The organism is Streptomyces sp. NPDC007907, assembly GCF_042959365.1.
GTDB classification, from domain to species: domain Bacteria; phylum Actinomycetota; class Actinomycetes; order Streptomycetales; family Streptomycetaceae; genus Streptomyces; species Streptomyces indiaensis.
Genome location: NZ_JBIBKR010000005.1, coordinates 341,728 through 396,427 on the forward strand (window position 1 = coordinate 341,728; position 54,700 = coordinate 396,427).

At 73.0% G+C, this 54,700-nt stretch carries 56 protein-coding genes and 2 pseudogenes (2 of these 58 running past the window's edge); 32 read left to right on the forward strand and 26 right to left on the reverse strand.

What is annotated here, in order from left to right:
* Positions 1-469, forward strand: partial view of a phytanoyl-CoA dioxygenase family protein gene (locus ACFZDI_RS22290; protein WP_391252663.1) — the 3' portion only. 374 nt of this gene lie to the left of the window's left edge; 469 of the gene's 843 nt are visible here — the last part of the coding sequence; its start codon lies beyond the left edge, outside the window; it ends in the stop codon at positions 467-469.
* Positions 466-741: a hypothetical protein gene (locus ACFZDI_RS22295; RefSeq protein ID WP_391252665.1), complete on the forward strand. Its 276-nt coding sequence runs from the start codon at positions 466-468 to the stop codon at positions 739-741. Before ACFZDI_RS22290 ends, ACFZDI_RS22295 begins: the two co-directional genes overlap by 4 nt.
* Here the strand turns inward: ACFZDI_RS22295 and ACFZDI_RS22300 are convergent.
* Together ACFZDI_RS22300 and ACFZDI_RS22305 are read right to left on the reverse strand one after the other, a co-directional pair.
* The gene (locus ACFZDI_RS22300; RefSeq protein ID WP_391252667.1) at positions 735-1,409 is read right to left on the reverse strand and encodes an SRPBCC family protein; all 675 of its coding nucleotides are present in this window, start codon (positions 1,407-1,409) and stop codon (positions 735-737) included. The two genes, ACFZDI_RS22295 and ACFZDI_RS22300, sit on opposite strands and share 7 nt — an antisense overlap.
* Before the next feature lie 56 nt (positions 1,410-1,465).
* Positions 1,466-2,500 carry a zinc-binding dehydrogenase gene (locus ACFZDI_RS22305; protein WP_391252669.1) on the reverse strand — a complete coding sequence of 345 codons (1,035 nt, stop codon included), beginning with the start codon at positions 2,498-2,500 and terminating at the stop codon, positions 1,466-1,468.
* 105 nt (positions 2,501-2,605) lie between these two features.
* On the opposite strand from ACFZDI_RS22305, the gene ACFZDI_RS22310 reads away from it, so the two are divergent.
* The 6 genes from ACFZDI_RS22310 to ACFZDI_RS22335 all read left to right on the forward strand — a co-directional run bounded on the left by ACFZDI_RS22310 (position 2,606) and on the right by ACFZDI_RS22335 (position 8,739).
* Positions 2,606-3,280, forward strand: coding sequence for a TetR/AcrR family transcriptional regulator (locus tag ACFZDI_RS22310; protein ID WP_234849841.1), 675 nt, complete (start codon positions 2,606-2,608; stop codon positions 3,278-3,280).
* Between the two features lie 371 nt (positions 3,281-3,651).
* Complete coding sequence (locus ACFZDI_RS22315; protein ID WP_234849842.1) at positions 3,652-5,088, forward strand: hypothetical protein; 1,437 nt, start codon at positions 3,652-3,654, stop codon at positions 5,086-5,088.
* 107 nt (positions 5,089-5,195) lie between these two features.
* Positions 5,196-5,516, forward strand: coding sequence for a GYD domain-containing protein (locus ACFZDI_RS22320; RefSeq protein ID WP_391252671.1), 321 nt, complete (start codon positions 5,196-5,198; stop codon positions 5,514-5,516).
* 64 nt (positions 5,517-5,580) lie between these two features.
* Entirely contained in the window at positions 5,581-6,753 is a 1,173-nt protein-coding gene (locus tag ACFZDI_RS22325) for a histidine kinase (protein ID WP_391252673.1), read from the forward strand.
* Positions 6,750-7,463: a response regulator gene (locus tag ACFZDI_RS22330; protein WP_391252675.1), complete on the forward strand. Its 714-nt coding sequence runs from the start codon at positions 6,750-6,752 to the stop codon at positions 7,461-7,463. Before ACFZDI_RS22325 ends, ACFZDI_RS22330 begins: the two co-directional genes overlap by 4 nt.
* Before the next feature lie 97 nt (positions 7,464-7,560).
* Complete coding sequence (locus ACFZDI_RS22335) at positions 7,561-8,739, forward strand: serine hydrolase (protein ID WP_391252677.1); 1,179 nt, start codon at positions 7,561-7,563, stop codon at positions 8,737-8,739.
* A 14-nt stretch (positions 8,740-8,753) separates the two neighbouring features.
* Here the strand turns inward: ACFZDI_RS22335 and ACFZDI_RS22340 are convergent.
* A pseudogene (locus ACFZDI_RS22340) lies at positions 8,754-9,012 on the reverse strand (response regulator transcription factor); the annotation flags it as partial.
* A 330-nt stretch (positions 9,013-9,342) separates the two neighbouring features.
* Between ACFZDI_RS22340 and ACFZDI_RS22345 the strand changes: the two are divergent.
* Together ACFZDI_RS22345 and ACFZDI_RS22350 are read left to right on the forward strand one after the other, a co-directional pair.
* Positions 9,343-9,546, forward strand: coding sequence for a cold-shock protein (locus tag ACFZDI_RS22345; RefSeq protein ID WP_015031667.1), 204 nt, complete (start codon positions 9,343-9,345; stop codon positions 9,544-9,546).
* Between the two features lie 151 nt (positions 9,547-9,697).
* Positions 9,698-11,146, forward strand: a complete 1,449-nt coding sequence (locus ACFZDI_RS22350) for a DEAD/DEAH box helicase (RefSeq protein ID WP_361112766.1) — start codon at positions 9,698-9,700, stop codon at positions 11,144-11,146.
* A 123-nt stretch (positions 11,147-11,269) separates the two neighbouring features.
* Here the strand turns inward: ACFZDI_RS22350 and ACFZDI_RS22355 are convergent, their stop codons facing one another.
* Positions 11,270-13,324, reverse strand: a complete 2,055-nt coding sequence (locus ACFZDI_RS22355; protein WP_391252679.1) for an RICIN domain-containing protein — start codon at positions 13,322-13,324, stop codon at positions 11,270-11,272.
* A 314-nt stretch (positions 13,325-13,638) separates the two neighbouring features.
* Here ACFZDI_RS22355 and ACFZDI_RS22360 point away from each other — a divergent pair, with 314 nt between their 5' ends.
* Positions 13,639-14,628: a LacI family DNA-binding transcriptional regulator gene (locus ACFZDI_RS22360; protein ID WP_234849849.1), complete on the forward strand. Its 990-nt coding sequence runs from the start codon at positions 13,639-13,641 to the stop codon at positions 14,626-14,628.
* Between the two features lie 214 nt (positions 14,629-14,842).
* On the opposite strand, the gene ACFZDI_RS22365 is transcribed toward ACFZDI_RS22360, so the two are convergent.
* Positions 14,843-15,208 (reverse strand): nuclear transport factor 2 family protein, encoded by a 366-nt coding sequence (locus ACFZDI_RS22365; protein WP_234849850.1) that lies wholly within the window; start codon positions 15,206-15,208, stop codon positions 14,843-14,845.
* 99 nt (positions 15,209-15,307) lie between these two features.
* On the opposite strand from ACFZDI_RS22365, the gene ACFZDI_RS22370 reads away from it, so the two are divergent.
* The gene (locus tag ACFZDI_RS22370; RefSeq protein ID WP_391252681.1) at positions 15,308-16,198 is read left to right on the forward strand and encodes a LysR substrate-binding domain-containing protein; all 891 of its coding nucleotides are present in this window, start codon (positions 15,308-15,310) and stop codon (positions 16,196-16,198) included.
* Positions 16,199-16,201: 3 nt separating this feature from the next.
* Here the strand turns inward: ACFZDI_RS22370 and ACFZDI_RS22375 are convergent, their stop codons facing one another.
* Entirely contained in the window at positions 16,202-17,134 is a 933-nt protein-coding gene (locus ACFZDI_RS22375) for an NAD(P)-binding domain-containing protein (protein WP_391252683.1), read from the reverse strand.
* Positions 17,135-17,182: 48 nt separating this feature from the next.
* Between ACFZDI_RS22375 and ACFZDI_RS22380 the strand changes: the two genes are divergently transcribed.
* From ACFZDI_RS22380 to ACFZDI_RS22400, 5 genes are all read left to right on the forward strand, one after another.
* A complete protein-coding gene (locus tag ACFZDI_RS22380) occupies positions 17,183-17,533 on the forward strand; it encodes a winged helix-turn-helix transcriptional regulator (RefSeq protein ID WP_391252685.1) in 351 nt (116 codons plus the stop codon).
* 147 nt (positions 17,534-17,680) lie between these two features.
* Positions 17,681-17,809 carry a hypothetical protein gene (locus tag ACFZDI_RS22385; RefSeq protein ID WP_391252686.1) on the forward strand — a complete coding sequence of 43 codons (129 nt, stop codon included), beginning with the start codon at positions 17,681-17,683 and terminating at the stop codon, positions 17,807-17,809.
* A 99-nt stretch (positions 17,810-17,908) separates the two neighbouring features.
* Entirely contained in the window at positions 17,909-18,319 is a 411-nt protein-coding gene (locus ACFZDI_RS22390) for a hypothetical protein (RefSeq protein ID WP_391252688.1), read from the forward strand.
* 83 nt (positions 18,320-18,402) lie between these two features.
* A complete protein-coding gene (pip, locus tag ACFZDI_RS22395) occupies positions 18,403-19,365 on the forward strand; it encodes a prolyl aminopeptidase (protein ID WP_391252690.1) in 963 nt (320 codons plus the stop codon).
* A gap of 89 nt (positions 19,366-19,454) precedes the next feature.
* Positions 19,455-20,342 carry an amidohydrolase family protein gene (locus ACFZDI_RS22400; protein ID WP_391252692.1) on the forward strand — a complete coding sequence of 296 codons (888 nt, stop codon included), beginning with the start codon at positions 19,455-19,457 and terminating at the stop codon, positions 20,340-20,342.
* Positions 20,343-20,370: 28 nt separating this feature from the next.
* Here the strand turns inward: ACFZDI_RS22400 and ACFZDI_RS22405 are convergent, their stop codons facing one another.
* The 3 genes from ACFZDI_RS22405 to ACFZDI_RS22415 all read right to left on the reverse strand — a co-directional run bounded on the left by ACFZDI_RS22405 (position 20,371) and on the right by ACFZDI_RS22415 (position 24,435).
* Positions 20,371-21,681, reverse strand: coding sequence for a VWA-like domain-containing protein (locus ACFZDI_RS22405; protein ID WP_391252694.1), 1,311 nt, complete (start codon positions 21,679-21,681; stop codon positions 20,371-20,373).
* Entirely contained in the window at positions 21,678-22,919 is a 1,242-nt protein-coding gene (locus ACFZDI_RS22410) for an AAA family ATPase (protein ID WP_391252696.1), read from the reverse strand. Before ACFZDI_RS22410 ends, ACFZDI_RS22405 begins: the two co-directional genes overlap by 4 nt.
* A 181-nt stretch (positions 22,920-23,100) precedes the next feature.
* The gene (locus tag ACFZDI_RS22415) at positions 23,101-24,435 is read right to left on the reverse strand and encodes a hypothetical protein (protein ID WP_391252698.1); all 1,335 of its coding nucleotides are present in this window, start codon (positions 24,433-24,435) and stop codon (positions 23,101-23,103) included.
* A 225-nt stretch (positions 24,436-24,660) separates the two neighbouring features.
* Between ACFZDI_RS22415 and ACFZDI_RS22420 the strand changes: the two genes are divergently transcribed.
* The 5 genes from ACFZDI_RS22420 (at position 24,661) to ACFZDI_RS22440 (ending at position 27,824) form a co-directional block, all read left to right on the forward strand.
* Entirely contained in the window at positions 24,661-25,035 is a 375-nt protein-coding gene (locus ACFZDI_RS22420) for a sortase-dependent protein (RefSeq protein WP_391252699.1), read from the forward strand.
* Positions 25,032-25,661 (forward strand): class F sortase, encoded by a 630-nt coding sequence (locus ACFZDI_RS22425; protein WP_391252701.1) that lies wholly within the window; start codon positions 25,032-25,034, stop codon positions 25,659-25,661. The genes ACFZDI_RS22420 and ACFZDI_RS22425 overlap by 4 nt, the downstream gene beginning before the upstream one ends.
* Positions 25,658-26,149 (forward strand): sigma-70 family RNA polymerase sigma factor, encoded by a 492-nt coding sequence (locus ACFZDI_RS22430; protein WP_391252702.1) that lies wholly within the window; start codon positions 25,658-25,660, stop codon positions 26,147-26,149. The genes ACFZDI_RS22425 and ACFZDI_RS22430 overlap by 4 nt, the downstream gene beginning before the upstream one ends.
* On the forward strand, positions 26,133-26,675 hold the full coding sequence (locus ACFZDI_RS22435) for a hypothetical protein (RefSeq protein WP_391252704.1): 543 nt from the start codon (positions 26,133-26,135) through the stop codon (positions 26,673-26,675). The genes ACFZDI_RS22430 and ACFZDI_RS22435 overlap by 17 nt, the downstream gene beginning before the upstream one ends.
* A gap of 252 nt (positions 26,676-26,927) precedes the next feature.
* Positions 26,928-27,824: a putative RNA methyltransferase gene (locus tag ACFZDI_RS22440; RefSeq protein WP_234847618.1), complete on the forward strand. Its 897-nt coding sequence runs from the start codon at positions 26,928-26,930 to the stop codon at positions 27,822-27,824.
* Here ACFZDI_RS22440 and ACFZDI_RS22445 read toward each other — a convergent pair.
* From ACFZDI_RS22445 to ACFZDI_RS22470, 6 genes are all read right to left on the reverse strand, one after another.
* Complete coding sequence (locus ACFZDI_RS22445) at positions 27,818-28,492, reverse strand: DUF4328 domain-containing protein (protein ID WP_391252707.1); 675 nt, start codon at positions 28,490-28,492, stop codon at positions 27,818-27,820. The genes ACFZDI_RS22440 and ACFZDI_RS22445 overlap by 7 nt on opposite strands.
* Before the next feature lie 4 nt (positions 28,493-28,496).
* On the reverse strand, positions 28,497-28,859 hold the full coding sequence (locus ACFZDI_RS22450) for a DUF952 domain-containing protein (RefSeq protein ID WP_234847616.1): 363 nt from the start codon (positions 28,857-28,859) through the stop codon (positions 28,497-28,499).
* Positions 28,856-29,845, reverse strand: coding sequence for a class A beta-lactamase (gene bla / locus ACFZDI_RS22455; RefSeq protein ID WP_391252709.1), 990 nt, complete (start codon positions 29,843-29,845; stop codon positions 28,856-28,858). Before bla ends, ACFZDI_RS22450 begins: the two co-directional genes overlap by 4 nt.
* 279 nt (positions 29,846-30,124) lie before the next feature.
* Positions 30,125-30,676, reverse strand: a complete 552-nt coding sequence (locus tag ACFZDI_RS22460) for a TerB family tellurite resistance protein (protein ID WP_391252711.1) — start codon at positions 30,674-30,676, stop codon at positions 30,125-30,127.
* A 165-nt stretch (positions 30,677-30,841) separates the two neighbouring features.
* Positions 30,842-32,785 (reverse strand): glycine-rich protein, encoded by a 1,944-nt coding sequence (locus ACFZDI_RS22465; protein ID WP_391252712.1) that lies wholly within the window; start codon positions 32,783-32,785, stop codon positions 30,842-30,844.
* Positions 32,786-32,858: 73 nt separating this feature from the next.
* On the reverse strand, positions 32,859-34,115 hold the full coding sequence (locus tag ACFZDI_RS22470) for a serine hydrolase (protein WP_391252714.1): 1,257 nt from the start codon (positions 34,113-34,115) through the stop codon (positions 32,859-32,861).
* Between the two features lie 459 nt (positions 34,116-34,574).
* On the opposite strand from ACFZDI_RS22470, the gene ACFZDI_RS22475 reads away from it, so the two are divergent.
* Positions 34,575-34,937 (forward strand): DUF1304 domain-containing protein, encoded by a 363-nt coding sequence (locus tag ACFZDI_RS22475; RefSeq protein ID WP_234847610.1) that lies wholly within the window; start codon positions 34,575-34,577, stop codon positions 34,935-34,937.
* Positions 34,938-34,953: 16 nt separating this feature from the next.
* Here ACFZDI_RS22475 and ACFZDI_RS22480 read toward each other — a convergent pair whose 3' ends face one another.
* Positions 34,954-35,376, reverse strand: a complete 423-nt coding sequence (locus ACFZDI_RS22480) for a DUF5994 family protein (protein ID WP_391252716.1) — start codon at positions 35,374-35,376, stop codon at positions 34,954-34,956.
* Between the two features lie 301 nt (positions 35,377-35,677).
* Between ACFZDI_RS22480 and ACFZDI_RS22485 the strand changes: the two genes are divergently transcribed.
* Together ACFZDI_RS22485 and ACFZDI_RS22490 are read left to right on the forward strand one after the other, a co-directional pair.
* Entirely contained in the window at positions 35,678-36,052 is a 375-nt protein-coding gene (locus tag ACFZDI_RS22485; protein ID WP_234847608.1) for a DUF6479 family protein, read from the forward strand.
* On the forward strand, positions 36,049-36,576 hold the full coding sequence (locus tag ACFZDI_RS22490; RefSeq protein ID WP_234847607.1) for an FxLYD domain-containing protein: 528 nt from the start codon (positions 36,049-36,051) through the stop codon (positions 36,574-36,576). The genes ACFZDI_RS22485 and ACFZDI_RS22490 overlap by 4 nt, the downstream gene beginning before the upstream one ends.
* 217 nt (positions 36,577-36,793) lie before the next feature.
* On the opposite strand, the gene ACFZDI_RS22495 is transcribed toward ACFZDI_RS22490, so the two are convergent.
* Positions 36,794-38,455 (reverse strand): alpha-amylase family glycosyl hydrolase, encoded by a 1,662-nt coding sequence (locus ACFZDI_RS22495; protein WP_391252719.1) that lies wholly within the window; start codon positions 38,453-38,455, stop codon positions 36,794-36,796.
* 315 nt (positions 38,456-38,770) lie between these two features.
* On the opposite strand from ACFZDI_RS22495, the gene ACFZDI_RS22500 reads away from it, so the two are divergent.
* Positions 38,771-39,706: an LAETG motif-containing sortase-dependent surface protein gene (locus ACFZDI_RS22500; RefSeq protein WP_391252721.1), complete on the forward strand. Its 936-nt coding sequence runs from the start codon at positions 38,771-38,773 to the stop codon at positions 39,704-39,706.
* A gap of 199 nt (positions 39,707-39,905) precedes the next feature.
* On the opposite strand, the gene ACFZDI_RS22505 is transcribed toward ACFZDI_RS22500, so the two are convergent.
* Both ACFZDI_RS22505 and ACFZDI_RS22510 read right to left on the reverse strand, forming a co-directional pair.
* Positions 39,906-40,880, reverse strand: coding sequence for a nucleoside hydrolase (locus ACFZDI_RS22505; protein WP_391252722.1), 975 nt, complete (start codon positions 40,878-40,880; stop codon positions 39,906-39,908).
* A gap of 90 nt (positions 40,881-40,970) precedes the next feature.
* Positions 40,971-41,408, reverse strand: a complete 438-nt coding sequence (locus tag ACFZDI_RS22510) for a YceI family protein (protein WP_391252724.1) — start codon at positions 41,406-41,408, stop codon at positions 40,971-40,973.
* A gap of 263 nt (positions 41,409-41,671) precedes the next feature.
* On the opposite strand from ACFZDI_RS22510, the pseudogene ACFZDI_RS22515 reads away from it, so the two are divergent.
* A pseudogene (locus tag ACFZDI_RS22515) lies at positions 41,672-41,809 on the forward strand (sigma factor); the annotation flags it as partial.
* A 142-nt stretch (positions 41,810-41,951) separates the two neighbouring features.
* Positions 41,952-42,497: a pyridoxamine 5'-phosphate oxidase family protein gene (locus tag ACFZDI_RS22520; protein ID WP_391252726.1), complete on the forward strand. Its 546-nt coding sequence runs from the start codon at positions 41,952-41,954 to the stop codon at positions 42,495-42,497.
* Positions 42,498-42,504: 7 nt separating this feature from the next.
* Here ACFZDI_RS22520 and thrS read toward each other — a convergent pair whose 3' ends face one another.
* Entirely contained in the window at positions 42,505-43,725 is a 1,221-nt protein-coding gene (gene thrS, locus ACFZDI_RS22525) for a threonine--tRNA ligase (RefSeq protein WP_391252728.1), read from the reverse strand.
* Between the two features lie 504 nt (positions 43,726-44,229).
* On the opposite strand from thrS, the gene ACFZDI_RS22530 reads away from it, so the two are divergent.
* On the forward strand, positions 44,230-45,015 hold the full coding sequence (locus ACFZDI_RS22530; RefSeq protein WP_391252730.1) for a hypothetical protein: 786 nt from the start codon (positions 44,230-44,232) through the stop codon (positions 45,013-45,015).
* Between the two features lie 107 nt (positions 45,016-45,122).
* Here ACFZDI_RS22530 and ACFZDI_RS22535 read toward each other — a convergent pair whose 3' ends face one another.
* Positions 45,123-45,914 (reverse strand): GAF domain-containing protein, encoded by a 792-nt coding sequence (locus ACFZDI_RS22535; RefSeq protein WP_391252732.1) that lies wholly within the window; start codon positions 45,912-45,914, stop codon positions 45,123-45,125.
* 369 nt (positions 45,915-46,283) lie between these two features.
* A complete protein-coding gene (locus tag ACFZDI_RS22540; RefSeq protein WP_391252734.1) occupies positions 46,284-47,627 on the reverse strand; it encodes a tetratricopeptide repeat protein in 1,344 nt (447 codons plus the stop codon).
* A gap of 129 nt (positions 47,628-47,756) precedes the next feature.
* Between ACFZDI_RS22540 and ACFZDI_RS22545 the strand changes: the two genes are divergently transcribed.
* The 3 genes from ACFZDI_RS22545 (at position 47,757) to ACFZDI_RS22555 (ending at position 48,841) form a co-directional block, all read left to right on the forward strand.
* On the forward strand, positions 47,757-47,909 hold the full coding sequence (locus ACFZDI_RS22545) for a hypothetical protein (RefSeq protein ID WP_391252736.1): 153 nt from the start codon (positions 47,757-47,759) through the stop codon (positions 47,907-47,909).
* A gap of 246 nt (positions 47,910-48,155) precedes the next feature.
* The gene (locus ACFZDI_RS22550) at positions 48,156-48,647 is read left to right on the forward strand and encodes a hypothetical protein (RefSeq protein WP_391252738.1); all 492 of its coding nucleotides are present in this window, start codon (positions 48,156-48,158) and stop codon (positions 48,645-48,647) included.
* A gap of 32 nt (positions 48,648-48,679) precedes the next feature.
* A complete protein-coding gene (locus ACFZDI_RS22555) occupies positions 48,680-48,841 on the forward strand; it encodes a hypothetical protein (protein ID WP_234847595.1) in 162 nt (53 codons plus the stop codon).
* Positions 48,842-48,949: 108 nt separating this feature from the next.
* Here ACFZDI_RS22555 and ACFZDI_RS22560 read toward each other — a convergent pair whose 3' ends face one another.
* From ACFZDI_RS22560 to ACFZDI_RS22575, 4 genes are all read right to left on the reverse strand, one after another.
* The gene (locus ACFZDI_RS22560; protein WP_391252741.1) at positions 48,950-49,498 is read right to left on the reverse strand and encodes an LppP/LprE family lipoprotein; all 549 of its coding nucleotides are present in this window, start codon (positions 49,496-49,498) and stop codon (positions 48,950-48,952) included.
* On the reverse strand, positions 49,483-53,712 hold the full coding sequence (locus tag ACFZDI_RS22565) for a trypsin-like peptidase domain-containing protein (protein WP_391252743.1): 4,230 nt from the start codon (positions 53,710-53,712) through the stop codon (positions 49,483-49,485). Before ACFZDI_RS22565 ends, ACFZDI_RS22560 begins: the two co-directional genes overlap by 16 nt.
* Positions 53,713-53,730: 18 nt before the next feature.
* Positions 53,731-54,108, reverse strand: coding sequence for a CU044_2847 family protein (locus tag ACFZDI_RS22570; RefSeq protein ID WP_391252745.1), 378 nt, complete (start codon positions 54,106-54,108; stop codon positions 53,731-53,733).
* A 351-nt stretch (positions 54,109-54,459) separates the two neighbouring features.
* A protein-coding gene (locus tag ACFZDI_RS22575; RefSeq protein ID WP_391252747.1) for an extracellular solute-binding protein crosses the window boundary here: on the reverse strand, positions 54,460-54,700 show its 3' end. It continues 1,178 nt past the right edge of the window; 241 of the gene's 1,419 nt are visible here — the last part of the coding sequence; its start codon lies beyond the right edge, outside the window — the gene reads right to left on this strand; the stop codon is at positions 54,460-54,462.

Consider the following 54,700-nt stretch of genomic DNA (forward strand, 5'->3'; position numbering starts at 1 on the left):
CCCGCAGGAGGTGACCGCCGACATGGGCGGCACGCTCGTCGTCCCGGGCAGCCACCTGCGCCGCATCAACGAGTCCGACACCGGCCGCTACCAGAACCTGCGCGGCCAGACCCGGCTGACCTGCCCGGCCGGGACCGTGCTCCTGCTGCACCACGGCATCTGGCACGGCGGGCGGCGCAACGACAGCGGCACCGTCCGCCACATGTACAAGATCCGCTTCAATCCGACCGTGCCGCAGGTGCGGCTGTGGGACACGCGGGATCTGGACTCCCCCGCCGTCCGCGAGGAGTTGGGGCGCTCCTTCCCCTGGTACGAGCAGGCCACGGGCCGGCTGGAGATCCACAACCGGGTCCTGCTGTGGCGCTCCCTGTCCGCCGACCCCGGCTTCGACATCGAGCACTGGGCCACCCGCATCGCCAACCGGCCCGCTGTTTCCGCCGCGCACGCCACCCTGAGGAGCACCGTATGACCACCACCCGGCAGCAGGTCCTCGTCCTCTACCTCGACACCTCCGCCCTGGACTCCCGGGTCGTCGGCTGGGCCCGTTACGACGGGACCGGCGCGACCCGTCCGACGACCGGCGACAGCGACGAACCCCCGTACGAGACGGGGGTCGGCGCCCTGGAGGACGGCTGGCGGCTGTTCCAGGCCGCCCCGCTGGTGCCGCCGTATCCGGGGGCTGAGCACACGACGTCGTTCCTCAAGCACGAGTTCTTCTTCGAGAAGCTGGTGCGTCACTGAGGACGGCCGCCGGAGCGGGCCTCGGCGGTGGCCTTCAGGTCGCGCAGCCAGGTGTCGAGGCCCCGGCCGAGGGCCTCGGTGGCGGTGGGGACGTCGGCTTCGACCTGGTCGCCGGTCCAGGTCTCCTCGGTGTGGACGCGCACACCGCCCTGGACCTTCCGGAAGGTCCACAGGTGGACGCCCTCGTCGATGCGCAGGCCCGCGCCGATCGCGGGTCCGTTCCACAGGATGCAGTCGTGAGCGCGCATCTGCCGGACGGTGGAGGTGATCTCGAGGGTGGTGGCGGGGGTTGTCGGGGTGGCGGGTGCCGGGGTCGTCCAGCGGAACCGCGAGCCCTTCCGCAGCGGGCCCGTGTCGAGGCGTTCCACCGAGGTGACCGGCGGCTGCCAGGAGGGCCAGTCCTCGACGTCCGTCTGAAGCTTCCAGACCGTGCGCAGCGGTGCCTTGATCACGATGTCGGACTCGTGGCGGATGAGGGCGCGGGGGTCGACGCCGTGCCCCGCGCACCGGGACGGGCCGGCGGTGCCGGGGGCGTCCGCCCGGGCGGTGGGGGCCGTGGCGGCGAGGACACCGGCGAGGGCGAGTGCGACCGCCGCGACGCGCGGACGGCGGGTACGGGGCCGGAGGTGCCGGCCGTATGCGGTCGGCCGGGTACTGGTGCCGGACATCGCGTGCCTTTCGATGGGGTGGACGGAGTGGGCCGGCCGGTTGGAGGCGGGGCCCGTCAGGGGACGAGGACGACCTTCCCGGCGACCGTGCCGGACTCGGCCAGGCGCAGGGCCTCGGCGGCGCGGGTGAGCGGCAGTTGCGCGGCGATCCGGGCGGTGACCTCGCCGCGCTGGAGGGCGTCGAAGACCTGGGCGAGGTCGGCGCGCAGCCGGGAGCGGAAGCGGTCGCGGGAGAGGGCCTTGCCGGCCCAGACGTTGTAGAAGAAGGCGCGGCGGCGGTTGGGCAGCGCGTTCCACATCCACACCCGCAGGAGCAGCTTGAGCACGGGCCACTGCTTGGAGCCCTCGTCGTCGCGGGTGGAAGCGCTGCCGTAGGAGACGAGGGTGCCGCCGGGGGCGAGCAGGCGCCAGGAGTCGGTGATGCCGCGGCCGCCGACGTGGTCGAAGACGGCGTCGACCCCGCCGGGGGCGAGGGCGCGGACGCGGGCGGCGACGTCGCCCGCGCGGTAGTCGACGGGGTCGGCCCCCTGGGCCCGCAGGGCGTCGTGGTGGCGCGCCGACGCCGTGCCGATCACCCGCGCGCCCGCGGCCAGGGCGAGCTGTACCAGGACCGAGCCGACACCGCCGTTCGCGCCGTGCACCACGACGGTGTGCCCGGCGCGGACGCGGGCCTTGCGGTGCAGCATCTGCCAGGCGGTGATGCCGTTGACGACGAGGGTCTCCGCCTCCGCCGCCCCGATGCCCTCGGGCACGGGTACGACGTCCGCCGCGTCGAGCAGCACGTGGCTGGCCCAGCCGCCGACCTTCACCAGCGCGGCCACCCGGGTGCCGGTCAGGCCCGCATCGGTGCCCTCGCCGGCCGTCAGCACCGTGCCCACGAGGTCGTAGCCCGGCACGAACGGGAAGGGCGGCTGGTCGTAGTAGCGGCCGCGTCGCATCTGCTGCTCGGCGAAGGAGACACCGGTCGCCTCCACGTGGATCACGACCTGGCCGGGGCCTGGGACCGGTACGGCCCCGTGGCGGATCGCCAGCCCCTCGGGCTCCACCCGGCCCGGCAGGACGACCTCGACGAGTTCTCCGGTGCTGTTCATGACGACCTCCGCTGACGCCTGATGCGTTACTTGCCCTTGCGTTCGTTATAGGTTGTAACGCAAATGCAGCGTGAGTGTCAATAGCTTGAGTGATAACCTCTAACCATGACCCCGTCCGAAGCCGGCACGACCCCCCGCGAGCGCTACCGCGCCCAGGTGCGTGCGGAGATCAAGGACCGTGCGTGGGAGCAGATCGCCACGGCGGGCGCCTCCGCGCTGTCCCTGAACGCCATCGCCAAACAGATGGGCATGAGCGGCCCGGCGCTGTACCGCTACTTCGGCGGTCGCGACGAACTGATCACCGAACTGGTCCGGGACGCGTACCGCAGCCTCGCCGACGCCGTGCGGGCGGCCGCCGCGAAGGACGGCCCCGACGTGCGGGTGCTGGCGCACGCCCTGCGGGACTGGGCCCTGGAGGATCCGCAGCGGTACTTCCTCATCTACGGCACCCCCGTGCCCGGCTACCACGCGCCCGACGACATCACCGCGATCGCGTCCGAGATCATGGCCCACCTCCTCGACGCCTGCGCCGAGGTGGGCGGCGACGCCCCGGAAGGCCCGTTCGACACCCACCTCGCGGAACACCGGGACTGGGCGGACGGCCACCCCGCCCCGCCCGCGGCCCTGCACCGCGCCCTGACCTTCTGGACCCGGCTGCACGGCGTCCTGTCCCTGGAACTGGCGGGCCACTTCACGGGGATGCGCTTCGACCCGGCCCTGCTCTTCACGGCCGAACTCGACGACCTGACGGGCCGCCCGCCCGCCCAGGGCCTGTGCTGAGTCGGGATCACGGAAGAGCCGGCAGGCTGCGTCACCAGAGGTGCATCGGCGTCCGGACTCGACATCGACCACACGGTCCCTCGTCGAGGCATAGGACAGCGGGTGCGGTGCATCCGCCTGGACCCCGTAACGCCGGGAAACCTACGCCAACGACCAAGGCGACGAAACGTCGGTGGTCGCGGCACTCAGCGCACCAAGGGGCTGACGAGGGCCCCCTGCCCCTGCCTCAAGAAGCTGAGCGAACTCCAGTACAACCCTCGCGTACCGTCACGGGTCATCTTCTCGCAGATCTCTCGTCTCACACGGCACACGGTAGTTGGGCCGCGCCGAAGGGGCGCGCCCCCCGGCTCCTGGCTCTTTCTGGAGTTTCTTTGCGCACTCGTCCATTCCTCCTGGCCGTCGGCCTGCTCACGAGCACCCTCGCGGTGACCGCGCCCACCGCCCACGCGGCTGGTCCGGCCGCCCCGTACGACTTCAACGGCGACGGCTACCGCGACCTGACCATCGGTGCCCCCGGCGCGACGGTCGGCGGCAAGACCAAGGCCGGCGCGGTCACGGTCGTCTACGGCGGCTCGACGGGCCCGAGCACCGCCAAGTACAAGCTCCTCACCCAGGACACGACCGGCGTGCCGGACAGCGCCGAGTCCGGCGACGGCTTCGGTACGGCTGTGGCCTCGGCCGACCTGAACAAGGACGGTTACGCGGACCTGGTCGTCGGCACACCGGGCGAGGACCGAAACGGCGACACCGACGACGGCATGGTCCAGGTCGTCTGGGGCGGCTCGTCGGGCCTGTCGGGCTCCCTCACCCTCTCCGGTGGCGGTGCCGACACCGACCGTCTCGGGCAGGCCCTCGCCATCGGCGACTTCGACGACAACGACATGATCGACGTGGCGATGGGCGGCAGGGGCGCCGTCGACCTCGTCATCCTCCAAGGCCCCTACACCAAGGCAGGCGGCGCCGACGGAGGCCTGCGGGCGGCGTCGATGGCGAACGCGCCCAAGCCCTATGACCCCGCGTACGGCGTGGAGTACCTGTCGGCGGCCGACATCTACGGCGAGGGCTTCGACAGCCTCGTCGTCCACGGCCGCAAGAAAGGCACCGACGACGCGCTCACGGCGGTTGCCGACACCCGCGTCCTGGACTTCCTCGGCTGGATGGAGTACGTGCCGGGCGGTTATGTCTCCGCCGTCGGCGACGTCACCAAGGACGGCCGCGCCGACCTCCTGATCGGCAACCACCGCGAGCCGTCCGCCGACCCCTCCGGGGCGCTCGGCGGCAAGGTGACGCTCGTGCTGGGCGCACCCGAGTCCCAGTGGGTCAACGCCCGCTCCACCGCGACGATCACCCAGGACGTCCCCGGTGTCCCCGGCGCCGCGGAATCCGGCGACGGTTTCGGTGGCGGCGTCGCCATCGGCGACTTCACCGGCGACGGCTACGGCGACCTGGCTGTCGGCACGCCGTACGAGTCCATCGGCACCGCCGAGGACACCGGCACGGTGACCCTGCTCCGCGGCATGAGCGTCGGCTGGTCGTCGACCGGCGCGGTCACCCTTTCCCAGTCCACCGCAGGCATCCCCGGCACGGCCGAGACGGGCGACCGCTTCGGCGCCCGCGTCGTCCTCTCCGACACGACGAAGGACGGCAAGGCCGACCTGACGACGTCCGCCCCCGCCGAGAACTCCGGCGACGGCGCCCTGTGGTGGCTGAAGTCGGCGACCACGTCGACCGCGAGCAGCTACGGTCCCGCGACGTTCGGCATTTCCACCACCGGCACCCCGGCCTTCGGCGCGACCCTACGCGGCTGACCCATGTCCCTCGCGGCGCGGCGGCCGGGCGCGCCGCCACGGCTGCCTCCGGGTGAACGCGGCCGTCCTGGCGTGACCGGCGGAGCCGCCGCGGGAAGGGCTGCCGCATGCCGAAGTTCCTCATCCAGGCCTCCTACACGTGCGACGGCACCCGCGGGCTCCTCAGGGAGGGCGCGAGCGGTCGGCGGGCCGTCGTGGAGCAGGTCGTCACCGGGCTCGGCGGGCGGGTCGAGGCCATGCACTTCGCGTTCGGGGCGGACGACCTCGTCATGATCGTCGACCTTCCCGACAGCGTCTCCATGGCCGCCGCGAGCCTCACCGTCAAGGCCAGCGGCGCCCTCCACACCCGGGCCACCCCGCTGCTCACCCTCGACGAGATCGACGAGGCCGCCCGCCGGGAGGTCTGCTTCCGCGCACCCGGCGCCTGAACCCCGCCCGTCCCGCTACGGTTCCGCACGTCGGGCCGTACGAGACGGGGGGTCGCACGTCGCCATGGGCATACGCGGGGAACTGCGCGGGTGGTGGGAGCGGGGCCGGGTCCTCGCGGTGACCCATCCGCTTGTCGTCGACATCGGCGTCGCGCTGCTCGTCCAGGGCGCGATGTCCATGCCGTTCCTCGTGCCGCGGGCTGCCGGGGCTCCGCCGGCGACCTGGGCCGCCTACGGCCTGAGCACGCTCACCGTCGCCCCCCTGGTCTGGCGCAGGCGCGCGCCCCTCGCCGTGCTGTTCGCGGTGCTGGCCGCCAACGCGCTGTACCGGCTGACCGTCGACGGGCCCGGGCAGCCGCTGCCGTACACCGGGCTGATCGTCACGTACACCATCGCCGCGCTCGCGCCCCCACTGCGGCGGCTCCTCGCCGGGCTCGTCCTGCTGGTCGCCGTGCCCGTGGGGGTCTGGCTCAACACCCGCTCCGCCCGTGAACTGACCTTCTCCCTCTTCGTGTTCGCCGCCGCCTACGTGTTCGGACGGCTGACCGACGCCCGGCAGCGGGCCCACCGCGTCGAGGCCGAACAGGCCGCCGCGCGTGAACGCGCCCGGATCGCACGGGAGATGCACGACGTCCTCTCCCACGCCGTGAGCCTGATGATCGTGCAGGCGGAGGCCGGACCGGTGGCCGTGCGGGCCGCGCCGGAACGGGCCGAGGCCGCCTTCGACGCCATCTCCGCGACCGGCCGGGACGCCATGGCGCAGCTGCGGGACATGCTCGGCGTGCTGCGGGACGGGGATGAGAAGTCCCCTCCCGCCGCCCCGCGCGAGCCGCAGCCCGGGCTCGCCGCGCTGCCCGGGCTGCTCGACCGGGTGCGTGGGAGCGGACTCGACGTGACGTACCAGGTCGTGGGGGACGTCCGGCCCGTCCCGGAGGGTGTCGGGGCCACCGTCTTCCGGGTGGTCCAGGAGGCCCTGACCAATACCCTCAGGCACGCGGAAGCGCGTACGGCGCAGGTGCGGTTGGCGTACGGGGAGGGCGAGTTGGAGGTCGGGGTGACCGATGACGGGCAGGGGCCGCGTCCCGTGTCCCGCCGGGGCGGGCACGGGCTCACCGGGATGCGTGAGCGGGCGGCGGCGCACGGGGGCAGCGCGGACACGGGGCCCGGCGCGGACGGGCGGGGGTTCGCGGTGCGGGTGCGGATTCCCGTGCCCGACGCGGCGGGGGCGGGGCGATGACGATCCGCGTGGTCGTCGCCGACGACCAGGAACTCGTGCGCAGCGGCTTCGCGATGATCCTGGACGCGCAGCCGGACATCGAGGTCGTCGCCGAGGCGGCCGACGGCGGCGAGGCCGTCGACGCAGTACGGCGGCACGCGCCCGACGTGGCGCTGCTCGACGTCCGGATGCCCCGCATGGACGGCATCGAGGCCTGCCGCGCGATCAGTGGGAGCGGCGCCTGCCGGACGGTGATGCTGACGACCTTCGACTCCGACGAGTACGTGTACGACGCACTGCACGCGGGCGCGAGCGGCTTCCTGCTCAAGGACGTCCGCCGGGACGACCTCGCGCACGCCGTGCGGGTCGTCGCCCGGGGCGACTCGCTGCTCGCGCCCTCCGTCGCCCGGCGTCTCGTGGAGCAGTACACCCGGCCCGCCGCCGCCCGGATCCGCCGGCCCGATCCCCGGCTGGACGTCCTGACCGGCCGGGAGCGCGAGACGCTGCTGCTGCTCGCGCGCGGTCTGTCGAACGCCGAGATCGCCGCCGAGCTGGTGGTCAGCGACCACACCGTCAAGACGCACGTCGGCAACGTGCTCGCGAAGCTGGGCCTCCGGGACCGGATCCAGGCCGTGATCTGCGCCTACGAGACCGGCCTCGTCGCGGCCGGGGATCCCCCGCCCGGGGGAGCGGCCGGGGCCGGGCCCTCCCCCGCCCCGGCGAGGAAGTGACGCCGCAGGACCGCCCGCGGGGGTGATCCGCGGGGCGGCTGCGCTGCGGAGGATGAAGCCGTCCTCGCAACGCCACTGCCTCGCACCGGAGTTCGCCATGAAGACCCGTACCCGTCTCCTGACCGCCACCGTGCTCGTCGTCTCGGTCGCGGCCGGGCCGTCCGTCCTCCCGGCCGCCGCCTCCGGCCCCGCCGCACCGGCCGCCGCGCGGGACACCACGGCGCGGTCCCCGTACACCGCCCTCGAAGAAGCCATCGCCGGCCTGCCCACCGCCGACGCCACCGCCGCCCTCGTGCGCGTCGGCGGCACAGAGGGTGCCTGGCATGGCAGTTCGGGCGTGCACGACCTGCGGTCCGGGCGCCCCGCGGATCCGGACGCCCGCTTCCGCGTCGGGTCCGTGACCAAGGTCTTCACCGCCGCCGTCGTCCTGCAACTGGCCGCGGAGGGCCGCCTGGACCTGGACCGCAGCGCCCGCTCGTACCTGCCGGACCTGATCCCGGCGTCCTACGCGGGCGTCACCGTCCGGCAGCTCCTGAACCACACCCACGGCATCCCCGCCGCGGACCTCCCCGGCGCCACCGTCGAGGAGTGGTACGCGAACCGTTTTGAGGTCCACGACCCCGAGGACATGATCCGCTCGGCCACGTCGAAGAAGCCCGAGTTCACCCCCGGGGAGCGGCAGCACTACCTCAACATCGGGTACACCGTCGCCGGCCTGATCGTCGAACGCGTCACCCGCGACTCCTACGAGCACCAGGTCGCCCGGCGGGTGCTCGGGCCGCTGCGCCTGCGGGACACCTACTTCCCGGGGACCGATCCGCGCATCACCGGGCCGCACAACCACGGCTACCAGACCATGCGGCTCGACGACGGCACGACCGGGCTCCGGGACGTCTCCGTGTGGGGGGCGACGGACGCGTGGGCGGCCGGGGACCTCATCTCGACCACCGCGGACCTGGAACGGTTCACCCGCGCCCTGTTCCGGGGGCAGGTCGTGCGCGGGCCGCTGCTGGACGAGATGTTCACGCTGCCCGAGGTGACCGACGTCAAGACCGGCGAGCCGGCCGCCTACTCCGTCGGTCTGTCCATGAAGGTGCTCGGCGGGCGCGAGGTCTGGGGCAAGACGGGCGGGCGCTGGGGCTACAACGCCGCCGTCGCCTCCACCCGCGGCGCTACCCGCACCCTCGTGTACAGCGTCAACTCCACCGACGCCAAGGGCCAGGACATGAACGCGACCGCCGAGAGAATCCTGGTCGCCGCCTACGGCAGGCCGTAGGGGCGAGAGAAGGCTCACACCGGTGGCGTCGCCCGGACGAGTCCGGTCCGGTAAGCGATGACGACCAGCTGCGCGCGGTCCCTGGCGTGTGCAGCCTGGTCATGGCCCGGTGATGTGCGTGCGGACGGTCAGCGGGCTCGGGGCGAGGTCCTCGGCGATCTCCGTGTCGGACCTGCCCTCGGCGGCCAGGGCCCTCACCTCGCGTGCGCGGACCGTGAGGTCGGCGAGGCGCTCCGGCGGGGTCAGGTGGGTGCCGGGGGCGGGCGCCGTCATCATCGGTGTCGAACGTCTGCCGGGCTCCTCGGGCGGCGGCCTGTCCCGTCGTCGTGCGGCTGCCGACAGTCTCCGGCACCCGGTACGCAGGACGAACGGCCCTCCGGGTCCCCCTCGGGTGCGACAATCCCGAGCCGTCCGATCCGGCCTGTGCTACCTTGGCTGACGTTGCAGTTTTGGTTCCCAGAGACTTCGAGTGCTCTTTCGACCTTTCGTCGACGAGCACTTTTTTTGTTTCCGAGGCTTCTCGGATCTCCCGCGGGTGATCATTTCGGCGACTACGGGTCCGCAAGGTGCGGGCCCTGAGTACTGCCCTCAAAGGAGATTCAGATGGCGAACGGCACCGTGAAGTGGTTCAACTCGGAAAAGGGCTTCGGCTTCATCGAGCAGGAGGGTGGCGGCCCGGACGTCTTCGCCCACTACTCGAACATCGCCACCTCGGGCTTCCGTGAGCTCCAGGAAGGCCAGAAGGTCACCTTCGACGTCACGCAGGGCCAGAAGGGCCCGCAGGCCGAGAACATCCTTCCCGCCTGACGCGTACGCGCATGCCCTGACCGGGGCCCGCACCCTCGCGGTGCGGGCCTCGGCTCGTTTTGTTCTTCTCCGGCTCAACTCTTGCGAATCCAGCGGCCTTGCCGGGCCGCCGCGCATTCCTCGACGCGTGCCGCATCGAGGAAGGTTCCCCATGGACCGTACGGCTCGCAGGAACAACGGCTCCCCCCATTCCCGAGGCAACGGGTCCCGGTCCCGTAAGCCCGGTGGCGCGAACAGCGCCTCCCGCCCGTCGGGCGGCGGCCGCGGCGGGCGCCGCCCCGGCGCCGGCGGGGAGTTCGCACCGCCCGTCACACTCACCCCGGCGCTGCCCGCCGTCGAGGCGTTCGACGACCTCGACCTGCCCGAGCGGCTGCGGGCCGCGCTGCGCGCCGAGGGCCTGACCGCGCCGTTCCCGATCCAGGCGGCGACGCTGCCGAACTCGCTGGCCGGCCGGGACGTCCTGGGCCGCGGGCGCACCGGCTCGGGCAAGACGCTCGCCTTCGGGCTCGCCCTGCTGGCCCGTGTCGACGGGCGGCGGGCCGAGGCCCGGCAGCCCCTCGCCCTCGTCCTGGTGCCCACCCGCGAGCTGGCCCAGCAGGTCACCGACGCCCTCACCCCCTTCGCCCGCGCGCTGCGGCTGCGGCTCGCCACGGTGGTCGGCGGCCTGCCGATCGGCCGGCAGGCCAACGCACTGCGCAGCGGCGCCGAGGTCGTCGTCGCCACGCCCGGGCGCCTCAAGGACCTCATAGACCGAGGCGACTGCCGTCTGGACCAGGTCGACATCACCGTCCTCGACGAGGCCGACCAGATGACCGACATGGGGTTCATGCCGCAGGTCACCGCCCTCCTCGACCAGGTGCGGCCGGGCGGGCAGCGGATGCTGTTCTCGGCCACCCTGGACCGCAACGTGGACCGGCTGGTCCGCACCTACCTGCACGACCCGGTGGTGCACTCCGTCGACCCCTCGGCGGGCGCGGTCACCACGATGGAGCACCACCTGCTGCACGTGGAGGACGACGACAAGCACGCCACCACGACCCGGATCGCCGCCCGCGACGGACGCGTGATCATGTTCCTGGACACCAAGCACGCCGCCGACCGGCTGGCCAGGAAGCTGCTCGCCGTCGGCGTGCGCGCCATGGCCCTGCACGGCGGGAAGTCCCAGTCCCAGCGGACCAAGACCCTGGCGCGCTTCAAGGACGGCGACGTCACGGTCCTGGTGGCGACCAACGTCGCCGCCCGCGGCATCCACGTCGACAACCTCGACCTCGTCGTCAACGTGGACCCGCCGGGCGACCACAAGGACTACCTGCACCGGGGCGGCCGTACCGCGCGGGCCGGCGAGTCCGGCACCGTCGTCACACTGGTCCTGCCGCACCAGCGGCGCGAGATGACCCGGCTGATGGCCGACGCCGGGATCACCCCGCAGATCACCCGGGTCCGCCCGGACGCGTCCGAGCTGAGCCGCATCACCGGGGCGCAGGAGCCCACGGGCGTGCCCGTCGTCCTCGCACCGCCGGCCGCCGAGAAGCCGCCCGCGCGCACGGGCTCCGGCCCGAACCGGCGCCGGAGCAGGCCGTCCCGGGGCCGCCGCCGCTGAACCCACGGGAGCGGGGCGGAGGGAAGCGCGGCACGGCGCCGTCACACGGCGCGACGCCCCCGTCGGCCGTCGCGCGGGGGCGTCGGCGAACGGGGGCGTCGTTGCGGAAGGCGTGCGGGGAGGTCAGCCGCTCGTCACGTCCGTCACCTTCCAGCGCTGGTTGGAGCCGGAGTTGGGCTGCCAGACGCCGACGGAGGCACCGTCGTTCGTGGACTGGCCGCCGACATCGGGAAGTTGCCCGGTCGCCGCGTTCACGAGCGTCCATGAACCGTCGCCGGTCGAGGACGCGATCCACTGCGCGGCGTCGTCGCGCCGGCCCTCGTCGGGTTCGGCGACGAGGGCTCCGTCACGGACGGCCAGACGCTTGCCGGAAGCCGTCTCCGTCAGCACGTACCGCTTGCGGTTGTCCTCGCCGCGGATCTGCGCCACCCGCCACTGCTGCCCGCTGGGGTCGGTCGTGTCCGGGGTCCTGATGACCAGGCCCGTGCCGTTGCCGGCGAGAGTGAGGTCCTTGCCGCTCTGGACGCCGGTGAGCCGGTAGGTGTGGCCCGTGCGCAGCTCGGCCGCGTCCTTCGCGACCCCGGACACTCCCTTGACCAGGAAGGACGTCACCGACTGGCCGGGCACGGCGAGCGTGGCCCGCTTGCCGGAGACCCGGACGGGCTTCTGCTTCTCCAGCTTGCCGTCGGAGCTGGTCACCACCGGGGTGACCGTGGCGCGGGAGGAGACCCGGCCGAACTTCGACAGGTCGAGCGTCACCTCGTGCGCCTCGGTGGCGCTGTTGACGTGGACGACGGTCGCCGCGTCGCCCTTGCGGGAGATCGCCGCGGTGCTGGACGTGTCGTCCGTCTTGATCAGCCGGTCGCCGGGCTTGATGAAGTGCGTGAAGTTGCGGGCCGTGTCGAACTTGGTGTTGGTGTGGATCGGGCAGGACTTCAGGGTGTCCTTCGAGGTGCAGCTGAACGGGAGCTGGATCTCGCCCCAGTTGCCGCCCTTCGCGGACTCGCCGCCCGGCTTCATGTTGTCGTAGTCCTCGACCGGTTGCCAGAACACCCAGGCCTTGGGCTCCAGTTCGCGCAGGTCGTCCACCATGCGCTGGGCGAGGCCCAGACCGGGCCGCATGTCGGTGAAGCTCTGGCCGTCGCCCCAGTCGCCCTCGACCTCGCTCATCCACAGCGGCTTGTCGGCGGCCTTGGCCAGGTCGCGGACGGTGGTGCGCTGCCCGGTGCCGTAGGTGTGGACGTTCATCCGGCCGACGAGGTCGCGGACCTCCTGGGGGTAGGAGTTCCAGTTCGTCGCGAAGATGCCCGGGTTGGTCTCGTCCATCGCGGATATCTCCGCCTTCGAACGGGACTTGTCCAGGACCAGGGCCAGCGCGCGGAGCACCTTCTGCTGGAGCTCGGGGCCGATGTGGGCGCCCTCCTGGCGTCCCCCGACCGGCTCGCCGTCGGGGCCGAGCTCGGTGCCCCAGTATTCGGTGTTCGGCTCGTTGAAGGGATCGAGGGTGTCGACCTTGATGCCGTGCGCCTTCTCCAGCCGCTCGGTCGCGCCCACCAGGTACTCGGCGAAGTCGTCGACGGAGTCGGTCTTCAGCTGGTCCTTGCCGGCGTCGAAGTTGCCGGAGACGTAGCCGCTCTCGGTCATGAACCAGGGCGGGGAGTTGCTGAAGGTCTCCCAGTGGGTGATGTCCTGCTTGATGCGGTCGACCCACCAGCGCTGGGTTTTGTCCGCGTTCTTGTTCCAGTCGGCCGGGTCGTCCGCGTCCCACCAGTCGACGTCCTCGCGGGTGGTGCCCGCCGGGGCCTTCCACCAGCCCTCGACGGCGCCGCCGGCCCGCAGGTAGTCCTTGACGTCGGGGGCGTTGCCGCCGCCGATGTTGTAGCGGGCGATGTTGAGGTCGAGACCGTCGTCGCCGAAGAGGAGCCGGTAGAGCTTCTCGCGGACCGCGGGCGGGTAGTCGCCGGTGGCGTTCGCGAACCAGACCAGGCTCGTGCCCCAGCCCTCGAACGCGTCCCCCGCGTAGGAGGGGTCGGGCCGGACGGTGACCCCGGCGGCCACGGCCCCGGCCGGCTCGGCGTGCGCGGCGGGCAGGGTCGTCGTGGCCAGGAGGGTGCCGGTCGCCACGGCGGTGACGCCGATGGCCCCGAGGAGCCTTCTCTTACGGGTGCGGTGTGCCATCTCGAGTACTCCAGCTCTTCTGCGTGCCGCGCGTCCCGGCGGGCGCAGAGATCGAGGCCTGCGTAGTACGACTGGTACGGGTTCGGTGGCTTTGCATACGATTTCGACCAGGCGATGTTTACGTAAACATCCGCTGGCGGGATGTCTACACTGTCCGAATCTCAGGGGTCAAGGAGTCGTTCCGGACCCGAAGTGCGCGCCGGGAGCGCGTCGAGGGAGGCGAGGGGCGGGTGGGCACGGTGAACGGCGAGAGCGAGCCGGGCGGCACGAGTCGTACGCGACGACGCGCGGCCCGGCCCCGGCAGGGTGCCTCCATGGCGGACGTCGCCCGGCTCGCCGGGGTCTCCGCGCAGACCGTCTCCCGCGTCTCCAACGGCTTCCCGGGCGTCACCGCGGACACCCGCGCACAGGTCCTGGCCGCCATGCGGGAGCTCGGCTACCGCCCCAACAGCGCGGCGCGGGCGCTGCGCCGGGGCGAGTTCCGCACCCTCGGCGTGATCACCTTCTCCCTCTCCACCATGGGCAACATCCGCACGCTGGAGGCCATCGCCACCTCCGCCGCCGAGCACGGCTACGCCGTCACACTGCTGCCGGTGGCCGTCCCCACCCAGGACGAGGTGAACGGCGCCTTCTCCCGGCTGGGCGAACTCGCCGTGGACGCCGTCATCGTCATCATGGAGATCCACCTGCTCGACGCGGCGACGGTGTCCCTGCCGCCCGGTGTGCAGGTCGTGGTGGCCGATTCCGACGCCGGTGACCGTTACACGGTCGTCGACACCGACCAGGCGGGCGGTGCCCGGGACGCCGTACGGCACCTTCTGGACCTCGGGCACGACACGGTGTGGCACCTGGCCGGCCCGGAGGGCTCCTTCGCCGCCCAGCGCCGCGCCAACGCCTGGCGCGACACCCTCACCGAGGCGGGCCGCACGCCACCGCCCCCGGTCCGCGGCGACTGGTCGGCGGAGTCCGGCTACCGCGCGGGACTGCGGCTGGCCGACGAACCGGAGTGCACGGCGGTGTTCACGGCCAACGACCAGATGGCCCTGGGCCTGCTCCGCGCCCTCCACGAACGCGGCCGCCGCGTCCCCGAGGACGTCAGCGTCGTCGGCTTCGACGACATCCCCGAGTCCGCGTCCTTCCTTCCGCCCCTGACCACGATCCACCAGGACTTCGCTGAGGTGGGGCGGCTGTGCGTGGAGGGGGTGCTCAGCAAGATGCGGGAGTCCGGCACGGGACACGGGACGACCCTGGTGCCCACGCGTCTGGTGCGGCGGGCGAGCACGGGAGCGCGGCGGCCGAGCTAGTGCCGCGGCAGGCAACGTTTGCCCGTGAAGGAGCGGCGTCCGTGCGTGCTCTGGGGGTGCCCCCTGCTCGAAGAGCTTGGGGGAGTGCCGGCCGGAAGCCCTCGTACTGGACGTACGGCCGGTGCGGCGAGAGGGCGTGCCGGGCGTCGCGACGGGGCGAACGTTGCCTGCCGCGGCACTGGGTCGTGTCCGCGGACGCCGGTTCGCTTCGGTCTCAGCCGGTGGGAGGAGTGAACTCGGGCTGGTCGAGGACGCGCAGCCAGCTTCCGTCGGCCTGGCGCCTGACGACCTGCGCGCGAGCACCCGCCCCGTCCTTCGGAGGGGTCGACGTCAGGGCGATGTCGCCGCTGACCAGGGTGGGCAGCGGCGCTTCCGGCTCGAAGCGGGGGCCTGCGGCCAGCACCTTCTCCCACAGTGCGCCGATCGCTTCCCGCCCCACCGTCCGTTGGCCGGGCGGGTAGGCCAGCACAGCGTCCACTTCGTACAGCGCGGCCACTCCGGCGGCGTCGCCGGCGTTGGACCGCTCGACGAACAGGCGGGTGATGTCCTCGGGGCGCATGGCTTTCTCGTACTCCGGCACGGGTCCTCCTGGTGTCGGGATGTCTTGGTGCGTCCAGCGTCTTCGGGCAGTGATCAGAAGTCCAACAGATGGATCTGATGGAAGTGAGAATTCCCAGTCATGGAACTCAGGCAGCTGGAGTACTTCGTCGCGGTCGCCGAGGAACGGAACTTCACGCGGGCCGCCGAGCGGGTGCACATCAGCCAGTCCGGAGTCAGCGCCCAGATCCGCCAGTTGGAGCGGGAGCTCGGGGCCGAGCTCTTCGACAGGTCGGCCCGTACCGCGACGCTGACCGCCGCGGGGAAGGCAGCACTCGACCACGCCCGGGCGGCCCTCGCTGCGGCGGCAGCGGTCAGGCAGACGGTGGGCGAGGTGACCGGTGTGCTCCGGGGCCGACTCGTGGTCGGCATGGTCGTCGGCTGCACTGTCACGCCCCTGTTCGAGGCGCTCTCCGCGTTCCACCGCGCGCATCCGGGGGTGGAGATGTCCCTGCTGGAGGACAGCTCCGACCGGCTCGTCGAAGCCGTTCGCCTCGGCACGCTCGATGTGGCCCTCGTCGGCACGGCCGCCGCCCCGGAAGGCCTCGAGTCGCTGACGGTGATCAGCGAACGGCTCGTCGCACTCGTCCCGGAGAGCCACGCCCTGGCGGCACGGCGGCGGCTCGCGCTGCGGGACATCGTCGACCATCCGATCGTGTGCATGCCCCCGGGCACCGGTCTGCGGGCCGTCTTCGACGGAGCCTGTGCCGCGCGGGATCTCCGGCCCCGGATCGCCCTGCAGGCCGGCGCCGCGGACGCCGTCGCGGACCTCGCGGCGCGGGGGCTGGGGGTCGGCGTCCTGAGTGAGTCGATGGCCGCACGGCACCGGGACCGGCTGGTCGTCCACACCGTCGACGACGTCGAGACACCGGCCCTGCTCGCTCTGGTCTGGCGGAAGGGGCGGAGTCCCGCGGTGCGCGCGATGCTCACGCAGTGCGGGCGGGCGTTCGGCCTGCCCGTCGGCCCCGTGTAGCGGTCAGCGCCGCCCGATGACCTCCGCGACGCGGATGAATCCGTCCTGCCCGTGTCCGAGTCCGATGGCGCGGCGGGCCATGCCCTCGGCGGCGCGCATGACACCGGCGTCGATGCCGTGCGACTCGGAGACCTGGACGATGTGGGACATGGACGAGACTGCCGAGGTGAGCGGGTTGCCCTCGCCGGAGTAGGTGCCGGCGTCGGCGTCCACGGCGGTCTCCTCGAACAACGGGGGGAGGATCGCGCCGATACCCCGGGCGAAGGGCGCCAGTTCCCTGGCGGTGACGCCCTCGGCCCCGGCCACCGCCATGGCATGCGCATAGCCGGCCATGGCCGTCCAGAAGATGTCGAGCAGGGCGATGTCATAGGCCGCCGCCCGGCCGATCTCCTCGCCGAGATGGGTATGGGTGCCGCCCAGCGCCGCGCGGACAGGGGCGAGTTCGCGGTAGAGGTCCTCGGGTCCACTGTTCAGGAAGACCGCGTCGGGCGTGCCGATGGTGGTCGCGGGTGTCATGATCGCGCCGTCCAGGTAGCGGACACCGTGCGCGGCGGCCCAAGCGGCGGTGTCCCGGGCCCGGGCGGGGGTGTCGGCGGTCAGATTCACGACCGTACGGCCCTTGAGGGCGGCTTCGACCTCGTCCTGGCGCAGCACGGCGTCGACGGCTTCATAGTTCACCAGGCAGACGACGGTCACCTTGCTCGCCGCCGCAGCCTCGGCCGCCGACGTCGCGCCCACCGCGCCGCGGTCCAGGAGCTCCCGGTCGCGGCCCGGAGTACGGTTCCAGACGGTGGTGCGCAGGCCCGCGTCGACGAACGCACCGGCCAGGGCCCGGCCCATCGGGCCGAGACCGAGGACGGTCACTGTGGTGGCGGGGTGATCGGCGCGTGTCCGGGTGGAATGCTCCGGAGCCGGAGTGACGCTGGGTGAAGACATGCTGAACTCTTCTCTTCGATGGTGCAGTTGATGACAAAGGGGGCAACTGTGACGCGTCGGCGCCAGGATCCGAACGTCTGCGGAGTGACTGCCGCGATCGCCGTGATCGACGGCAAATGGAAGACGACCCTGCTCTGGCTGCTGGAAGCGGGCCCGCACCGCCCGGCGGAGCTGCGCCGGCACGTGCCGGACATCTCGGAGAAAGTGCTGACCGAGACGTTGCGGGAGATGGCGGTGGACGGACTGGTCCACCGCGAGGTGCACGATGTGCTGCCGCCGAAGACGGTCTACTCCCTCACCGACTTCGGCCGTGAACTCGCCGAGGCGGTGGCCCCGTTGGCGGACTGGGGTCACCGTCGGCTGGAGAAGCTGGCCGAGGCTGCCCGGCCGGCCTCCTGATGCGGGTACCACCTCCGTCCCTTCCGCCACCGTGTGCCTCACCGGCCGCCCACCACCAGGTTCACCCGGCGTCCACGCCCTGCCAAGTCCCCACAAAAAGGTGGGTACTCCGGCGGCCCGAGCAGCCGGGGCGGTTACCGTGGGGCGGTGATCACGCTGCTGCAATGGGACGGGCTCACCGATCGCGCGCGCTTCAATCAGTGGTACCTGGACCGGCGGGACGGTTTCTCGGACCTGGCGCGGGACGCCGACTGGGGGCGGCTGTTCGAGGCGTAGGGGGAGTGGCCGGAGTGGGTCAATCTGCCCCGCCCCGGGAACCGCAGCGGTTTCTCCCCCCTGCATCAAGCGGCCTGGCACGGCGCCGAGTTCGCTGTGGTGTCCCGGCTGATCGCGCACGGCGCCTGGCGCACCCAGCTCACCCGCGACGGCCGCCGCCCCGTCGACATCGCCCGGGAGCGCGGGCACACGCACCTGCTGGAACTCCTCGAACCGGTCACGGTGCGGCCTCTGCCCGCCCCGGCGGACGCCCTGGAGCACCACTTCCACACCCTGATGCGCGAGACGACCGGCCGGTGCTTCGAGGAGATCGAGCACCTGCTGCCCCCGCTCGCTCCCCTCACGGAGGGCCGCCATGTGAAGGTCGTCTTCACGGTGGTCGGCATGATGGGCGGCTTCCGCTACCACCACGAGGGGGACTACGTGCACGTGCACGCCAGCTCGCGGATGGACGCCGACGACGGGGACCACTACAAGGTGACGCCCGAGGGCTGGGCCAAGATCAAGTAGTCGGGGCGCACGGCCCCGGCCGGGCTGCGGCGGACGGGCTCTCGTCGCGTCGACCGTACGAACGGTGAGAGGGGGCACCCCGCATGACCGAGCTCCATCCCGCCGGCATCGAGCCGTACGCGCACGGCATGCTCGACGTCGGGGACGGCAACCGCGTGTACTGGGAGACCTGCGGGAACCCCGCGGGCAGACCCGCCGTCGTGCTGCACGGCGGGCCCGGTTCCGGGGCGGGGCCGTACTGGCGGCGGCTGTTCGACCCGGCGGCGTACCGCATCGTGCTGTTCGACCAGCGCGGATGCGGGCGCAGTACGCCCGATGCCGCCGATCCGCGGACCTCGCTCGCCGCCAACACCACCCGCCATCTGATCGCCGACATCGAGCGGTTGCGGGAGCACCTCGGCATCGGGACATGGCTCGTCCTCGGCGGCTCCTGGGGCGCGACCCTCGCGCTGGCCTACGCCGAGCGGTACCCCGCCTGCGTCTCCGCGCTGGTCCTCTTCAGCGTCACCCACACCACGCGCCGCGAGGTCGAGTGGGTCACCCGGGACATGGGGCGGATCTTCCCCGAGGAGTGGTCCCGGTTCCGGGACGCCGTGCCCGAGGCGGAACGCGGGGGAAGTCTGGCCGACGCCTACGCCCGGATGCTCGCCGACCCCGATCCGGCCGTACGGGAGCGGGCCGCGCGGGAATGGTGCCGGTGGGAGGACGTGCACGTCTCCACCGCGCCCGGGCACCGGCCCGACCCCCGCTACGACGACCCGCGCTTCCGGATGCGCTTCGCCCGCCTCGTCACGCACTACTGGCGGCACGCCGCGTTCCTGGAGGACGGGGCGCTGCTGCGGGACGCGGGAACGCTGGCCGGCATCCCGGGCGTGCTGATCCACGGCCGGATGGACGTCAGCAGCCCCGCGGACGTCGCGTGGCACCTGGCCCGGGCCTGGCCGGACGCCGAGCTCGTCCTGATCGGCGAGGAGGGCCACGGGCTGTCGGGGACCTCGACGACAGCGGCCGTCGTGGCGGCCACGGACCGGTTCCGGAACACCTGAGCCGGCCGACGGGGGCGTGACGGACGCCTCACGCGTCCTGCACGCACGGTACTTTCCCCGCCGCCCCGCTCCGCCCGAGGGTGGGCACCATGAAGGATCACGCCGCCGAGTCCGACGCCGTCCGCCGCTTCCGGGAGCGGCTCGGGCTCCCCGGCCTCGTCGACGTGCACACGCACTTCATGCCCGAGCGGGTCCTGCGCAAGGTCTGGGAGTACTTCGACTCCCTCGGGCCGCTCACCGGCGGACTGGAGTGGCCGATCACCTACCGGGAGGCGGAGGCCGAACGGACCGCGATCCTCCGGGGGTTCGGCGTGCGGGCGTTCACCTCGATGCTCTATCCGCACAAGCCCGGCATGGCCCGCTGGCTCAACGGCTGGGCGGCCGACTTCGCGCACCGCACCCCCGACTGTCTGCACACCGCCACCCTCTTCCCGGAGCCGGGCGTCGAGGCCTACGTCCGGGAAGCCGTGGAAGCGGGCGCGCGGCTCTTCAAGTCGCATGTGCAGGTGGGCGCGTACGACCCGGCCGACGAACTCCTCCGGCCCGCGTGGGGCCTGCTGGCCGAGGCCGGGATCCCCGTGGTGATCCACTGCGGTTCCGGTCCCGCGCCCGGCAAGCACACCGGCCCGGGGCCGATCGCGCGGGTGCTGGCCGAGCACCCCCGGCTCCGGCTGATCGTCGCGCACATGGGGATGCCCGAGTACGAGGAGTTCCTCGACCTGGCCGAGCGGTACGGGGAGGTGCGGCTGGACACGACGATGGCGTTCACCGACTTCACCGAGGCGCTCATGCCGCTCCCCCGCCGGGCCCTGCCTCGGCTGGCGGCCCTCGGCGACCGTGTGCTGCTCGGCTCCGACTTCCCCAACATCCCCTATCCGTACGTGCATCAGCTCGATGCCCTGGAGCGGCTCGGCCTCGGCGAGGAGTGGCTGCGGGCGGTGTGCCACGACAACGGGGCGAAGCTCTTCGGGTTGTGAGGCCGGGCCGCGGGGCCTGCCGCCCCGGTCAGCCGATGTCCACCACCCGGGCCCACTCCGGGGGCGAGTCCGGGACGTACTCGGGGTGGGACTCGTCGTAGGCGTGGTTCTCGTAGCGGCGGGGGAACAGGCCCACCACCGTGCGGCACGGCGGCCGGGTGTCCGGCCAGGGGGTCTGGCCGTCGGTGAGGACGACGACGACGTCGGGGGCCGGGCGGGTGCGCAGGGCCCGGGAGAAGCCGGCCCGCAGGTCCGTGCCACCGCCGCCGGTGAGCGGGATGCCCTCCGCGCGGCACAGGCGGCGTGCGGCCCCGGCCGAGGCGTCGCAGGGCACGACGGTGACCAGGTCGCGGCGGCCTCCCACGGCCCGGGCGATCGCGGCGACCTCCAGCAGCGCACTGCCCAGTTCGGCGTCGCTGACCGAGCCGGAGGTGTCGATGACGACGGACACGCGGGGTGGCCGGCGGCGCAGACTCGGCAGGACCGTGCCGGGCAGTGCGGTCGAACGGCGGGCGGGCCGCCCATAGGTGTAGTCCTCGCCCGCGCCGGGGCCGGACGTCGCCGAGCGGACCGCCGCGCCCAGCAGCTCCCGCCACGGCTGCGGCGGGTGGAAGGCCTCCTCCGCCCAGCGCCGCCAGCCCCGGGGGGCCCTGCCCGGGCGGCCGGAGATGCCCTGCGCGACCCGGAAGCGGACCGCGTCCCGCTCCTGTTCGCTCAGGCCGTGCGCCCCGTCCGGGCCCAGTTCCCAGTCCCTGTCCAGGCCGTCGGCGCCGCTGCCGCAGTCCAGCCAGGCCAGGTCCTGCGCCCGCGGCCCGAGGCTGAACTGCCGCAGGTACTCCTCCATCAACTCACCCTCGGAGAGGCCGAGATCGCCCGGATCGACCACGCCCTCGGGGCGGGCCAGGCCGTCGCCGTAGACGTCGTCGTTGATCTCGAAGTCCGCGGCGATGTTCATCCGCAGCCGCTCCCCCGGGCCGTGCAGACCGCGCTCCCGGGCGACCCGGTCACTGCGCCCGTGGTGGTCGCGCAGCAGGTGCGACACCTCGTGCACCCACACGCCCGCCAGCTCCTCGACGGGCGTATGGTCCACGAACCCCGGCGAGACGTAGCACCGCCAGTACCGGTCGACGCCCATGGTCGGCACGCGCCGCGATTCGACGACGTGCAGGGCGAACAGGGCGGTGGCGAGGTACGGGCGGACCCGGGCGGCGTGCAGGCGGGCGGTGAACAGCTTGTCCCGGTCGAGGGCCCCGGGGACGGCCCCCGAGGTGGCCCCGCTTCCGCGCGCCTTCCCCGGCCCGCCCCCGCTCGGCCCCCTGTCGCTGTCGGCCGGCGTCATCGGCCCGCCTTCGCCGCTGCCGCGACCGCGGCCGTGGTCCGGTCCGCCCTGCGGGACAGGGACACCACCCCTGCCAGGCGCTCGATCGACGCCGGGACGTCCCAGTCGTCGCGGCGCAGGGCGGCGAGGGTGGTCGCCGGGACCACCACCACGTCCGGAGGGCCGGTCTCCAGGGCCTTGACCAGAAGCGCCCAGGCGGCGTCCCAGCGGGAGCGCTCCGGGCGCTCGCGCACCGCCACCACGACCCCGTCCAGCGCCGCCTGACGCAGATCCCCGCGTTCGGGCAGCACCGCGCCGGCCGGATCGGCCAGCAGCGTCTCGGGGTCCGGGAGGTCCATCCGGTCCAGGCTCGCCAGCAGTTCGAGCCCCGGCCCGTCCCCGACGGTGCCCCTGACCAGCAGGGAGAGGACGTCACGGGAGGAGCCGGCCGCGGTCGCGAAGGCGATCAGCCGCAGCGTCATCTCCCAGCTGCGCGGAGAGGGCCAGGGCCCGCCCCGGTGCACCTCGCCGGTGGGCAGCCGGTGCGCGAGCGCGGGGCGTGCGGTGAGCAGCCCGCACACCGCGCGGCGGGCGAAGTCCACGGCCTCCGGCATCCGGAGCGGGTCGAGCCGGGGCAGGGTCGCCCGCGGCCAGACCCCGCCGAGACCGCGGACGACGACGTCGGTGTCGTGGGTCCACCGCAGATGGACGAAGCGGTTGGCGAGCGGCGGGCTCAGTTCCCAGCCGTCGGCGGCGGAGGAGCGCGGGTTGGCGGCGGCCACGATCCGTACGCCCGGCGGCAGCCGCAGCGCGCCGACGCGCCGCTCCAGCACCAGCCGCAGCAGGGCGGCCTGCACGGCGGGTGGCGCGGTGGACAGTTCGTCGAGGAACAACAGCCCCCGCCCGGCCCGCACCAGGCGTACGGCCCAGTCCGGCGGGGCCATCGGCACGCCCTGCTCGGCGGGGTCGTCGCCGACGATCGGCAGCCCGGAGAAGTCGGACGGCTCGTGCACGCTGGCGATCACCGTGGTCAGCGGCAGGTCCAGGGCGGAGGCGAGCTGGGTCAGGGCCGCGGTCTTGCCGATGCCCGGTTCGCCCCACAGCAGCACGGGCAGGTCGGCGGCCACGGCCAGGGTGAGCGCCTCCAGTTGGGTGTCGGGCCGGGGTTCGGTGGTGGTGTCCCGCAGCAGGGCCAGCAGCTCGCCGGCCACGTCGAGCTGGGTGGCGGTGTCGGGCGGGGACGGGGTGTGAGTGCGCATGTGTGATCACCAGTTGCCGGTGGTGGGCCGTCTCGGTGGGAGGTCTCGGGCGTCTCGGTGGGAGGTCTCGGGCGTCTCGGTGGGAGGTCTCGGGCGTCTCGGTGGACGTCTCGGTGGGACGAGGAGGAACCGGGCACGGGGTCGCGCCCGGTCGGACAAAGGCGGGAGAGGTCGGGGCGCCTTACATGTGGCGGGGGTGCGGGCCGTCGTCCCGGGAGCGGCGACGGTCCCAGGGGCGCAGGCTGCCCGGCGAGGGGCCTTCCAGCCCGGCCCGGAACAGCCCATGGGCGACGCGCCTCCGCGCGGCCGTCTCCAGCGCGTCCCGCAACGGGCCGTCGCGCAGCACCGCCTCGGGGCCGAGCAGGCTCTCGACCGCGGCGAGCGCCCCGGCGGTGTCGCCGTGGTGGAGGCGTTCGCGGACGCCGGGAAGACAGTCGGGCCGGCGGTGTGCCTCGTCGACGGCCCGCAGGCAGGGCAGCGGCGGTCCGCCGAGGGCGGCGAGCAGTTCCTCCCGCCGCACCTCGTCCGGGTCGTGGTCGAGTGCGGCCAGGACGCCGTCGACCAGGCCGATCCGGTGCCGTGCGCCCCGGCATTCCACCACCCGTGGATCGCCCGGCCGCTCGGGCTCCGCAGCGGGGCCGGCCCCCTCGGCCCCCAACGCGGCGGCGACCAGCGGATGCAGGCGCCCGGCGTCGATCGCCCCGGACCGCAGCAGCTCCACGTCGGGCGGCACCCAGGTCGCCGCGTCGGGCAGCACGGGCAGCGAGGAGTCCGGGGCACGCGCGTACGACACGGCGGTCTGTCCGCCCCCGTCGGACACGTCGAGGACGACGCGGTGCCGCGCCCCGAGCCGTACGGCGACCCTGCCGCCGGACCGCCCCTCGGCCCGCAGCAGGATCGCCGCCTCGGCCGCCCAGCGGTCGACGGCGCACCGCCTCTCCGGGAGCAGCGGCCCGGCGGCATCCGGGAGGGGGCCGCCCCGGCCGGAGCGCGCCCGCAGCTCGCCGGCCCGGCGCGCGTCCCACAGGTGGCGGTGCAGATCGAGCCGGAAGCGCCGGCTGGGACGGGGGTGCGGATGCCGCCGGTCGCTCTCGTGCCTGCGGGAGCCGTCCCACAGGGCGAGGCTGATCCGCTGACCGGCGTCCGCCCAGGCCGGCGGGGTCCGCGCCACGAGGTGCGGCGCTTCCGCTCCCGTGCCGTAGCGGGCCAGGGTGAGGGTCAGGCCCGGTCGCAGCAGCCCGTCGGGCGCGATCCTCGGCATGTGCCAGCGCAGCAGGTCAGGGGCGAGGTGGCGCAGGTCGGCGCGCAGCAGGGCGGCGACCTGCGCGCCGTGGCGCCGCGCGACGAGGCGGGGTCGGAGGTCGACGTCGATGTTCGCGGCGGCGCAGGCACCGGCCCAGTCACCGGCACGGCGGCGCGCGGTCGCCGTCTCGATCATGGAAGGGGGCACGGCGTACTCGCGCACGCGCGGCCAGAAGGAAAGCGGGAAGTCCCCGTTCGCGAAGTCGGTGGGCATCAGCACTCACCTTGCGCGGACGGGTCCTCCGATCTGTTCTCGGAGTGAGTCGTCATCGCGTCGGATGCTAACGGCCCCGAACTCCCGCCCGCACCGATTATTTCAGAAGGCCTCGCGGTGGCTTTGCCATCTCTTTACAACCTGCTGTGCCGCCGGCTCGTCTCTCCGCACGATCTGTCACCCAGCCCGCCACCGTCGGGCGGACCGACGAAGGAGTGCGATTCCATGCGCCGTACTGTCCTCAGCACCCTGGCCCTCGCGGGCACCGCCGTACTGCTGGGCGCGGGGCCCGCGTTCGCGGACGGGAGCACCCCGAGCCCGGTCCCGTCGGCCGCCTCGCCCACCACCCGGCCCGCGGAGAGCGCCGAACCGACCCGGGCGCCCGAACCGACCCGCCCTCCGGCCGAGGACGAGCCGACCCGGGCGCCCGCCGAGGACCAGGTCTCCGTCCGGCCGAGCGGCGCGCCCGACACCGGTGTGACGACGGCCTCGGACACGGGGACCGGTGGCACGGCGATCGGCGCGGGCGCCGCCGCGGTGCTCGCCCTGGGCGGCGGCACCGTCTTCGTCGTGCGCCGACGCCGGGCGAGCGGGGCGTGAGCGCGTTCTCCAGGCGCGCCTTCACGGCCGGGGGACTGGCGTCCCTGCTGACGGCGTGCGGGGGCCAGGACACCACCCGTCATGCCGGCGCCGCGCGCGGGCCGGGGACCACCGCTTCGCCGGCGCCGTCCGACCGAGCACGCCCCCTGGCCCGTTCCGTGCCCGTCCGGCTCCTGGTCCCGGCCATCGGCGTCGACACCCCGGTCGTCCGGCTGGGCCTGGCAGCCGACGGCACCGTGCAGGTGCCGCCGGTCACGGACCACGACCGTGCGGGCTGGTACCGGCACTCGCCGACCCCCGGCGAGACCGGCCCGTCGGTGCTCCTCGGCCATGTCACGGTCGGCCCGTACGGGGACGGCGTCTTCCGGCACCTCGCCCGGCTGCACCGGGACGACCGGATCGTGGCGCGCCTGGAGAACGGCACGGCGGCGCAGTTCGCCGTCACGGCCGTACGGACCGTCCCGAAAACCGACTTCCCGGCGGACGACGTCTACGGGAACGTGGGCCGCCCCGAACTGCGGCTGATCACGTGCGGCGGAGCGCGGACGGGAGACGGCTACGCGGACAACGTGATCGTGTTCGCGGCGCTGAGCGGCGCGAAGTCCCCCACCTCTGGAGAGCGTTGAAACGGTCCCGTGAGAAGGCGGCGTCCGAGCTGTTCGCCGCCCTCTACCCGCGCCTGGCCGGCTGGTGCCGCCGGCTCGTCGACGACGACGGAACGGCCCACGAGATCGCCTCGGAGGCGTTCACCCGGCTCTGGGCCCGCTGGACCTCCGTCGACGAGCCGCGCGGCTTCCTCTACGTCACCGCGGCCAACCTGGTCCGGGACCACTGGCGCAGGACGGAACGCGAGCGCCGGGCCCTGCACCGCGTCACCTCGGAAGCCGCCGTACGCCCGCCGACCGAGCAGACCGACCCCTCCGTGCGGCTGCTCGTGCAGTCACTGCCGGAACGACTGCGCGTCCCGATCCTCCTCCACTACTACGCTGACATGCCGATCCGGGAGGTGTCCTCACTGACCGGGCGGAAGGAAGGCACCGTCAAGGCCGATCTGCACGCGGCCCGGGAACTGCTCCGCGTCCACCTGAGGAGAACCCTTGACCACACGCCTTGACGGCGCCCCGGGTGACCCGGAGCACGCCGACGACGATCCGCTCGCCGTGATCCTGCGCCCCTGCGGCCCCGACTACCTGGGGGCTCCCGCCGGTCAGTACGAGGCGATCCGGCGCCGCGCGGCCCGGCGCCGACTGCTGCGCACCGCGGCCGGGGCCGGTCTGTGCTGCGTCGCGGCGGCCCTCATCGCGCTCCCCCTGCGCCACACCGTGCCCGAGCACCCGCCGACGCCGACGGTCCCGATGGCCCCGCCCACCATGCGGCCGGCGCCCGCCACCGACTCGGCGACCCCCACCCCCGAACCGTCCCCGTCCGCTCCCGACTCGCGGCCCTCGTCCCCGGACACCGGCGAAACCCGCACGACCAGGCCCGGCACCCCCACCCCCGAGGAGGCGACCGACCGGGCGGAACCGTCCCGCCGCGCCCCGTCCGCCAACCCCACCTCGATCCGCCCCGTCCCGCCCGGGCACGGACCGGGAGACGGTGTCGGACAGCCGCTGAACGGCACCGGCGGGGGCCGCGGGTGACGCCGGAGGTCAGGCACCGGACGACGGGTTGGCGCGCACGGGACCACGGCTCCCGCGCGGCCCGGTGGCGCCGGTAGCCTGGCCGTATGGCACTTGCATGCAACGCATTGCCCCACTGCTTCCTCTGACGCCGCGGTGAGGACGGCGACGTGCTCGGTCACGTCGCCGTCCTCGGCGTACCCGCCCCCGGCCGCCGGTTCACGGTGGCCGGCCGGCGCGCGCCGACGCCTCACCGTCCGCCGCCCGCACGCGATGCACCGCCCCGCCGCGGCCGCGTCGCGTTCCGAGGAGCACCCCTTGTCTTGCGATCGTCTTCTGTCCGTCCTGACCTGCCCGCTGTGCCCGTCCGCCCTCGAACACACCGCCGGTGCGCTGCGGTGCGCGAGCCGGCACACCTTCGACATCGCCCGCCACGGCTACGTCAGTCTGCTGACCGGCCACCGGCGGGCCCCGAGCGCCGACTCCCCCGGCATGGTCCGCAGCCGCGCCGCGTTCCTCAACGCCGGGCACTACGACCCGCTCGCCCGCACCCTCGCGCGGCTCGCCTCGGACCTGGCCCCGCCCGACGGCACCGTGCTGGACGCCGGGGCGGGCACCGGCCACTATCTGGCCGCGGTCCTGGACGCCCTCCCCGAGGCCCACGGGCTGGGACTGGACAGCTCCGCCGCCGCCCTGCGCGTGGCCGCCCGGGCGCACGCCCGCGCGAAGGCCGCCGGCTGGGACGTGTGGCGGCCCTGGCCGGTGCGCACCGGCTGCGCCGACCTCGTCCTCAACGTGTTCGCACCCCGCAACGGGCCCGAGTTCCACCGCGTCCTCGGCCCGGACGGCACGCTGCTCGTCGTCACGCCCACCGACCGGCACCTGCGTGAACTGCGCGGGCCCGTAGGGCTGCTGGCGGTCGACCCGCGGAAGGAGGAGCGTCTGCGCCGTTCCCTGGATGCCCTCTTCCGGCTCGACCGCACCGAGCCGCTGGAGTACGCCATGCGGCTCACGGCCGACGACGTCGCCGGCCTGGTGGGCATGGGTCCGACCGCTCATCACCTCACGACCGCGCACCTGAGGGACCGCGTCGACCGGTTGGGGGAGCCGGTGCCGGTGACGGCGTCGTTCGCCGTGTCGGTGTACCGGCCGGTGCGGGCCGGTCAGTAGCCCTTGTGGGCGATCTGCTCCTGCTGTGCCGTCGTGAGCGTGTGGACCATGAGGGCCGCCGCCGCGGCCGCGGCCACGATCACCAGGTCGGCGGTGAGCAGGGGCGCGACGTCGTGGTAGGCACGGGCGATGACCTCGTCCGTGTCGTCGGCGTAGATGATCCCCACGCCGCCGGCCAGGCCGAGCAGCCACAGGCCCCACCACCAGTTCACGACGGTGGGCAGCGGCCGCTCGGGGAAGACGGAGCTGTGGACGTCCGCGACGACGCCCCGGGGTATCCACAGGTTCGCCACGGGCACGACCCAGCCCAGCCAGAGCCAGCCGTCGCCGTAGCGGGGGTTGGCGCCCGTCAGGGCCTTGGCGTTGTCCCGCACCTGGTCCAGCCAGTGCAGGAACACGATCGCGCAGACGGCCGTGACGCCGGCACCCGCCGAGGAGACCAGGTGGTAGGAGTCCTCCAGGGCGTTCAGCGGGCGGTGCACCCCACCGCCCTGGTCGGGCGGGCCGGACGCCGGCTCGCCCGCGGCGGCCAGCCGGAGGTGCCAGACCGCCCGGACCACCCAGGCGACCGCCGCGAGCGCGAGGGCCGCGACGGCGCAGCGTGCCGCTCCCCGGACGGGACGCAGGGTGGGAGGGGGGCCGCCGGGGGCGGATTCCTGTTCGATCACCCGGTCATCCTGCCGTACGCAGCTCCGCCGCCCGGCCCTCCTCGTCGAACCGCACCTCCAGGACGTGGTCGACGGCGTCCCGGTCGAGGGGGCCGAACACGTGCGGGAACAGGACGTCGCCGGAGACCCCGGGCGGCGGGGCGGGGGCCGCCGCCTCCCACTCGACCCGGGCGGTGAGCCGCGCCTCGTCGAGGGCGAGCACGAGCAGGGGACCGGGCGCGTCCCGGTAGAAGGCGTCGACGACGGCCAGCGTGGTCGCCTCGTCCGGGGAGCAGTGCACGAAGCCCTCGTCGGCCAGGGAGTCCGGCGCGTACGTCCGGCCGGTGGCGGTGGTCCAGACGGTGAGCGGTACGACGTGATAGATCATGGCCCCGTTATAGACGCCGACGGCAGCCCCGGGAGTCTCAGGGCGGTGACGGCCCGCCGGGTCGCCTCGGCGACCAGGGCGTCCGAGGGTTCGGTGCCGTGCCCGGTCCGGTCCGTCATGACGGCCAGGACGAGCGGCGCGGTGCGCGGCGGGTGGACGATCGCGATGTCGTTGGCCCGGCCGTAGTCGCCGGTGCCGGTCTTGTCGGCCACCTTCCAGTCGCCGGGGAGCCCGGCCCGGATGCGGCGGGCGCCGACGTCGGTGGCGTTGCGCGAGAGCCAGTCCATGAGGAGCCGGCGTTCCCGGGCGGGCAGGGCGGTGCCCAGGAGGAGCGCGCGGAAGTCGGTGGCGATCGCCTGCGGGGTGGTGGTGTCGGCGGGGTCGCCGGGCGGCACGTCGTGCAGGTCGGGCTCGTAGTGGTCCATGCGGCTGACGGTGTCGCCGAGCCGGCGCAGGTAGGAGGTGAGTGCCGGCGGGCCGCCGATGTCGCGCATCAGGAGGTTGCCCGCCGTGCCGTCGCTGTGGCGGACGGCGGCGTCGCACAGCTCGCGCAGGGTCATCCCGGTCTTCACGTGCCTGCCGGTGACCGGCGTCGTCGAGCGCAGGTCGGCCTCGGTGTAGGTGACGCGCCGGTCCAGGCCGCTCGCGGTGCGGTGGTGCAGGACGGCCGCGGCGGCCAGCGCCTTGAACGTCGAGCAGAACGCGAAGCGTTCACCGGCCCGGTGCACGACGGTGGCACCGGTGCCCGTCGCGAGGGCGTGGACGCCGACACGGGCGTCGTACGCGCGCTCCAGGTCCGCCAGCCGGAGGCGGTGAACCAGCGGCCTGCTCGAGTGCGAGTGCCGGCCCGGGCGCGTGCCGGTGGGCGCGGGCGTCCGGCCCGGGTCACCGGCCGACCGGTCGCCCGTGCCGCAGGCGGACAGCGGCAGCACGGCCGCGGCGGCCAACAGGACACGCCGTGACGGGACGGTCCGGTCGAGGGTCATCGCGGTGCTCCTGTCACGACGGAGGTACGGGAGGGGCTCCCGCCCCGGGGGTCGTGCGGGGTGGGTCTCGTCCCGGCGGTCATGCGCGGGGCTCCAGCTGCGGCGGCCGTGCGGGGAGGGTTCCTGTTCCGGCGGTCGTGCCGGGGCCCCGCCCCCTGGGGAAGCTGTGCGGGGCGCTTCCGCTCCCGCAGTCGTGCGGGGAGGGCCCCCGTCCCGGTGGACGGGAACCCGGCCCGGCCTCCTGAGAAAGCCGCATCACCACGGCCGGCAGAGCTGGGGTCAGAGCTGGAACTCGGCCGGTGACACCCCCAGCGTCGCGCAGGCCTCGCGCAGGACCATCTGCTCGGCCTGGGAGAAATCGCCGTCGGAACCGGCGATGACGATGCCCGTCTGGATCACGGCCCTGGCCTCGGTGGGCTTCTTGGCGGCCTTGGCGATCTCCTGCATCGCCTCCGACTTGCCGAGCTGGAAGTTGGCCGTCAGCTGGTCCACGTGCTTGTTGAAACGCTGGCGGAGCTGTTCCGGCGGGAAGTTCTGCAGAACCTCGTTGGTGAGGATCATGGACTCGACCTGCCGGCGCTCGGCCGGGTCGACCTGCCCGTCGGCCGCCGCCACCAGGGCGCACATGGCCATGCTCGCGTCCCGGTACGCCCCGCTCTTCAACTCGTTCTTCAGCGAGCCGAGCTGCGTCTTCAGCAGGCCGACCAGCTGGGCCTTGCCGCCACCGCCGGGCCTCGTCCCGCCGCCGTGCCCACCGGTCGTCGCACCCCGCGCCCCCTGACCTTGCTGGAGAGCCTTGGCCTGGTCCTTGAGCCGGTCCCACACTGCCATTGACGTCACCTCGGTACTAGTCGGCATCACCTGGCGCACCCGCGCTCACGCGCGCACACCCCCTCCAACGCCCGGCCCCGGGCAAAGGTTCCGCAAAGTCGAAACGGCGACGGCCCGCACCCGGAAGACCGGGTACGGGCCGTCGCGACGACGTGCGACGCGCTGTCAGGCGCCGTCACGCGCGCGGAGCTTCAGGCGCGGGGCGAGACGGAAGGCCGCGAAGCCCACCGCTGCCAGGCCCGCGGCCGCCGCGAGGAGGAGGCCGATGCCGCCCGCGCCGGTGGAGGCGAGGCTGCCGCCGTCGAGGGCGGTGGACGTACCGCCGCCGGTGGTCGAGGTGCCGTCACCGCCGGTCGTGCCGGAGGTGCCGGTCGACGGGCTCGGCTCGGCGGACGGGCTCGGGTCGGCGGACGGGCTCGGGTCGGCCGTGGGGCTCGGGGACGGGGAGCCGGACGCGTCGCCGGGGCCGGGCTCCTGCGTGCCGTCGCCGGGGACGACCTCGACCGCGAACTGGGTCATGGCGGCACCCACCGACGCGGCCACGGTGTACGTGCCCGTGCCCTCACCGGCGGTCAGGGCCGGGGCGGTCGCCGTGCCCGAGCCGTCGGTCCTCACCCGGACGACACGCTCCTCGCCCCCGAAGCGGGGGGCACCCTCGTCGCCGTCCTCGACGCGGAACTCCACCTCGGTGCCGGCCGGCACCGGCCGGCCCGACCTGAGCACCCGGGCGAGCAGCGCGTCGGCGAAGTCCCGGCCCTGCTCGGCCTTCTGCTCGTTGCCGCCGACGGCGCTCACCGTGTACGGGGACTCCGTGACCCGCACGGTGAAGGCCGTCGACGCGCCCAGGGTCGTCGCCCGGACGGTGAACGAGCCCTCCTTGCGGCTGCCCAGGCCGATCCACGGGGTCTGCGCACGGCCCCGGGCGTCGGTCGCCACGACGGTCTCGTCGTCGTCCGGGCCGCCGGTGAGGTAGAACAGCGGCTTCAGGCCGTCCGGGTCCTCGACGGTGAAGGTCACCGAGGTGTCGGCGACCGGCTTGCCGTCCTTGTCCCGGGCCACCACGGCCAGCGGCCGGACGTCGGTGCCCGGCTGGGTCGTGGCGTCGGTGCCGGAGACCTGGACCAGCCGGTCCGTCGCGGGGGTCTGACGCCACTGCAGGACGATCCGGCCGGGGCCGCCGGGCGCGTCGACGCCGCCCTCGGCCACGCCCGAGTCGATCGGGTTGTCGGAGGACGCCCAGAAGGGGTCTTTCTTCTCCGGGGCGGTGTACTTGTCGCCGACGACGAGCCGGGCGTCGTCCACCCGGGCCGGTTCGGCGTAGCTGGAGCCGCCGCCACCGCTGCCGGTGGCGGGGTTGCTGCCGGTGGTCGAGCCGGTCTCGGCGCCCGTGCCGCCACCGCCGCCCGCGTATCCGGCACCGCCGCCGCCACCGCCGTACCGGCCCGTGCCGCCGGCGCCGCCGGCCCCGCCCTTCGCGCGGTCGGCGCCCGCGGCGCCGTTGCCGGTGCCCGCGCCGCCCTTCGCGCCGCCGGCGCCCTTGCCGCCGCGGTCCTTCTCGGAGCCGTCCTGGCCGTTCTCGCCCCCGGCGGCACCGGCCTGGCCATGGGCCGTGTCGCCGCCGGCGCCGCCACCGCCGCCCGCGACGACGAGCGGTGCCCCGCCGCTCGTACGGACGGCGCTGCTGTTGCCGCCGCGCTCGCCACCCCTGCTGCCGCCCTTGCCGGCGAGGGCGTCACCGAAGCCGGGCCCGCCGACGGCGAGGCTCAGGACCTCTCCGGGGCTGACCTTCAGAGCGCCGGCGACGAAGCCGCCCGCACCGCCGTACGCCATGGAGTTGCCCGTGCCGCCCTCTCCCCAGGCCCGTACGTCGAGGCTCGTCACCCCGGACGGCACCGTGAAGTCCTGGTCGCCCTTGGTGGGCAGGAACAGGCGGCAGCCGGAGAAGCCCTCCGTCGGCGTGCAGGCCTTCCCGGCGGGCGCCTGGCCGCCGACGGCCGTGGCGGCCGGCGCACCCGTCAGGGCGGTGCCGGCGGCCAGCGCCACGAAGGTCAGGGCCGCGGCGCCACGCCGGAAACCGGCGCGGCGCGCCACGGCGGAACCGTGATGCATCAAGGGAACTCCCCAACTCGTCACAAGCTCCCCCCCAGGGAGCCATGAAGTGCTCGATCAGAATCGAACATGACTAGTGGGACAGCTGATCAAACCTGAGAGTCTTGGTCAACCGAGAATGGTTGATTCCGGACGCGGGGACATCCGGGCAGAGCGCGCGGACGATGTGGACGGCGAGCGCGTCGTCGATCGGGTGCCGCTTCGGGCTGCCGTTCTCGTCGAGCTCCTGATACTTCATCAGGTTCTGTGCGAGGGCGACCTGGCGCTTGCCGTCGCGGCTGGACAGCGCGATCGTGCCGGCGCCGAACACCGCCCCGTCGTGGCCCCAGAAGCGGCCGCAGCCGCGCAGTTCGAGAGAGTAGATGCCGAGGCCGTAGTCGATGCCGGAGACGGGGACCGTGCGCGTCATCTCGTCGAGGGAGGCCTTGCCGACCAGCTTCCCGCCGAGCAGGGCGCGGTAGAAGCGGTTCAGGTCGTCGGTGGTGGAGACGACGGCGCCCGCGGTGGATGCCCAGGACATGTCGTAGACGCTGAAGTCGCGCGGCGGGTCGAGCCGGCCGAACCAGGACTCGTACATCCGCGCGTGCGGGCCCTTGATGTACGGGGTGCGGGGCAGGTACGTGTGGCGCAGCCCGGCCCGGTCGATGACGTGCCGGGTGAGGTAGGTGCTCGCCTTCCGGCCGGTGACCTTTTCCAGCAGCAGTCCGGCGATGACGTAGTTGGTGTTGGAGTACGAGCCGGGTACCGCGCCGGGGCGTCCGGTGGCGGGGGCGGCGAGACCCATCCGGACCAGCTCCACGGGGCGCACGGAGCGGAACCGCTCCTCTTCGAGGCTGGCCGCCGAGCCCTGGGCGAGGGAGGGGAAGGCGCTCAGGACGTAGTCGCCGATGCCGCTGGTGTGGTTCAGGAGCATGCGGACGGTGATCTCCCGGCCGCGCTCCCCGGGTATCAGGTCCGGGAGGTAGTCGCCGACGGGCGCGTCGAGCCGGATGCGGCCGCGCTCCACCTGCTGCAGGACGCCCACCGCGGTGAAGGTCTTGCTGATGCTGCCCACCCGCTGCCGCATGTCCGGCGTGACGGGCCGTCCGGTGGCCGTGTCGGCCACACCGGAGGCGCCGGTCCACCGCTCGCGGCCGTCCCGGACCGACGAGAAGACGCCGTACAGGCCCGCCTCATGGACGGCGTCCAGCGAGCCGCGCAGGGCGGGTCCGTCCAGGGACACCGCCTCCGGGGTCCCGGTGGTGCCGGCGTGCGCGGGCGCCGCGAGCAGTGCGGTGGTGGTCAGCAAGGTGGTGCCCAGGACGGTTCCGAGGAGCCGGACGATGCGCAACTGCTTGCCCCTTCCCTGGTGTTCGAGTGCGTCGGCTTTCGACGGTGTGTGTTCGAACAGGTCGGGGTCATCGTCTTGGGCTCGGGACGTTCCTCACATCGTTCCGGGGGATGATCGAGAACCGGCCGCGGGGCGGGGAGTCGGGGGTGTTCCGTGCGGCCGGGGGCGACGCCGGTCCGGGGTGCGAGGGCGCACGGCTCCGCGCCGGCCCGGAGCGTCGCTTCGAACGGCGGTACGGGAACAGACGTGCCGAGCGGCGGGCGGGAACGGGAGGGCGCTCGGGCTCCGTCACCGGGCGCGGCAGCGGGAAGGCCGGTCCCGGCTCCCGAGCGGCACACGCGGGGACGCGACGGCCGGGTCCGGCCTTCCTCTGGCCGCAATCTGCCAGCCCGCGCCCCGCGGCGCCTCCCGGGAGGGCCCGAACGAGGGCGGACGGGGTGCGCCTGTGATGATGAGCGCATGTCGACCGTCGCCACGCTCGCGGTGCTGGCCCTCGCCGCGCTCCACGCCTACATCCTGGTGCTGGAGATGTTCCTGTGGACCACGCCGAGGGCCCGGGCGGCCTTCGGCACCAGTGCCGAGTTCGCCGCCGGGACGAAGGCCCTGGCGGCCAACCAGGGCCTCTACAACGGCTTCCTCGCCGCCGGTCTGGTCTGGGGCGCGGTGGCGTCCGACCCGGTGGGCTTCCAGGTCTCGGTGTTCTTCCTGGTGTGCGTGGCGGTCGCGGGCGTCTACGGTGCCGCCACCGCCAGCCGGAAGATCCTCTTCGTGCAGACCGTCCCGGCGCTGGCCGCCCTGGCGCTGGTGCTGGCCGCGCACTGAGCGGCTGGGCGGGACGTCACGCGTCCCCGGCGACGGCCCCTTCCATGAGCCGGTCCGCCTCGGCCTCGGCCGTCCCGGGCGGCACCACCAGCAGGTCGTAGCGGCCCCGGCCGGGGGCGATCAGGCAGACCGTGTGGGGGGCGGTGGGCGAGTCGTCGTGGCCGACGTGCACCGGCTGCCCGGCGACGGTCATCTGCTCCGGGCAGTCGGGCCAGGTGTCCCCGTGGACCAGGACGCTGGCGATGCGCCCCCAGGCGGGCGGCAGCACGCCCAGCAGTCCGGTCAGCTCCTCGGCCAGGTCATCGGACCGGGGCCACCAGGCGCCGTCGATACGGCGTGCCGTCCGGCCGTAGCGCGTCGGCTCGGCGAGCCGCAGCCGGACGTCCGGGGGTGTCGGGGGTGTCGGGGGCGATGGTGTCGACGAGGAGGCGGAGGTCATCGGAGGCTCCTGCTGCGGACCGGGTGAGGGGGCCGGAAGACCGGTTCGGCCACTGTCCGCGTACCCTCCGTTCCCGCACCGTACCCCGCGGGGCGGTACGGGGTCCGGACGTGCCGCCCGCACCGCCCGCCGCCCTGGAAGCCCTTGGTCAGCCACAGCGACTGGTCGTAGCGGCGGGCCGCTCGGCCCGGGCGCTTCGCGTAGTCGCCGTCCGCGGGCCGGCCTGCCGGCCTGCCGGCCTGCCGGCCTGCGAGGGTACATTCCGGGCGCTTTATTACATTCCGTCGGTGATACTTGGGGCATGAATACGGCTACGTATGCAGAACTGGCGGCGTCGTCAGATCACGCGGTCGCCGTGACCATCGCCTTCGTCTGCGGCCTGATCGTGGCCTGCGCGCTGATCTGGGCCGTGCGGGTCGGGATGCGGGTCATGGACACGGACACCCATCACCCCGCTCCGGAGGAGCAGCCGCACCTGCCGGACGGTGGGCCGGTCCGCGAGACCCGGGAGATGCGGGAGCCCGACGACGTGCCGGTCGTGGCCCGGGACGGTCAGCGGCTCCTGCCCCATGAGCTCCACCGGGCGAGCACCAGGACCGGCAAGGACCAGAAACCGCGCCGCTGGTCGCCCGGATCCAGCGGATCCTTCGGCGGCGGCGGACTCGGACGCACATGACCCCGCGCGGCCCCGGCGGGCCCCGGGCAGGCGGCACGACCGCCCGTCACCGCAGACGCCGGGCGGCGGGTGCGGCCGCCCTGGCGCTGGGCCTGTCCGCCGTGCTCGCGGGGTGCAGCGACTACGACAGCCCCTCGGACACCGCGCGCAAGGCGGAGTCCGCCGTGGGCTCGATCGCCTCGGAGGCCTCCGGGGCGGTGGAGTCGGCGACCGCCGAGGCCGGGCGGCGCCTCGACGACATCCAGGACGGCATCGACGTCAAGAACGACGTGACGACCGGCCCGCCCGTCACCGAGTCCGACGGCCGGGTCCGCACGGAGGTCACCGCCCGCAACACCGACGACTCGACCCGCTCCTTCGCCGTCCAGGTCGACTTCCGGGACGCGGACGGGCAGCTGATCGACACGGTCATCGTCACGGTGGACCACGTACAGCCCGGCCATTCCGCGACAGCCACCGCCCGCAGCACCCACGACCTGCCCGCCGAGCCCCGCACCGAGGTGGCCCGGGCGGTCCGCTACTGACCACCACCCGGGCCACGACCCACGTCCCAAAGGGGCGCGGGGAACCACACGACCGGCCTCGCGGCAGACCCCACACCCCAAAGGGGCGCGGGGAGCTAAACGATCGGCCCCACGGCAGACCCCACGCCCCAAAGGGGCGCGGGGAACCGCGCGACCAGCCCCTACGGCGCCGCAGCCGAAGAACGACCCGGCGCCCCCACCCCCAGCGGCACCGCCCTCACCGCCCCAGCCACACCGTCGTATCCGGCCCGACCCTGCCGTCCTCCAACGGCGCACTGCTCAGCAGCACCTCCCCGGCCGGCAGTCCCACCGCCACGTCGGACAGGTTCGTGACGCACCGCCACCCCTCGCAGCGGTCGAACCGCAGCACGCCCGCCGGGACGTCCGACGCCCACGTCAGCTCCTCACCGTCGAGGAGTTTGCGCCGCAGCCTGAGCGCCGTGCGGTACAGCTCCAGCGTGGAGCCCTCGACCCCGTCCTGGGCCTCCACGGCGTACGCGGCGAACCCGGGCGGCTGCGGCAGCCACGCACCGCCGGGCCCGAAGCCGTACGACGGTCCGGTCGTCGTCCACGGCAGCGGCACCCGGCACCCGTCGCGGCCCTTGCGGACGTGCCCCGTCTGCTCCCAGATCGGGTCCTGCAGCACCTCCGTGGGCAGGTCGGCCACCTCCGGCAGGCCGAGTTCCTCACCTTGGTAGACGTACGCCGAGCCGGGCAGCGCCAGCATCAGCAGCGTGGCCGCCCGGGCCCGCCGCAGCCCGGCCGCCTCGTCGACGGCCGGGGCGTGCCCGCCGGCCAGCAGCCAGGCGTTGAGGTCCGTGCCGGGCGGCAGCGTCAGCCGGGACGCGTGCCGTACGACGTCGTGGTTGGACAGCACCCAGGTGGCCGATGCGCCCGCCGCCCGCGCCGTGGCGAGCGAATCGGTGATGACCTGCCTCAGCTCCTCCGCGTCCCAGCCGGCTTGCAGATACTCGAAGTTGAAGGCCTGGCCCAGCTCGTCCGGGCGGGCGTACAGCGCACGCCGGGCCCCCGGCACCCACGCCTCGGCGACGGCCATGCGGGGCGGCCGGTAGGCGTCGAGGATCTTGCGCCAGTCGCGGTAGATCTCGTGCACGTCGTCACGGTCGTAGAAGGGGTGCGTGCCGGGTGGCAGCGCGGTGAGTGCCTCCTCGCGGCTCAGCTCCGGGCGGCCGAGGTCGCGCAGCGGTTCGCTCAGGTCCTTGACGAGGGCGTGGGCGACGTCGACACGGAACCCGTCGACCCCGCGGTCCGACCAGAAGCGCAGGGTGGTGCGGTAGTCGGCGCGGACCTCCTGGTTCTCCCAGTTGAGGTCGGGCTGCTCGGGGGCGAACAGGTGCAGGTACCACTGGCCGTCGGGCACCCGCTTCCAGGCGCTGCCGCCGAAGACGGACTGCCAGTCGGTGGGCGGGAGTTCGCCGTGCCCGCCGCGGCCGTCGCGGAAGACGTAGCGGTCGCGGGCCACCGAGCCGGGCCCCGCGGCCAGGGCCTCCTCGAACCAGGGGTGCCGGTGGGAGGAATGGTTGGGCACGATGTCGACGATGACCTTCAGGCCGAGCCGGTGGGCCTCGCCGACCAGGTCGTCGAAGTCGTCGAGGGTGCCCAGGCGCGGGTCCACGCCCCGCGGGTCGGCGACGTCGTAGCCGCCGTCGGCGAGTTCGGACGGGTAGAAGGGGCTCAGCCACAGGGCGTCCACGCCCAGGGCGGCGAGGTGGGTGAGGCGGCGGGTGATGCCGCGCAGGTCTCCGAGTCCGTCGCCGTCGGCGTCGGCGAAGCTGCGGGGATAGATCTGGTAGACGACGGCCTGGCGCCACCAGTCGGGGTCCCGGGACGACAGGTCGAGGGTCGAGCGATCGGTCACGCGGTCTCCTTCGCAGGGCATACGGGCGACAGCATTGAATCTGTCCAGAATGCCGGAAAAAGGAACCATCGGGTTGATCGGAGTGATCCATTCCTGCTGGGACGAAAGTGTGATGGCAGCCCAACTTCCTTTGCATCAGCGCAGGTTGACAGTGTGCTGCGGCGCCGCCACGATGGGGCCACTGAGGCACATGTGACCAATGAGCCCAGTGTTTCTCAGACCACTCACCTCCCGGTGCGGCCCGGCAGCCGCGCGCCGCGCGCTGCCCGCATGCCGTCACCCGGGTCCCTGAACACGCCAAGAAATGGGATACGCATGTCCATAGGGAGACGTGTCACCGCGCGACGCCTGCTGGGGACGGGCGCCGCGGCCCTCGTCCTGTGCGCCGCCTCCGCCACGACCGCGTTCGCGCAGGGTGCGCCGGGCGGCGACGGCTGGTCGTCCGGCGGCAGCTACAAGCCCGGCACGGGCGCGGGCACCGAGACCGGGACCGACCGCTGCCAGTTCTCACTCGACGGCACCGCCTTCCACGACTCGGTCAAGGTCGACGACCAGAACCTGAAGCCCACCGAGGACGGCAAGGTCCACATCAAGGTGCGCACCGCCGGTGACGCGGCCACCTGCACGGCCTCGCTCGCTTCCTACCTCGCCCACGGCGCGACGTTCGCGACCTCCGGCGAGCAGGTGTTCGTCGACTTCGACACGGTGACGGTCAAGCCGGGCGGCACCGACTCGCTCGACATCGCCATTCCGGACAAGGGCTGCTTCGGGCAGATCGACCTCTACCGCGGCGCGGTGAAGTTCGACGGCGAGACGGACGCCAAGGACGGCTTCGAGCACGGCGACCTGCCCAAGGGCCCGGACCGCCCGGTCATCAAGGACAAGCTGATCGCGGCCTGGAACGGCGGCACGAAGGACTGCACCACCCCGCCGCCGGCGGAGGAGGAGCCGCCCGCCTCCACGCCGCCCGCGAGCCCGTCCGAGCCCGCTGAGCAGACGACGCCCCCGGCGTCCCCGTCCGAACCGGCCGAGCCCTCGACGCCGCCGTCCTCCGGCACGGACACACCCACCCCGAGCGCCTCCGAGTCGACGCCCGTCGCGCCCAAGCCGAACGGCGGTGGCGGCGACCTCGCCGAGACCGGCGCCGACAGCAGCACCGGCCCGATCGCCCTCGGCGCGGCGGCCCTGCTGGCCGGCGGCGCGGCCCTCGTCGTCGTGACCCGCCGCCGCACGGCCAAGCGCGGCGCGTAAGGACACACGCAGCCGAAGAGGGCCCGGTGTGCTGTCGTCCGGCGGCGACAGCACACCGGGCCCTGTCGTGCCCCGCGCTCAGACCACCGCGGCCCTCTCGCTCCGCAGGCCCGTCGCCGTGGGCAGCGGGCTCCGCATGACCGGCATCAGCATGGCGCACGCCGTTCCCGCACCGGCCGCGGCCGTCGTTCGCGGCGGATCACATCTCCACGGTCGCCAGATACAGCTTCACGTAGCGCTCCACGTCCACGTCCAACCCCACGTCGACCAGCGGCTGTTCGCACGTGCCCTGGTGCAGCTCCGACTCGCCGGGCCGGGGGCGGCGGTCCACGATGGTCATCCCGCGCGTGGGCCCGGGTGCGAGGGAGACGTCCACCGGGAGGCGGTGGGTCGTCAGGCCCTCCGGGTCGGCGACCGCGCACACCGCGCCCGCGTCACCGAGACCGCCGGACGTCTCGGCCGGGTCGTCGGGGCGGCTGTCCGGATGGGCCGGGCGGTACGAGAGCAGCTCCCCGGCCAGCCGCGCCCCGGGCTCCCCGCTCGCCCGCAGCCTGCGCACGTCCGCCCCGGGGACCACGACCCGGCTGAACACGTCCAGCCCGTACATGGTGATCGGCACCCCGGCGGTGAGCAGGATCGCGGCCGCCTCCGGGTCGTGCCAGACGTTGAACTCCGCGACGGGCGTGGCGTTCCCGACGGCCGCCGCGCCCCCCATGAAGACGATCCGCTCGATGTTGCGGACCACCTCCGGATGCGTGCGCAGGAGCAGCGCGATGTTGGTGAGCGGTGCCGTCGGGACGAGGGTGACCGGGCGCGGGGAGGCGAGGATCTCGCGCCGCAGCAGCGTCACCGCGTCGACGTCGGCGGGCCCTCGGGACGGTTCCGGCAGGCCCAGGTCGCCCATGCCGTCACGCCCGTGCACGTGCTGCGCCGACCGGGGGTCCTCGATCAGCGGCCGCTCGGCGCCCCGGGCGACGGGGATGGGCGGAGCGCCCGCCTGCTCCAGCACGGTCAGGGTGTTGCGCACGACGCCGTCGACGTCCGTGTTCCCTGCCACGCAGGTGATCGCCCGCACGTCGAGCGCCGGGTGCCGGACGGCGAACAGCAGGGCGAGAGCGTCGTCGACACCGGTGTCGCAGTCGATGATCACCGGGATGGGCTGACCGTCCGTCACGGCGTTGACTCCTTCCAGTGGCTTCGCGGCAAAGCTCCGCAGCAGCGACCCTACGGCCCGGACGACGGCCCGCTCCCTCTCCCGGCAGGGTCAGGACCGGCGGAGCGCCGTGACCTCGAACTCCAGCAGGACCTTCCGGCCGACCATGCCGCGGGCCCCGCTGACGCCCCAGTCATGGCGGTCGAGGGCCGCCCGGCCCGTGAAGGCGGCCCACAGGGCACCCTGCGGGCCGCGGTCGGTGCCGGTCGGTTCGAAGTCGACGGTGAGCGGCCCGGTCACGCCGCGCACGGTCAGATCGCCGGTGACCCGGAAGCGGGTCCCGCCGGTCTGCTCGACGCGGGCCGAGGTGAAGGTGAGGTCCGGATGGGACTCGGCGTCCAGGAAGTCGCCGCCGCGCAGATGACCGTCGCGCTTGGCGTTGCGGGTCTGGACGCTTCCCGCCCGGATCGTCAGCCGGACGGTGGACCGCGAGGGGCCGCCGCCGTCCAGCCGGGCGCTGCCCTCGAACGCGTCGAAGCGTCCCCTCACTGTGCTGACCAGTGCGGCTCAGGCCGCGAAGCCGATGCGCGTACGGGCGGTGTCGAGGACGTAGTCACCGGTCAGTTCACCGAGTGCGGTCGCGGTGGTCATGATCACTCCTGAAGGGAAAGAGGCCCAGATGTCGGACGCGGGGATCGGTCTCATCCGTACGACGACACAGCCCCGCGGAATGTGAGGCGGGCGCGTCGCCTCACATTCCGGTGCGCTGTCTCGTCGTACGGATGAGGGCACCTGCGACCGAGGGACACACCATGAGCACCCCGCCCGAACCGTCCGGCGACCTGCGCGAGCGGCGGCAGTTGATCAATCTCGCGTACCGGCTGCTCGGCTCGCTCGCCGAGGCCGAGGACGTCGTGCAGGAGACCTACGCCCGGTGGTACGCCAGCACGTCTGGGCCGTGCTCAACCCCGGCAAGCTCCGCCCCTGGACGGCGCCCTGACCGGTGCCGCCCGGCCACACGAACGGACGCGGCGATGATTCCGGCGCCGCGGGACGGTCGTTACGGGCAGGAGACGACGAAGGAGTCCCGCCATGCCCGCACAGCGACCGACGACCGAACTCGACGCCCGCTACAGCTCCGCGCTCACCCCCCGCCCGGGTGCCTCGGAGGTCAACGCCACCGCCTGGGACGAGGCCCAGGAGCGGCTGGCGGCCGCCGAGATCTTCTGGGTGTCCACGGTGCGGCCCGACGGCCGGCTGCACGTCACGCCCTGCATCGCCGCCTGGCACGACGGGGTGCTGTACTTCTCCACCGGCCGCACCGAGCAGAAGGCGAAGAACCTCGCACACGACGCGCACTGCGCGCTGACCACCGGCGCGAACTCCCTCACCGACGGGCTCGACCTCGTCGTCGAGGGCACCGCCGAGCCGGTCGGCGACCGGGCCCTGCTGGAGGAGGTGATCACCGCGTACGAGACGAAGTACGGGCCGCACATCACCTCCCCCGAGGGCACCTTCCACGGCATCGGCGACGCGTTCCGCGGCGGCGACGTCGTGGTGTTCGCGGTGGCCCCGGACACGGCCTACGGCTTCGGCCGGGACAACGGCGTCTACAGCCACACCCGGTGGACGTTCTGACCCCGCCCTACGGCCGGTCCCACAGCCCGGTGCCGCGGGCCGCGACCCGGTCGCCGATCCGCCGCAGCAGCTCGGCGGCGGGCAGCGCGTCGAGCCGGCTGCCGTCGCGCAGGCGTACCGCCACCAGGCCCGCGGCGGCCTCCCGCCCGCCGATCACCGCCTGGTACGGCACCAGCCGGGCCGCACGGATCCGGGCGGCCAGGGTGCCCTGCCCGGGCCCGGCGACCTCGGCACGCAGACCGAGCGCGCGGGCCCGTGCGGCCAGGGCGTCCGCGGCCTCCCCCTGCTCCTGCGCCACCGGCAGGACCGCCAGCTGCACCGGCGCCAGCCACGGCGGGAAGGCTCCGCCGTGCTCCTCGACGAGATGGGCGACCGCGCGTTCCACACTGCCGATGACGCTGCGGTGCACCATGACCGGGCGGTGCTTCGCCCCGTCGGGGCCGATGTAGTGCAGGTCGAAGCGCTCGGGCTGGTGGAAGTCGATCTGCACGGTGGACAGGGTCGATTCCCGCCCGGCCGGGTCGGTGATCTGCACGTCGATCTTGGGGCCGTAGAACGCCGCCTCGCCCTCGGCCTCCTCGTACGGGATGCCGGAGTCGTCCAGGACCTCCCGCAGCAGGGCGGTGGCACGCCGCCACAGCTCAGGGTCGACCACGTACTTGCCGCCCTCCCCGGGCAGGGACAGCCGGTAGCGGTGGGCGCGGATGCCCAGGTCCGCGTAGGCGCGGCCGATCAGCTCCAGTGCGGCCCGGGCCTCTTCGACGGCCTGCTCCAGGGTGCAGAAGATGTGCGCGTCGTTGAGGGTGATGCCCCGGACCCGGGTCAGGCCGCCGAGGACGCCGGACAGCTCCGAGCGGTACATGCCGCCCAACTCGGCCATGCGCAGCGGCAGTTCCCGGTAGCTGCGGGAGCGGGAACGGTAGATCAGGGCGTGGTGGGGGCACAGGCTGGGACGCAGCAGCACCTGCTCGGCGCCCAGGTCCATCGGCGGGAACATGTCGTCGCCGTAGTGGTCCCAGTGCCCGGAGATCTCGTACAGCTCGCGTTTGCCGAGAACCGGTGAGTACACGTGCCGGTAGCCGGCCCGGCGTTCCGCGTCACGGACGTACTCCTCCAGGGCGTGCCGCACGATCGCGCCGTCGGGCAGCCAGTACGGCAGCCCCGCGCCCATCAGCGGGTCGGTGTCGAACAGGTCCAGTTCACGGCCGAGTCGGCGGTGGTCGTGCATGGCGTGACTCCTCGCGGTGGGGAGGCGAGCACCACGCGACGAAGCGCCGGGGCACTCGCCCCGGGGCTTCGGACATCTGGTCAGCTGTCAGCGCGCCGGGACACTCTCCGGCGTCGTCGTGGAGGACGGGAACGGCTGGACGCGCTGCATGGGCGCGACGCTAACCGGGCCGCGTGGGGCGGCGCGACGGGTTTTCGGCAGGGCCGCACGCGGCCGACGCCGACGGGAGCCGGCGCCCTGGGGGGCCATCGGAGCCGCCCGTGTCCCGTGGGCCCGCCGGGGCCGCCGGTGTCCCGTGGGCCCGCCGGGTCCGCCCGTGTCCCATGGGTCCGCAGGGCCGGAGCACTGAGGTCCCCAGGGGTCGCCGGTGTCCCCGTCAGCTCACCCGGACGGCCCGTATCGCTGGTGGCCGGGCGGTCGCGGTGGTGCCGTAGGAGCACGTACCCGATCTTGGAGAGCGGCCCGCTCGCAGGCGCCTCCATGAGCCCCCGCAGGAGGCACCCGATGACCCACCCCGCGGCCACCCGTGCCCTCCTCGCCTCCGCGCTGTCCGTGACCGCCCTGCTGGCCACGGCCGGCTGCTCGGTCGACGACGAGCCGCGGCCCCGCTGGTTCTCCGCCTCCGCGTCCGCCTCCGGCGCGTCCCCCGCCGTCGAGCAGCCGTCCGGTTCCGGAGCCGCCCTCACCGAGGCACAGGCCCACGCCGCACTGGTCACCGAGGCCGACCTTGGGGAGCCGTGGGTGCCGTCCCGAGGCGCGCGGACCTGGCGGGACGGGCTGCTCAAGGCGTCCACGGAGGACCAGGACTGCCAGCGGCTCCTGGACGTCCTCTACACGGAGGAGCCCTTCGGCACCCCCGAGGGCCCGCAGGCGACGTCCGCGCTCGACGACGACGACACCGACGCCCAGTTGCGCTACCGGGTCGCCGCCCACCCCCCGGCGGACGTGGACCGCACGCTGGACTGGATGAAGTCGCTGCCCGGCAGGTGCGGCGGGTTCACGGCCGCGACCACCCGCGGCGGCATCCAGGACGTGGAGGTCCGCGACCTGCCGCTGCCGCCGGTCGGGGACGCCCGGCAGGCCCTGCGGGTCATGCTGGCCGGCGAGACGGAGGAGGGCGAACTCACCTACCTCACCATGGACATCGCCGCCGTCCGCGTCGGCCAGGAGACGATCACCCTCACCCACGCGGGCCTCGCCGAGGTGTACGCGGAGGTCACCCAGCAGACCGCGCAGCTCGGGGCACAGCGCCTGACGGAGATCAGGAAGCAGGGCAGGGCACAGATCTGACACCCGCTCCCGGGCAGGGCACAGACCAGACACCCGCTCCCGGGCAAGGCACTTTCGGACACTCCGCCCGGCCAGGGCACAGATCCGAGGCCCCGCTCCCGGGCAGGTCAGTACCGGTCGAACCGCGTGCGGTGGGCGATCACGTCCCGCGCCACGTCCAGGGCGGTGCGCCCGTGCGCGAACGCGTCCGCCCGCAACCGCGCGAGCGCGTCGTCCGCGGTCACGCCCAGCTGCGCCATGATCATGCCGACAGCCTGGTAGACCTCGTCGTGTTCGGTGGCCAGTCCGCTCAGCCAGTCCTCCCCGTCCGGTGACTCGGGCTCGTCGCCGTGCGGCAGCGCCATCAGGGCCACGGTCATGACACCGGCCACGACGCGGGCCATGTGCAGCTGCCGGTCGGTGAGCCCGCCCGGCCGGTCGCGGTAGAGGTCGAGCGTGCCCACGCACACCGGGCCGCTGCCCAGCGGCACCGCGTACACCGCCCGCACCCCGGCCTCCGTCGCCTGCTGGGCGAAGACCGGCCAGCGCCCGGCGTCCCGGCCCGTGGTCAGATCACAGGCGAGCACGGGCGCGCCGTCCTCCAGCGCGCTCTGGCACGGCCCGTCGCCCAGCGTCGCCTGGATCTGCGCCAGGTGCGCGGCCTGCTCGCTGCTCGCGCTCAGCTGCACGGGCATCCCCTCGCTGCGCAGCGACACGCTCGCGCCGATCACCGGCAGCAGTTCCACCGCCACCTCGCACAGCCGCCCCGGCACCTCACCGGGCTCGGCGCCCCGGACGCTCCGGGCGATGGCGTCGGCGGCCCGGGCTCCGTCCGGGTCAGGGCCGCCACCCCCGGCGCGGCCAGGGCCCGGGTCGCCGTCGGGGGCGTCTCCGGGATCGTCCCTGGGCCGCACGACCACCGCCTCCTTCGCTCACCGCGGATCGCCGCGTCACCGGTTTCCGGGGCGGGGCCACGGCGGAGCCGGCCGCGTGCGCCCTGCGAGGCCGTGGTGCGGACGACCGTCCTCTTCTGCCCGGTGCCCGCCGCGCACCGGGCCCGGACTCATCGGAAACCGTGCCCCGACTACCCGTTGCACGTGCCACGAAACACCTGCCCGCAGGGGCCGGCGCGGGGTACGGCCTCGGCGTTTCTCGTGCGTATCGACCGGGTGGGGATTCGCCACCGCCCGGCCCCCGCTGCGAGGACCTGGATTCTCACTGCGGAGATCGGTTCACAGAGAAGACTGATGCACAGAGAACGCTGGATCAGAGGAAAGGCTGGGCGTTGTTCACAGAGGGGGCTGTGCGGGCGCGGGCCCCAGGGTGGTGGTGCCGGGGGCCGTGCGGTGTCCGAGGCCCGTCCGGTAGGCGTCCAGGGCCGCCTCCACCCGCCCGGACCGCCGCAGCAGGTCGCCCAGCAGCCGGCACAGGTCGGCCAGGTCACCGGCGGCACCGGCCCGCTCCAGCAGGCTCAGGGCACGGACGTAGTGCTCCTCGGCGTCCTCGGTGCGGCGGGCGTCCTCGGCGATGATGCCGAGCAGCCGGTGCGCGGCGGCGGCGTGCACGGCGCCGCGTTCGGGGGACAGCTGCCCGAGTACGTCGTGCAGCAGGGCAGCCGCCTCCTCGGACCTGCCGCGCCGGTGGAGCACGTCGGCCAGCTCGACGGTGACCTGGCTGCTGTAGAGGGCGGCGCGCTGGGCCGACAGCATGCCGAGGGCCTGCCGCAGTTCCTCCTCGGCGCGTTCCAGCCGGCCCTCCTGGGCGTAGACGTAGCCGCGCATCCAGTGGCAGTTGGCCAGTTCGGTACGGAGCTGCAGGCCGCGGTAGAGCTCGGCGGCCTTGGCCAGGGAGGCGTCGGCCTCGGCAAGGCGGCCTTCGGCGACGAGGGTGCGGGCGACGGAGCGGTGCATGCGGGCGACCAGGGCGGGATCGCCGGACTGCGGGGCGAGGGCCAGGGCGAACTCGGCGGCCTGGGCGGCGCGTGCGTGGGCGCCCATGTCCATGTACGGGCCGATGGCGCTGGCGTAGAGCAGCAGCAGGGCGTCCGGGTCGTGCAGTCCGCCGCGGTTGAGTTCGTCGAGGGCGGTCTCCAGCAGGTACACGGCGTACCGGAGTTCACCGGCGAGGTAGTGGGCCACGGCACGGCCGCGCAGGGCCGGGACACGGGCGGGCAGGGGAGCGCCGGCCAGGCACTGCTCGGCCCGCTCGAAGTACTGCCGGCCGGCCACGAGCTCGCCCGTCTCCAGGGCGCACTCGCCGAGCCCGAGCAGGGCGGCGGACCGCTCGGCGGCGAGGGAGTGCGTCTCGGCCTCGGCGAGCAGTTCGGCGTACTGCGCGGCCGCCGCCTCGGCGTCGCCGACGGCGAAGGTGCGCTGGGCCTCGGTCAGCCGCAGCCGCAGTCCGGTGACCAGCCGGGCCGAGCGTCCGCCGGCGAGCTCCTCGAAGGCGACACCGAGCCGCTCCGCGAGATGCCGCAGCGCGTCGTCGGAGGGCCGCACCCGGCCCGACTCGAGGGTGGAGATGTAGGCCGGGGTGTACACGGGCTCCGCCAACTGCCGCTGCGTCAGACCGCGTTCCACCCGCAGCTGCTGCACCCGACGGCCGATGGTCCCCGGATCGTCACGCTCCCCCACGCCAACTCCCCCTGCGGCTCTTGCCGTTCGCCCTGGACTGCCCCTAGGTTAAACGGAGCGTTAAGCGGGATTTGTCGAACTCGCTTAATACGTTGCCGCCGTAGTCGCCGCCCCTGTTGCGAGGTCGCCGTGCTCGAACGCACACGCACCACCGAGCGGTACGCCCGAGGCTTCACCGCCGCCCTCGTCGCGGTGGCGACCCTCCTCCTGGCAGCGAACGCGGGCCCGGCCCGAGCCGAGACCCCACAGCCCGGCCCGCAGACTGTCGCCCACTCCCGCTGAGCGTCGGGGCGTACGAGGGCAAGACCGGCCGCGTCATCTCCTGGAGCCGCCTGCGGGACATCCTCCGCCCCCGGTATCTGGCGTTGCCTCCCACATCCGCGCGTTCACAGTCAGCGAATGGGGAACACGCCAGACAGCGTGGTGTGACGTGAATCACAGGCAATGTCGGGAGAATGAGTATCGGATCAGCTCTCTCCCGTCGCAGGTAGGTGAACAGACTCACTCCAGCAACAAAGGAGGCCCGAGATGCCTGCGGATTCAACGCCGGACTCGGCACCCGAGAACGCTGCTCAGCAGCCCGCCGCAGAACCGTCCGAAGCACCGCTCGCCCTCTCATCGAAAGAACACGGCCTGCCCGAAACCGAGGCTCTCGGCGAATCGGGCGACGGCGACGGCGGACTCGCGACGCCGATGGACACGCTCGACTTGCACCACGGTGTCTTCCCGCTGCATGACGACGCAGTCTTCGACTCCGGCAGCCTGCCGGCCGTCGTGGACTCGGCTTCCTTCGTGTCCGGCATGAGCGACTTCCTCGAGCCACTGGCCGTGGTCGGCCGGTTCGACGAGCAGGAACAGGCCGTGCTCCGTGTTCGAGCGGAGAAACATCCGATGCCGTGGACCAAGGCGCCCGCTTCGGTACAGCAGGATGAGGCGCAGGGAGAGCACGACCGGCGCAAGCTGAAGCGCGTCGCCGAAGAGTGGCGAAGGCGCGAGATCAGCTGCCGGGAGCTTCCGTGAGTACGCCGTCCGACCGGTCGCAGGAGCCGCTGATGACCGTACGGGCCGCGGTCATCTTGATGCTGGCCACGCAGATCGCGGTTGGCGTCGGCGTGCTGACCGTGCTGGCAGGAAACGCATGGGCTTTCGCGGTGCTGGCTGCCGGGGGCTCCTTCGCCGGCACCGTCGCGTTCGCCCGGTCCGTTATCGGCTGAACAGGCCCGGGCGATGAGCGCCCGGGCTGACTCCGTGATCCCGGCGCCGTGTGCAGGTGCAGGCGGGTGCGGCGGGTGGGACCGGCCGCACAGATACGGCGGTCGAGGTCACTCGCCTTGGTAGTTCGGGTTCTCGGGCAGCGGTGGTGCGAAGCTCACCTTGCCGTCCTTCCACCGCGCCTGGTACTCACGCTCGCCGCCGGAATGACAGCACTGCGGATCCGTCGGCAGGTAAATGGGGTAGGACAGGGTGACCGTCTTTCCGTCCTGGCTTTTGATCGTTGATTGGGCGGCCGCGGTCCTGTCGTAACCGGCGTACTCGTTGCCGTAGAAGAAGAACACGGAAACGCACTTCCCGTCGACGCTGCTGGTGCAGTGAGCGTGGATCGCACGCAGGGGTCCGCGGAGGTTCTTCAGAGTGCTGGCCTTGGTGTCGGCCGTGTATCCCAGGCGCTTGATGCGGAGCACCGCCCGGTCCACGTCGAAGGGTTCCTTTGCGTCCTTTGACGGATTCGCTGCGGACGGGCCCGCGGTGTCCCACAGTGAAGCGGACGGGTGTGACTCGGGTTGATCCTTGTCCGGAGATGCTCCGCAGGCCGTTACCAGCGTCAGGCAGAGCACCGCCGCTGCGGCTGAAAAGGTCAGCGCTCGCTGCACGCCGTCACCCCCAGAAGGACACGCTCGAGCATTCCGTACCGCATCGTGTTGAGGTCTTCCTGTGAGATGTTGCGTGTGACGTGTGAGCAGAGATCGGCCGCCCAGGTGGTTGCGGAGGCCTGTCTCAGTTGGAAGGCCGCCGTCGTCCCGAAGTCGGTACCGGTTCCCTGGGTGGTGCTCACCGGCACGCTCAGCAAGAGGTGCTCACCGTCGGGGGAGGGCACGACGGTCCGCACGTGAGCGGCCGAGGGTATTCGGGTTTGGGCTATGAGCCCGTCGGGGCCCCACCGCTCCACAAAGCCCCGCCTTACGCTGACTGTCTCGGCGCTGTGGGAGAGGAACCTCGTGGCGCGGGTGCCGTCGGGAGGGATGGTGGTCTCACGTTGCTCACCCTCGGTGTCCCACACTTCCGCACTCCCGTCCTTGCCGGTCAGCAGCAGACGCCGGCCGTCGCTGCTGAAGAGCACGGCGTCCTGATCGGCGAGCGGAGCGCGGAAGCCGGGTGTGACGACGGTGACCCGCCGCCGGTCTCGAAGATCCCAGATCTCCACGCCGCGCAGGTCCGGGGTGGTCACGGCGATCCGCTCGGACGCTGGGTCAGCTGACAGATTGGTTGCGTACCGGTTCCGGTCGACCTCGGAGTTCTCCCGGAACAGCAGCGTCTCAGCCACCTTGCGGCCGGCTGTGACGTCCCACTGCGAGACAGCGCCTCCCCCAAGGGTGACCAGGCGGCCGTGCCGGGTGAATCCCATGCCACGGAGCTCCGGGTCCTGGGGCGCGGACCCCAGGGGTGGATCAACGCGTATCCGCCGCAGTACCTCAAGGGAGGGCAGCTTGTAGAGCGTGACCGACTCCGCAGGACTCTCGCTCACGGCCAGCGTCTTCTCCTCGGCGTCGAATGCAAGCCGCGTGTACGTCGGCTGGTAACCGCCCCGGCCTTTGGCCGCGATCCGCCGTCCGGTCACCGGATTCCAGAGCGCGACCTCCCCGCCGGCGCCAACCGTGACCAGATAGCGGCCGGAAGGGGAGAAGTGCGCAGCCTCGTCGTCGTTGCCGGTGCTGAAGATGTCGGCGGTTGGAAGCGAACCGGGCGCCGGCGCCGTGGCGACCAGTACTTCCGTCCCGCGAGCGAAGGCTATGCGGCGGCTCGCGCCGGCCAGGACATAGCGGGTGTAGCGGCCCTTGGTACCGTCTTCGGCCAGCACGAGAAGCCGTTGTCCGGTGGCGGCATCGTGCACGGTCACAGCTCCGTCGTCGCGCGTCAGCACGACCTGGTCGGAGATGCCGGCCAACTCGCCGATCCTCACGTCTTCGGTGCTGCAAGGCAGGCGCTGGAAGAGGCGGGGGTCGGGCTTGTTGGCGGAGGCGTGGGTCAGCCGCCACTTGCCGTCGGCGCACATCGCGGCCACCGGACGGGGACCGGCGACTAACTCGGGTTCTTCGAATCCGGGGACAGCCGTCAGGCGTCCGGAGCGCGTGTCCCAGACGCCTTGGGACAGGACTCCTGGCCCGGAGGCTACGACGTGCTTGCCGTCCGCGGAGAAGACGAAGTCATTGGGTGAGCCCTCGAGCAGCGGTTTCAGGGTGACGGGGGCGGCGGTGGGTCGGTCGAGGTCCCATACCTGGGCTCTGTCGTCCTCTGGAGGGTGGACCAGCAGGCGGTGTCCCGTGCGGTCGAAACGCAGTTCGTCCACGGCCCGGGCCGTGCTGGTGGTGCTCATCGCGGCTCGCAGGGTCAGCAAGGTCCTCTTTTCACGCAGGTCCCATATCTTGATGCGGTTGCCGTCGCCGCCCAGAGCCAGTCGTGTGCCGTCGGGACTGACCGCGACGGCCGAGACATCGTCCATGCGCACCATCAGGGAGGGGCCGGCGGCTCCGACATGCCATACCGACAGTCGCCCCGCAACGTTGCGTACCGCGACGACCTGGCCGGAGTCGTCCAGCGCTGTCTCCGCGACCTCCCCGCCCGCAGGCAAAATGGCGTCGTACGGGGCGTCAGCCAGATAGCGGGTGAACAGGTTGTCGTGTGCCTGTTGAGTCGGCGCGGTGCTCCAGGCGGCGACGGACAATAATGCGGCCTCTTCCCGATGGGAGCCCGCCTGTCCCTGGGCCTGTTGCACGAGGCCGGCCGAAAGTTCCGCGGCTTTGCTGCCCCGTACCGAGTACACCCCGAAGCCGGCCAGGGTTGCGAGCACCGTGGTAACCGCCGCCGCGACGATCGCTTTGCGGGACCGCCGGCGCCGACGCCACTCCTGGCTCGCCTCAAGGTATCGGCGTTCAGTCTCGGGGACGTCTTGCGACCGGTCGCGCAGTTGCTCCAGCGCCTGCTTGAGTTCGGAGCCCCGCATCAGCAGGGCATGGTCGCGGCCGCTTTGCTCCCAGCGCACGATGCGCTCGCGCACGTGTTCCTGCCAGACCCGGAAGTCGCGGTCGGCGTCGACCCACGAGCGCAGCGCGGGCCAGTGTTCAAGTAGCGCTTCGTGGGCGAGCGCGACCGTCTCCATGCCGTCAGACGCGTGATCGAGGTGCACCAGACGCTGCACGGCCAATAACTGTGCGGCCTTCCAACAGGCGGGGTCCAGCTCGGTGCGGCGTGCGGTGCGCCCGGTGTCGACCGGGTTGTCGAGGCCTCCCTCGCCTGGGCGAACAAGCTGTACGAACAGTCGCCGCACCTCGTCTTGCACGTCGTCCAGCCGCTCCTTGACGACTCGCTCGGCATGCGAAGCGAGAGCGCCCGCCACTCCGCCGATCTCCTCATAGGCGGCATGCGCGAGGATGCCCTGACGCTGTTGCTCCCACAGCAGAGTGAGGGTGAACTCGAGCAGGGGCAGCGCGCCGGGGCTGCGGCCCGCGTCTGAGAGCAGACGCTCGGCGAGCGAGTCCTCGAACCGTACGGCCCCGTGGAATGAGGCGATCGGGGACAGCACCACCTCACGGAGCTGATCCTCGGCCAGGCGGTCGACGAGTACCGGAGACGCCTCGCACACTCGCCCCAGAACGGGGAAACGCTGCATGGCCTTCAAGAAGTCCAGTCGCAGAGCGAAGACCAGCCGCACCAACGGTCCGCCATCCGCGGTGCGCCAGCCGGTCATGGCCACCAACTGGTCGACCAGCTTTTCTGCCGCGTCGGGTGAGCAGCGGAACAGCATTTCGAACTGATCTACGATCAGGGCGAGCTGTGTCGTTCCGGAGCGGGTGAGTAACTCCCTGACAACCGGAGCGGTCCCCCCCTCCCGAAGCTGTTCAGTGAGCCGTTCGACCTGCTCGAGCCGGTCGAGCGGATCGACACCCTCGTCCGGCGCGTTGAGTAACGGCAGCAGGGCGGAAGCGAGCATGAGCTCCGCTCCCAACGCGGGCTCTGGGACCAGAGAGGTGATGCTGTAGTCCCCACGTTTGCGGAGCTGCGGTACAAGACCGGCGTGGATCAGCGATGACTTGCCGACTCCGGATACCCCGATGACCGGGATGATCGACGACGTGGTGACCGCGTCGGTCAGCGCCTTGATCTGCGCGGCTCGCCCGAAGTAGTGGGTGGCGTCCTGCTCCCGGAACGAATCCAAACCACGGAACGGCGAGGGCGGCGCGGCATGGCGACGCAGTTCAGGATGAATCTCCAACAGGGCACTGGCGGTGATGGCATAGGCCGCCCGTTGACGGAACCTCCCGTCGGTGGCGACAACCATGCCAACCACCCCCTTGAAGTGCTCATCCCACAGTGGCGTGCCGCTGAAGCCCTGTCGGATTTCGCAGGCACTCGTGCTCTCGAACTGGAGCCAGCCCCGTCCGCGGTCATCCACGATCGTGCCGAGTGACCAGACGCCCTCGTCGTCGCCGGCAGGGAAGCCGAATGCCCGGAACGGGTGGCCGCGCACTGTCTCAACGTCCAGCAGTCGCACAGGCTCTGCCCCAACGGGCGGATCCTGATCAAGCGCGAGGACGGCAATGTCACCAGAGCCGTCCTCCGCGACAGGTATGTGCGTGATGAGCCGCGCGCTCTGTCGGGGGGTTGCTTTTCCCGCCAGGGGAAAATCCACATCGACGGTGAGCCCCGCAGCAAGGGGACTCCCCTCCTGCTCTGCGGCGACGGCCGAAACCACATGCGCGCACGTAAGCACGATCCTGGGGGCAGCCAGAAAGCCGGCCCCCTGTGGCGTGGCCCACGCACCGCGCGACCACAGGCGGGCAATCCCGGGGTTGGGCACCGGTCCGGGCACTGCTGAGTCCCCTCGCCCTTATCCCGCCACGGCTTCGTGGCGCGCGGCGACTGCCTGGGTGATCGGCAAAAGCTCCGGTTGCTGCCTGTCCCACTCCATGGTGAGCGTGAGTGACCCCTCGCCAGCGGTCTTGGCGAGGAAGACGCCCGCCTCCGCCGACAGCTTCAATCCGAACTGGAGAGTGATCTTGTTTGGTTGCCGCGGCAGGTCGGCCACCTTGGTGAGCACGGCATGCGCGGCCTCGCGCACACTCTCCAGACCGCGCTCCAGCGTCTCGGTTGCTTCAGCCACCACCCCACCGGGCCTGGCAACCCTGACCACCGCCTGTGGCCCGTTGTCGACTTCCACCAGTACAGAACCGCCGCTTTCCAGCGGCACCCTCAGCAATTCGGGCATCGAGTCCCCCGCCACTTACCCGGTGTGATGCGCGCCACCCTAGCTCCTGCAAAAGCTGTTCGTGCCCGGATCGCCAATACACCAGGCCGTCATGAAGGCACCGGCCGCCTCGCAGTGACGGCCCTCTGGGGTCGATCAAGGTCCTCGCCCTCGGAGATCCGCAACCCGGCGCCGCCGCGTGATCTTGCACGTCGACGGGTCCTGGATTCTCGAGGTAGCCGAGCGAGCCGGACACCGTGACGCGGCCGATCGCCTTCGGGTGACGGCGACCTGCGGGGTGCTGTCATCAGGGATACGCCGGTACCGGTGTCTGCGCGGTCCTGGGCATCGGCAGCGGCGCGGCAGGCCTCATCAACCGGGCAACACCTTTTTCAACGCCTCGTCAAGGCGCCTCGCCACCTGCGCGTCCCGTGGTCGGGGGGCGCCCGGCGGGCGGGGGCCGCACAGGGCGTCGAGTTGGGTGATGAGGGTCTGCGTGACGGCTCCGTACAGGGGTGTACGGGGGCGTTGGACGGCCTCGCTGAGGGCCGGCAGCAGGACGTCACGGGAGTAGCTGACGCCGCCCGCGAGCAGGTCGGGTGCCTTGAGTTCG

Bases quoted from the DNA above. Each gene is read 5' to 3' on its own strand.
- ACFZDI_RS22295 (WP_391252665.1), top strand. From the start codon at position 466: ATGACCACCACCCGGCAGCAGGTCCTCGTCCTCTACCTCGACACCTCC.
- ACFZDI_RS22300 (WP_391252667.1), bottom strand. From the start codon at position 1,409: ATGTCCGGCACCAGTACCCGGCCGACCGCATACGGCCGGCACCTCCGG.
- ACFZDI_RS22305 (WP_391252669.1), bottom strand. From the start codon at position 2,500: ATGAACAGCACCGGAGAACTCGTCGAGGTCGTCCTGCCGGGCCGGGTG.
- ACFZDI_RS22310 (WP_234849841.1), top strand. From the start codon at position 2,606: ATGACCCCGTCCGAAGCCGGCACGACCCCCCGCGAGCGCTACCGCGCC.
- ACFZDI_RS22320 (WP_391252671.1), top strand. From the start codon at position 5,196: ATGCCGAAGTTCCTCATCCAGGCCTCCTACACGTGCGACGGCACCCGC.
- ACFZDI_RS22325 (WP_391252673.1), top strand. From the start codon at position 5,581: ATGGGCATACGCGGGGAACTGCGCGGGTGGTGGGAGCGGGGCCGGGTC.
- ACFZDI_RS22330 (WP_391252675.1), top strand. From the start codon at position 6,750: ATGACGATCCGCGTGGTCGTCGCCGACGACCAGGAACTCGTGCGCAGC.
- ACFZDI_RS22335 (WP_391252677.1), top strand. From the start codon at position 7,561: ATGAAGACCCGTACCCGTCTCCTGACCGCCACCGTGCTCGTCGTCTCG.
- ACFZDI_RS22345 (WP_015031667.1), top strand. From the start codon at position 9,343: ATGGCGAACGGCACCGTGAAGTGGTTCAACTCGGAAAAGGGCTTCGGC.
- ACFZDI_RS22350 (WP_361112766.1), top strand. From the start codon at position 9,698: ATGGACCGTACGGCTCGCAGGAACAACGGCTCCCCCCATTCCCGAGGC.
- ACFZDI_RS22355 (WP_391252679.1), bottom strand. From the start codon at position 13,324: ATGGCACACCGCACCCGTAAGAGAAGGCTCCTCGGGGCCATCGGCGTC.
- ACFZDI_RS22360 (WP_234849849.1), top strand. From the start codon at position 13,639: ATGGCGGACGTCGCCCGGCTCGCCGGGGTCTCCGCGCAGACCGTCTCC.
- ACFZDI_RS22370 (WP_391252681.1), top strand. From the start codon at position 15,308: ATGGAACTCAGGCAGCTGGAGTACTTCGTCGCGGTCGCCGAGGAACGG.
- ACFZDI_RS22375 (WP_391252683.1), bottom strand. From the start codon at position 17,134: ATGTCTTCACCCAGCGTCACTCCGGCTCCGGAGCATTCCACCCGGACA.
- pip (WP_391252690.1), top strand. From the start codon at position 18,403: ATGACCGAGCTCCATCCCGCCGGCATCGAGCCGTACGCGCACGGCATG.
- ACFZDI_RS22400 (WP_391252692.1), top strand. From the start codon at position 19,455: ATGAAGGATCACGCCGCCGAGTCCGACGCCGTCCGCCGCTTCCGGGAG.
- ACFZDI_RS22405 (WP_391252694.1), bottom strand. From the start codon at position 21,681: ATGACGCCGGCCGACAGCGACAGGGGGCCGAGCGGGGGCGGGCCGGGG.
- ACFZDI_RS22410 (WP_391252696.1), bottom strand. From the start codon at position 22,919: ATGCGCACTCACACCCCGTCCCCGCCCGACACCGCCACCCAGCTCGAC.
- ACFZDI_RS22415 (WP_391252698.1), bottom strand. From the start codon at position 24,435: ATGCCCACCGACTTCGCGAACGGGGACTTCCCGCTTTCCTTCTGGCCG.
- ACFZDI_RS22420 (WP_391252699.1), top strand. From the start codon at position 24,661: ATGCGCCGTACTGTCCTCAGCACCCTGGCCCTCGCGGGCACCGCCGTA.
- ACFZDI_RS22440 (WP_234847618.1), top strand. From the start codon at position 26,928: ATGCACCGCCCCGCCGCGGCCGCGTCGCGTTCCGAGGAGCACCCCTTG.
- ACFZDI_RS22450 (WP_234847616.1), bottom strand. From the start codon at position 28,859: ATGATCTATCACGTCGTACCGCTCACCGTCTGGACCACCGCCACCGGC.
- bla (WP_391252709.1), bottom strand. From the start codon at position 29,845: ATGACCCTCGACCGGACCGTCCCGTCACGGCGTGTCCTGTTGGCCGCC.
- ACFZDI_RS22460 (WP_391252711.1), bottom strand. From the start codon at position 30,676: ATGGCAGTGTGGGACCGGCTCAAGGACCAGGCCAAGGCTCTCCAGCAA.
- ACFZDI_RS22465 (WP_391252712.1), bottom strand. From the start codon at position 32,785: ATGCATCACGGTTCCGCCGTGGCGCGCCGCGCCGGTTTCCGGCGTGGC.
- ACFZDI_RS22475 (WP_234847610.1), top strand. From the start codon at position 34,575: ATGTCGACCGTCGCCACGCTCGCGGTGCTGGCCCTCGCCGCGCTCCAC.
- ACFZDI_RS22480 (WP_391252716.1), bottom strand. From the start codon at position 35,376: ATGACCTCCGCCTCCTCGTCGACACCATCGCCCCCGACACCCCCGACA.
- ACFZDI_RS22485 (WP_234847608.1), top strand. From the start codon at position 35,678: ATGAATACGGCTACGTATGCAGAACTGGCGGCGTCGTCAGATCACGCG.
- ACFZDI_RS22490 (WP_234847607.1), top strand. From the start codon at position 36,049: ATGACCCCGCGCGGCCCCGGCGGGCCCCGGGCAGGCGGCACGACCGCC.
- ACFZDI_RS22500 (WP_391252721.1), top strand. From the start codon at position 38,771: ATGTCCATAGGGAGACGTGTCACCGCGCGACGCCTGCTGGGGACGGGC.
- ACFZDI_RS22520 (WP_391252726.1), top strand. From the start codon at position 41,952: ATGCCCGCACAGCGACCGACGACCGAACTCGACGCCCGCTACAGCTCC.
- thrS (WP_391252728.1), bottom strand. From the start codon at position 43,725: ATGCACGACCACCGCCGACTCGGCCGTGAACTGGACCTGTTCGACACC.
- ACFZDI_RS22530 (WP_391252730.1), top strand. From the start codon at position 44,230: ATGACCCACCCCGCGGCCACCCGTGCCCTCCTCGCCTCCGCGCTGTCC.
- ACFZDI_RS22550 (WP_391252738.1), top strand. From the start codon at position 48,156: ATGCCTGCGGATTCAACGCCGGACTCGGCACCCGAGAACGCTGCTCAG.
- ACFZDI_RS22555 (WP_234847595.1), top strand. From the start codon at position 48,680: ATGACCGTACGGGCCGCGGTCATCTTGATGCTGGCCACGCAGATCGCG.
- ACFZDI_RS22570 (WP_391252745.1), bottom strand. From the start codon at position 54,108: ATGCCCGAATTGCTGAGGGTGCCGCTGGAAAGCGGCGGTTCTGTACTG.